Below are 55449 nucleotides of genomic sequence, written 5' to 3' on the forward strand. Positions count from 1 at the left end.
CCCAAATACACTATGCGCAAAGCTGTAGAAGAAGCAATCGATGTGTTTTGGAGTTCTTTTTGTCACCAAGAACAGGATCTGGTATGGGTATTTCCTAGCCATGGTAAATCGATACCAATTCAAGTTGATGTCGAAACAAGAGACATACTTAAGAATTTTAGTTTAAAAACTGGTTATAAGAAAAATGTATTATTTATGTCTTCTATATGTTGGCACATGCGTATTTTGATCGTTGCCATGGCTGATGAAAGCGAGGGGTCTGCTGCGGCTGAAAAAAATGGAGCAAAGCAAAAATCTGCTCCAGGCTCTTCTAATGAAAAGAAAAATTGTGAGTTGGAAACATTGAGTAGATTAATTGGAAATAATACAGGAAGAGTTTTTCTGATTGCTGAAAACCCGAAAGATGACAAGCCTTTCCAACAGATAGCTTGAGCGTCATCTATTTTCTCTAGTTCCGTTACGCAGTGATATCGGCGGATTTTTTACTCCCGGCCGAGCAGTCTCCTTGGTGCAGTTCCGGTGATTCCGCGGATGAGTTGATCAATGCGGTGTTAAGCTCAGCTTCAGCCAGCACCCGTATTTGTGTCACCAGCGGATCAGTGCGCTGTCGGTCTGCCGAAGACGGCATCGACACTGTCGGCCTCAAGCACCGCGTCGATCCAGGTATCAAGCTGATCCGCATCAGCTGCCAGTAACCGGGCACGGTAAAGTTCCGGAACACCGTGGAAGCGTCGCTCGAGCAGCCGGAGCAGGGTCTCGGCTTTGCCCTCGATGCGTCCCTGTTTGCGTTCCTGTGCCATGACCGACATCACCGCCTCCCTCTGCTCATCCGGCGCCCGGGCCAGCGCCCCCTCGATCGCCCGCCGGTCAACCGCATCGTACGCCCAGTTGATATATATGAACGCACTGACCAGGATTCCGCTACCCAGCAGATCGTCGACCGCCGCCAGCACCGCCGCCCCCTGCCCGTCCGGCCGGTGGCTGTACTTCAGCACCCGCAGCCCGCCGCGCGCCACCCGCTGGTCGGACAGCCGCTCGTCCGGCACCCGTCCGAGGTCGAGCAGGGCGTACCGGAAGTCCGGCAGGTAGGGCCGTAGCGCCGGATATGCCGCTACCGTCTCGCCGAACGACAGCGGCACGGTCCACTCCCGGGCACCATGGTAGATCACCAGCGGCACGATCGGCGGGCGCTCGCTGCCCACCGCCCCGCCCTGCTCCAGCCGCTGCCGGTCCAGCCGGCGCCAGATCTCGGCCAGGTAGCCCAGCAACTGGACCCCGACCTCCGGGTCCGGCGCGCTCTTGTGCTCCAGCAGCACGTAGATGTAGAGCTCGCCGCCGGCCAGGGTCCGGGCCCGATAGAGCCGGTCGGCCTGGCTGTGGCGCAGGTGGGCCGCGACGAAGTGGGCATCGAGCAGCTCCGGCGCCTCGGGCGCCAGCAGCGCCGCCACCTCGGCCGGCAGGTGCTCGCGCAGCACGGCCGCGGCCACGCCGGGCTCGTCCATCAGCACCCGGAAGAAGGCGTCATGGGTGACCGGTAGGTTCTGCACGGATGGGCGGCTCCTGAGTGTCGGAGGTCGGATCATGCCGCGCCGGCACCGGCCACGCCAGCCGGATTTCTCACCGGTCCCACAGTGCCGGTGAGGCATCCTGGACCTGATCCTCGTTCCCGTACCCGCTTCGTGGCTCTTTCCACAGACACGTGATATGCCTTCGGTTCGGAGCGTACCCCTTTCAACTTCATGCGTAGACGACGAGGGTGTGAGTGACGCCACCTGATCAGCACCGATCAAGATCCCGGAACAGGGTTCCGGCTGGCCACAAACCATCCCAACACGGTGGCGGCCGTACGGGCGGCAGTGGCAGCGCCCTGGCGAAGCACGCCCGCTACCTGGAGCTTGCCCAGCTGGCCAGGACCGCCGGCGACGAGGTCGCGGCGCAGCATAACCTTCAGCATGCCGAGCACTGGTACCGCACGGCGATGGCCGAGCGGCGAACCGGCAGCGATGCCCCGGCGGCAGTCGATGGCGGGATCCTTGCCGACTAAGGTGCTGCCGGAGCGCTGCCGGCGCACGCCTGGACCGAGTGCGCGGAACCCGGCTGGACGTTCCTCCCTCCCAAATCCTGCGGGCCTCCTGACATGACACCGGGCGGACAGGACGGGCGGGAGGTGCAGGGATTGGGGGACGGCCCTATGGCGTGCCGGATCCTTCAGGATCAGCACCGCCGCCGGCCGGCTCGAGGTCGAGGGCCTCGTGCGGTCGCCGTTCGGCATCGACGAGCGCATCGACGGCGAAACCGGATCCCGGAGCTGGGCGGTGACCCACCTGCCCTCCGGGCTGGCCGTGGTCACCCGGATCCGGGCGCGGGCGGTGGCGCTGGCGTTCACGGACCGGATCACCGGGCTGACCGACTGGACCGCCCGGGATATCAGCGCCACGCCCGAGCTGAGGGAGCAGGTCCGGATTGCCCTGGAGCGGACCTATGACGAGTTCCAGGCGGGCCGCCTGCCCGGCGATCCGGAAAAGAAGCTGTGGACTTCCGCTTCCTGATGCCGCCGGATTGCCTGCATTCTCCTGCCCGGCGCACGGTCCCTTCCAGGTCACCGGCTGTGGTGAGTGTAGCCCGGGTGCAACCACACCCGTGAATTCGCATCATGGATGCGGGCCGGCGAGCGCGTTTGCCTTGTCACCCGACTGAGCCAGTGGCAAGGGGAAAGGACCTGCCGATGGTGGCAGCCTATTCGAGGGGGTTTGCAGTCAATGAACCAAGCAGAACTGATCGCCGCCGTCGCGGAGCGTGCTGGCCTGACCAAGGCGGATGCCGGCAAGGCCGTCGAGGCGCTGGCCGATACGATCACCGACGCGCTGAAGCGGGGCGACGAGGTGCGCATCGCCGGTTTCGGCAGTTTCGCGATCTCCGAGCGCGCGGAGCGCCAGGGCCGCAACCCCCAGACCGGCGCGCAGATGACCATCGCGGCGTCCCGGGCCGCCCGGTTCACCGCCGGCAAGGCGGTCAAGGATGCGCTCAACGGCGGCTGACCGGGCGGGCACAGCCCCTCCGGAGCAGCCGAGGATGGGGTAAGGATCGTCATGGATCGCGACCAGGCACGCGCCGCGTACCGCCGGATCCTGGCCGGCGTCGTGCGCCACCACCAGGCGGTGGACCGCCATGTCAGCGGGGCCGCGACGGCGCGGCTCGCCAGTCGGCTCGGCCTGAAGGTCAGGGGCGGCGGCGTCGAGGCCGGTGACGACGCGATGGTGCTGGTCTGGCGGTCTACGGCCGCGTCGCCGGATCGAGCCGGGCGATCGACCGATATGCCGGGGCGGTCCTGGAATCCCTCGACGCCTTCGACCGGGAGTTGCTGGAGGCTATGCGCCAAAACTGGTTCTCCGTCCTGCGGCTCACCGCGCGGCATCCGGTGGCCGGCTGGGACGCCGACGGCCTTCTGCTCGGCCGGACCGGGCTCTGGCTGATGAACAAGGTGCTGGGGCAGTCGGCGCACGCGGGCGGAAGCCTGGCTACCCGGCTGTTCGGGTTCGGCGGCTTCGTTCTCTCGACCGGTGCCGCGGCCCCGCTGACCGACGCCGTGCTGGCGGGGCTGCGTGACAAACTGTGGGCGCAGCGCGAACCGGGGGCGCTGAGTGATGCCGAGGTCATTACACTCTACCGACTGAGGCTGTCGCTCTGGCTGGTGGCACGGCCCAGGAACGCCCTCGACGCGGTCTGAGGCGCGGCCGCCGGGCCCTGTCCCGGCAGCGACGCCGGTCACCACGCCACCCGACACCCGGAGAACGTCCGATGAGCCCCACCGCTTCCCCCGAGGAGATGCTCCTCCTGACCGGCCAGATCACCGCCGCCTACCTGCGGGGCAACACGCTCCCGGTGGCCGACATCCCGGGCCTGGTCGGCACCGTCCACGCTTCGCTCGGGCAACTGCTCGAGCCCGCGCCGCAGCCGCAACGGCAGGAGGAGCCGCTGCGGCCGGCTGTTCCGGTCCGCCGGTCGGTCACGGCCGAGTACATCGTCTGCCTGGAGGACGGCAGAAAGCTGAAGATGCTCAAGCGCTACCTGCGCACGACCCACGGCCTGACGCCGGAGCAGTACCGGGCCAGATGGAACCTGCCGGCCGACTACCCGATGGTCGCACCGGCCTATGGCGAGAGGCGCAGCCAGCTTGCCCTGTCCAGCGGCCTGGGCCGGCACCGCGCGCAGCAAAAACCCCGTCCGGCTCCGGCAGGGCGCGGGCGTCCCAAGACGAGCCGCTGATCACGGTCAGGCTTCCCTGCCCCGCACTGTCCCCGATCCGGTAGGGTCGTCAGCTGTGACGAGGCGCCGGGCCAGCGACCGGCACGATCCTGCGCGATCCAGGTCCATGCACCCTCGCTGGGCCGGAACACGACCTTCCTCATTGGCGCAGGTCGGTGATCTTGAGCGCTTCCCACATCCAGCCGAAGTCGTAGGCCGGATGACCCTGGGCCCGGCTGCGGCGCGCGGTACCGTTCTCCAGGGACTTCAGCCACTCCGCCACCTTCTGACGCCCCGCCTTGGACCGGGCCGCCTGCCTCGGGCTCTTACCGCCGAGCACCGGGATCGGCTGGGACAGGATCTCGCGGTAGTGACGGTCCTCCACCTCGTGCAGCAGGGCGGCCATCTCCTCCGGCGGCAGCGGCGGCTCCGGCGGGGGCTGATCGTCGTCCCGGGCCGCGTGCTCCGCCACGGCCTGTTCGGGCGTCTGCAGCGCGGTCAGCGGTGCGCCCACCAGCGGGCCCAGCACCCCGGCCAGCCAGCTCCGGCCCCGCTCGGCCCGCTCCGCCGAGTTGGTCTGCAGCACCAGGGCGGCCCGATCCAGCCGGACCGAGCCGAGAACCCGGGCGCCGCTCCAGTCGTAGGTCTTGATCATCACCGCACCGGGCGAGTTGGCCGGCACGGGACCGGTCGGGGCCGCGTCGGCCAGCCACGTCCAGCCCGGCTGCCCGACCTCGTCCCGGACCAGGTCCGGCAGGCCGTCGAGGCGGCGCTCGATCTCCCCGGACCGGGCGGCGTCCGGGATCGGGAACCGCGTCTCGGAGAAGATCAGCGCGTCGCCGTCGAAGTTGACCAGCTCGGGCATGGATTGCCCCAGGGCGCCGCGCAGGGTCGTGGCCAGCCAGGCCTGGGTGAACAGCGGCGCCATCTCGCCGAGGATGGCCGCCTCCACCGGATACTGGTCGAGGTCTCCGATCGGAACACCGGCCCGCTTGGCCTGTCGCTTCACGCTGCGGGTGAAACTCTTCCGGGCCTCGGCGAACTCGTCGAGCAGGGCGCCGCTGTCCTCAAACGACAGCGGCAGCACACCGCCGGCCATGTGCACCTCGGTGCCGATCGGCAGCAGCCGTGCGGCGAGGCGGTCCCACCGGGCGAGGCTTTGGGACGCCAGCTTGTCCCGGACCTGGACGGGGTCGCCGCCCCGGATCAGGTCCCTTGCCATGAAGTGGCGGCCCGGCGTGGTGTCGACCACCTCGTACAGGCTCATCACCGAGCGGCGCAGCGCCTCCAGGTAGCGCCGGACCGGCACCGGCTCCTTCCAGCCGCGACGCTTGAGGTAGTCGTCAATGATGTTGTGGCCGCCGGGCTCGAAGTCGCAGGTCAGGAAATCCTCGAAGGCGCAGCCGATCAGCTGGGCGTAGGCTCCGGGCCCGAGCAGGTCGGGTAGCTCGTCCGGATCGAGGTCGAACGCCTCGCATGCCGGCTCAAAGTGGTCGGCGATGAGGGTATCGAGCCGGTCGCGCCACTCCTCGCGCTGCGCCCACTTCATCACGGCGGCGATCGCCTTGTCGTGAGCGGAAGCCTGCATGTCCTGCTCCTCCCTGTCTGTCCTGGGGACGAACACTAGCCAGCCCGGAGCCGTCCAGCAAAGGCTTCCAAGAGATCAGAGCGTCGCGAGATCGTACCGGGTGGGCACCGCTCCTGCCGAGCCAGCCGTGTTCATACCGGCTCGGTATCGGTCTCCGATCCCGGAATCCCGGCGTGAGCCGGCCCCCGATCAGGCTCCTTCGGGTGCCGGCCCGTCTGCTCTGTCACCGGACGGGAAAGACTTTTCGCCTCGGGCGATGCGGTCGAGCAGGCGGCGCACGCTGCGGGTCCGCTCGTCGGCCGCCGCGACCAGGCGGTCCAGCGCCTCGAAGTCGAAGCTCACCGGCGCCAGGCGCGCGGGCTCGACCGGATCCGCGTCCGGCCGCACCGCAACTTCCGCGGGGTCGGTCGCCAGTTCCGCGAATGGCGGGGTCAGCACTCGCCTGGGCCGGCCGCGCTGCCCTCCCCTCGCCCGGCGCCTGGCGGCGGTGGTCTCGGCCCGGATCGGCAGCAAGCGCCGGAGGCCGTAGAGCCGCCGTGCGCCCCGCCCCGCCCGGCCGGTCACCTCGGCGGCGACCTCGAGCCCGACCAGCGCGTCCAGCATCCGCGACGCGCCCTCGACCGAGCAGCCCAGCGCGCCGGCCAGGGCCGAGACGCTGAGCAGCGGCGAGGCGGCCAGCAGGTCGACCGCCGCCGGCAGCCGGGAGTTGGACCGGCCGCCGGCGCGCGCCTCGACCCGAGCGCGCGCCGCCAGCCATTCCCGCTCCATGACCAGCAGGAGGTCACGGCCGTCGGCGGCCTCGCGCCGGACCGCGTCGAGGAAGCGCACCGTGAACCCGTCGGGATCGGCGGCACCCGCCCGCAGCGCGTCGCCCCCGGTGACGGCGGCCAGCAGGTGGATGGTGGTCCCGCGCTCGCGCAGGTACAACGGCACGGCGGCGCGGATCGCCGGGCGGCTGCCCTGCCCGGCCAACCATTCCAGCATGCCCAGCGCGGCGGCGACCAGGGCCGGCCGGTCGCGGCCACCGGCGCGCAGACTGTCGAGGGCGGCGTCGCGCAGGGCTGACTGTTCGGCATCGGGCGCCGCCGTCCAGGAACGCAGGCCGACGGCGTGGTTCAGCCCGGTGATCTCCCGGCCGCGGTCGATCGGCGGCGCGGCGGGGTCGGTCCGGAGCGGCAGGCCGTGCAGGTGGGCCGCCAGGCGGTAGGGATTGACCTTGTGGCCGTCCGCCCCGGCGTGGCGACACGCAGCGTCGAGCCCGCTCCAGACGGTCCAGGCCGGCCGCAGCGGGGTGCCGGCCAGGGCGGCGTCGAGGCGGCCGACGGCGGTGGCGGCGGCTTCGAGCGCCCCGGCGACCGGGCCCGCGACGAACAGTTCGGCCATCGCTGCTCTCTCCTCATCGACCGAGGATCCGGCACGGCTCCGGGAATCGGGTGGTGCTTTTGTACAGGAATTTCCTATTCACATCAATTGATTGTACGCAATTTCATACTTAAACTACATTTAGCTTGAGAGACCCCTGATTTCCGATTGGCACGCCGTCATGTCCGATAATCCCCCCTTATCGGACATAGCGGAGCTGGTGGCCGGAATTCCACCGTGCTACAAGGGCAGGGCACCCACGAGCCGCCGAGATCGCTGCCGGAAAGACGCTGATGGACGACGAACTGCTTCCCGAGATCGCCGCTGATAACGGCCTCGCCCATCTCCGCGGCTTGGCCGACAAGGCGCGCGACTATGCCCGCGGCGCCCGCGCCGACAACACCCGGCGCGCCTACGCCGCCGACTGGCGCCACTACGCCGCCTGGTGCGCCCGGCGCGGCCTCGACCCGCTGCCGCCCGAGCCGCAGACGATCGGCCTCTACCTCGCCGACCTCGCCTCGGAAACCCCGCCCGGCGCCCGGCGAAGCCGGAGCGCCGCCACCGTCGACCGTCGTCTCGCAGGATTGGGCTGGAATTTCCGCCAGCGCGGCTTCACGCTCGACCGCACCGACCGCCACATCCGCGAGGTGCTGGCCGGCATCCGCCGCGCCCACGGCCGGCCGCCCGAGGCCAAGGAGGCGCTGCTCGGCGCCGACGTCGCCGCCATGGCGGCGCTGCTCGGCCACGACCTACGGGACCTGCGCGACCGCGCCCTCCTGCTGGTCGGGTTCGCCGGCGGCCTGCGCCGCAGCGAGATCGTCGGCCTCGACCACGGCCGCGACGAGACGCCCGAGGCGTCCGGCTGGATCGAGCCGCTCGACGCCGGCCTGCTGCTCCATGTCAGGGGCAAGACCGGCTGGCGCGAGGTCGAAGTCGGCCGCGGCTCGGCCGACGCGACCTGCCCGGTGGCGGCGCTGGAAACCTGGTTGCTGCTGGGCCGGATCGCCCATGGCCCGGTGTTCCGCCGGGTCTCGCGCGACGGCAAACGGGTGTTGACTGACCGGCTGTCGGACAAGCACGTCGTCCGTCTGGTCCAGCGCTTGGCGCTGGCCGCCGGCGTCCGCGGCGACCTGCCCGAGGGCCGACGGCGCCGGCTGTTCGCCGGCCACTCGCTGCGCGCCGGTCTCGCGACCTCGGCCGAGGCCGAGGAGCGCACCGTCCAGCGCCACCTCGGCCATGCCACCGCCGAGATGACCCGCCGCTACCAGCGCCGGCGCGACCGCTTCCGCATCAACCTGACCCGGGCCGCCGGGCTGTGACCGTCAACGACCAGGCTCCGCGCTCCCCCGGCACGCCCACTGCCCTTGCGGATCACCGGACGACGGCGGACATGGCAGGGATTTGGCGTTCCTCGGCCTCGTCGCTTTCATCGAGATCGCCTTCATCTCCGTCTTGTTCCGCCCCCTCGTGCGCCTTGTGGCCCAGGAGATCAGCGCCTGAGGTCTACAAATAGCTTCTAATTTCCGGAGTGAATAAGCTCGATGCCAAAGAGTGACGAGAAACGCAGGGATGACTTTCCGCAGCCGATCAAAACCCTTCTGGCGAAGCGGGTCAACTTCCGCTGCTCGAACCCGGAATGCCGCCAACCGACCATCGGTCCGGGGATGAAGAAGAGCGCGACGGTAAGCATTGGTGTGGCGGCGCATATCTCGGGTGCCGCTCCGAATGGGCCACGGTTTAATGCCGTACTGACAGCGGACGAGCGAAAATCGGCGGATAACGGCATCTGGCTATGCCGACGCTGTGACAAGATCATCGACTCCGACGAGAATGCCTACTCTGAGGAGCTGCTACAGGACTGGAAACAGACCGCTGAAGCGACAACCCACTTGGAATTAAAGGGCCTGAAGGCCGTAAGGGACAATCAAGCCCTACTGCGAAAGCTGGAAAGCGACATGCCCGCATTGTTCGCCGAGATGCGAACCGATCTGGCCGAACACCCCTTCAGCCGGGATTTCGTGCTGATCAAACGGGAATGGAGCTTCAACGGCGACCCCAATAATGTCATCCTTATGTATTATTTCAACGACCATCCGCACCTGAGGCCAATGGTGCAGGTGTTGGAAAATCGTGAGCTGGTGCGTAACGTCACCCATACGAATGTCGAACGGTTCCGGATGGAGGAGGCATTCGTGGATTACCTGAAAACCGACCCACCCTAACGAGCCGGTTTTCCAAGCGGAGATATCTGCCACCGGGATGCAGTGGGCCGATCACGCGTGGGAGCTGACGCCCAACTGACTGCATCGATAAGACCGATTATCCTGGCGATTTCTGGGTCCGGATGTCGTCCATGCAGGCGCGGACGAACACGGTTAACCTGTGGACTATGGTGCCAATCAACGCCAGGGCAAGTCTTATTTTCAGCGGCCGCTTAGGGTCATTTTTTCTCTTGCCGCCAGAAACGAAAACCACATCGTCTTGTGGGCCGCCCGCATCATTGTGACAGCCCTGCCGGAGTTACACATGCCTGAGACAAAACCGACGAAAACGAAATCAACGCCTAAACGGGCCCGCAAGGCGCCCGTTCCCCGAACCAGCAAGCGTCGAGCGTATGCTGAAATCGCCGTCTCCCTAGTCTTTCTCGCCATGACGTCAGTGACGGTCGTCAAGCTGGCCGAACATCGGTCCTGGTTAGGCGATACGCTTGATGTTTCGACGCGCCACGGCCTGGTCGCTACCGTCGCGTTCAGCATTCTCGCGCTTGCCGTTTTGAGCCTGGACTGGCTGCAACCCAACCAGCAGCGTGCGGAGATTGCCCGCACCGTTGGTCTGCGGTGCCTGATCGCGTTGTCTCCAGCCGTCCTTTGGACATTTGGAGCCAACGATATGCTGCCTATGCTGCAGCCAGTGCTCAATGCCCTGACGAAAGGCGCCGTGTCGTAATGCGCGGGTGAGATCCGCGATCAAATTCCCTTTTCCATGACCTGAGCGGGCGGTGATGAAAGAGACAGGAGGCCCCGGAGCCATCCGGGGCCTTTGTCATTGGTGTATTCGTTGAAGCAATGATGGGGGACGGTAACGATTGCTTCCACGAGTTCACACATCGGCGTCGAGAAGCATTCGTCCTGGCTGCTTAAGCGTGCCGTCGGCATGGAGATAGTGGTAGAGCGTGCTGGCTGGTATATTGCCAAGCTCGCGGCAGATCTGGGGGATGCTTCGAGCCTGGTCGGCCATGAGATGTTGAGCATATCGCAGTCGATCGACTGTCATGACCCGTGGCCGGCCACCGTGGCGACCGCGAGCGCGGGCTGAGGCCAAGCCTTCCTTGACGCGCTGCCGGATCAGATTTCGTTCCATCTCGGCAAAAGCGGCCTGGATCTGCAGGAAGGCGCGGCCGGCCGGCGTCGTCGTGTCCATTGGTGAGTTGAGTGCCTTGAAGGCGACGCCCCGCTTCTCAAGATCCTCGATTGCATATGTTCACGAATCCGACCGGCATTTTCATCAATCCGGCCACCTGCGCTTCAACCATGGCAGGCACTTCGCGAGGGCGACGGCTGGCCCCGCCCCATGGGGCGGGGCCAGCCGTGGGCGTCTGACGTAAGTTCACTTTACGGTTGTTTTCTCGAGGTTGGAAGCGGGTTGATCGATGCCGCTGCCGGAAGGGGCGGTGCCACCGCGAGCGGGTTTGCGCAGGGAGTCGCCCTGAAGTTCAACCCGGTAGGCGGCGTGAACAATGCGATCCAGTATCGCTTCGGAGTAAGTGGAATCCCCGATCGCCCGATGCCAGCTGGTCAGGGGGATTTGGGAGGCCAGGATGATCGAGCCGCGGTCATGGCGGTCATCGACGATCTCCATCAGGTCCCGGCGCTGGGGCGCGGTCAGCTCACTCATCATCCAGTCGTCGAGGATCAGGAGATCGACCCTGGCAAGCCGCCGCATCAGAGCCCCGGCTCCCGTGCCGAGGCGCGCCGTCGCGATGTCGTCCAGCAGGCGCGACAGCCGGGTGTAGAGCACGCTGAAGCCTTCCCGCGCCGCCTGATTACCCAGGGCACACGCGATCCAGGTCTTGCCCGTGCCGGTCGCCCCGGTCAGCATCAGGTGACGGTGCTGGCATATCCAGCGGCAGGTGAACAGATCGCGGATCAGCCCCTTGTCCAGGCCGCGGCTCGCCTTCAGGTCCAGGTTCTCGAAGCAGGCCGCCTGCCGCAGGCGGGCGCGCTTGAGCCGCATCTCCACAGCGGTGTTGGCCCGGTCAGCCGTCTCACGCTCGATCAGCAGGGCGAGCTGATCATCGAAGTCGAGCCGGCCGCGGTCGTCCAGCCCCGTCAACTCCTGCAACGCCCGGACCATGCCGAACAGGCGCAGGGACTTGAGCTTTTCCAGGTTGGCGTGATGCATGGTTTCTCTCCGGGACGTCAGTGATAGTAGACCGGGCCGCGCAGGTTGGCATGGGGACCGAGCCCGCCGGCGGGATCCTCCAGAGCTTGGACCTGGCCCTTGGCCAGCAGGTGCTGGACGAAGCGGCAGGAGCGCACGTTGGCGCTCAGCGCCGCCGTCGCGGCGGCCTGCAGAGCCACGGTCCCGTGCAGCCGGCCCAGTCGCAGCAGGCCGGCGACCTGACGCGCGGCCTGGTCGGGATGATCGGCATCGGCGAAGATCCTGTCGGCCAGCAGCCCGAGCGCGCCGCCGAGACCGGCGGCCTCGGCCCGGACCGCCTCCGGGGTCAGGAGCGCCGCGGCGCGGTGATTGGGCGGCCGGTGCTCGTCGAGCGTCACCGTCCCCCGCCCCGGTTCGCCATCCTGCCGGGCATGGGCCGCAACCCGCTCGCCCTTGTGGAAGATGCTGACCAGACTGACCGTGCAGAACACATCGACGTGCTTGCCGATCAGCCGGTAGGGCGCCGAGTAGGCCACGCCCTCGATGCTGACGTGATAGTCGGGTGCCAGCTTGTAACGGGACCAGCGGCCGATCACGAAGGGCTCGGCCGGAAGCGGTTTCAGCAGCGGCTTCTCGCGGTCCTCGAACAGCCTGCGCCGGGTCAGCGTCCTGTCGGTCGTCAACGGCCGCGCGTTGACTGCGGCGACCAGCTCCCGGATCGCCGCGTTGGCCTCGTCCAGCGTGAAGAACACGCGATTGCGCAGCGCCGCCAGCACTCTGGTTTCGACAACCTGCACGCCCTTTTCGGCGCTGGCCTTGTCTCTTGGGCGACGGACCCGCGTCGGAACAACACCGGTGCCGTAATGGCGCGCCAGCTCGTGATATGAGCGGTTGACCACCGGATCGTAGAAGCTGGCATGGGTGATGCCGGTCTTGAGATTGTCCGGGACGAGTTTCGGCACGACGCCGTCAAGGTGGGTGAACATCCGGACGTGGCTGGCCAGCCAGTCCTCGGCCGTCTGGGTCCACGTTACCTCGGCGTAGAGGTAGCCGGAGAACGGCAGGCAGCCGACGAAGACGCTGGCCTGGCGCGGCCCCTCGGCCGTGCTGATGGTCAGCGTCATACCGGCATAATCCACCTCGCACGCCGCCCCCGGGGCATGCTCCCGCCGCATCCGCGGTTCGGCGCCGGCGCTGGTGTGGTCCAGGAAGTGGCGCCGGAACTGGCTGTAGCTGTAGCCGTCCCGGTGCTGCTGGCGGTACTCTTCCCAGACCAGCATCAGGGTCACGCCGCGCTTGCCAAGCTCGGCCGAGACCCACGCCCAGTCCGGCATCGGCCGCTGTTCGGGCGGAGCGGCCCGCTGAAACAGCAGCGCCTCCACCGCTTCCTCGTTCATCCCAGCGACATCGGCGTAGCGCAGCCCGGCAGCATCGGCTCGCGCCAGGTAGTCGCCCACCGTCGTCTTCGGCATGCGGATCGACTGCGCGATCTGCCGCTTCGAATAGCCCAGTTCGTGGGCCAGCCTCAGAAGTTCCTTCACTCGTCGCATGTCTGACCTTTCCCGCGGCACGCCTCGCCCCCTGGACTGGACCAAAGGGGACAGTCATACCGCGCCTGTGAGGTCAGACGCCCAACTCGCCTTTCACGGGTGCTGTCCGGGTCGAAAACGGGTGGCCGAAATCATGAAAACGGCTGTCCGGTTTCGATGAACATCGGTGTCCGGTTTCCATGAACACAACTGGCCGAAATCGATGAAAATATGCATCCTGTCCAGGCGCATCAAGCGCCTCGTCGCTGAGGAAGCCCCTGCCTGACTTCTACAAACAGCTTCTCAAAACCACTGTGCAGCACCAATAGAGCTGTGCCCGATCAGGTTTATCCGCCCAGGGCAGCCGGACCGATGCGTTGACCACGGGCTCAACACAGTGCGGCGAGTGGAACGGCAGGCTGCATGGACCGGAGCGGTCCAACCCGATCGGGTACCGCTCCAAGATCGGTCAGGTCCCGAGGCCTTGAGTCACGGCTTCCTTACCCGGCGAGGCGTCGAGGTTATTGGTGGCGGTACATGAACGGGCGATGCTTGCCCGCAAGGGGCGGCCGGGCAAGGTTCAGTTTCTCCGCCCCTTGCCCGGCACTCCCTGGCATGCTCCTTAGCCAATCAGGAAGTTTGCCTCGCTCAAGTCACTGGTCTGCAGGCCGACGAATGTGATCGCGCCGACAGTGTCGCCGAGATTGAGAGAGATTCCGTAGGCCTGCTGACTCAGATTGGCCAGGGGATCGAAGTCCCCGCCGAAGCCGCTCAAATCGATGACATCCTGGCTCTTGTCAAAATCAAGGATCGCATCGGTGCCGGCGGTATCGGGACGAAAAATGAACCTGTCTGCTCCGCCGAGCCCGACAAGGAGGTCGTTCCCCTCCCCTCCTTCGATGGTGTCATTGGCGTTCCCACCGATGATCACGTCATTGCCGGCATCTCCGACCAGGATGTCCGGTGCGTGATTCTCCAGATCCAGATTGGCTACGGCCCTGATCAGGTCGTCACCTTCCCCACCGAAGATCGCGTCTGCCGCGACGTCGCCGCCGCGCAGATTGTCATTTCCGGTTTCGCCGAAAACGCGGTCGCCGTCTGGATCGTTCCAGACGACGACGTCGTCGCCCTCGCCGCCATACACGACATCGGCCCCGGCCATGCCGCCGACAATGTCGTTGCCGGCGCCGCCGAAGACCAAGTCGTTGCCGGCTCCCGTGGTGATGGTATCGCTGCCAACGTTGCCATCGATGGTGTCGTCGCCCTCGCCGCCGTCGATCGCGTCGTCGCCCTCAAGTCCGTTGATGAGGTCCGCTCCAGCGAGGCCCTGGATCATGTCGGCTTCAGGAGTGCCAACCAGGAAATCGTCTCCGTCGGTACCAATAAAATCAGGCATTCTATCGTCCTGTTACTTGTTAGGGAAAGCCACTCGCCTCTCTCGCAAGATGCTTGGCGTGGACGTGTCAAAGTATTGACACAAAAGAAATGGAGTCTGTCATGTGTGTCCGAGGGTTCAGACCTTGACCCGTAGGTCTGGCCTCTGACAATGGATCGAGTACTGCTTGCCTTGGGGCGCTGAACGGGTCCGAACGCGGTGAGCATCATGATGCGGGATTGGGTAGACGGACGCTGCAACGCGGGTCGGCGGCGTCAGGACCCAGCACCCGTCCTCTGCTTTCCTGGTTCTCGATCAGGCCGGGTCCCAGCTGGCCATGAGCGTCTTGAGGCCGTGTATGGCGAAGTTCGGCTGCCATGAAGGTTCGTCGGCATCATGCAGCCGCATGCCGGGTAGACGGCTGAGAATGCCGACGAATGCCTCCTGGCCCTCGATTTGGGTAAGCTGGGCGCCCAGGCAGAAGTGTATTCCACCCCCGAACGAGAGCGGCCTGTTGTTCGAGCGGCCAAAGTCGAGAAGATCAGGTTCACCGAACTTGGCGGGGTCGCGGTTCGCTGCCCCGACCAGGCACAGCACGACCTGACCCTCGGCAATGGTCGTTCCGGCGATGTCGGTGTCTTCGAGAGCGGTGCGGCCGACAAACTGCACCGGTGAGTCGTAACGCAGCAGTTCGGTCACAGCCGAGGGAATGAGGCTCGGATCCAGTTGTAGCCGCGCGAGCTGGCCCGGGTTGCGGTGGAGAGCCAGCAGGCCGTTGCCGATCAGGTTGCGTGTCGTCTCGTGGCCCGCGGCGAAGAGCAGCCAGACATTGGCCAGCAGCTCGTCGTCGGTCAACCCGCCTCCGTCCCCGACCTGCACCAGGGCGGTAATCAGATCGTCTTCGGGATCACGACGGCGTCGCTCGAAGAGATTTGTGAAATAGGCGCCCTGCTCCTCGAACATGGCATTGGCTTCGCGTAATTCCGACTCATTCATCGGAACCGGGTCGAGCATGCGGGTGCTTATCGTCGTTTCGTGGAAAAGCCGCGTGTCCTCCGCCGGAACTCCCAACATGTCGCATATCACGGTGACCGGCAGCACGTGAGCGAAGTCGCGGATCACATCCATGGTACCGCGGGGCACCAGCTGATCGAGCAGGTCGCCGACCAGGGTCCGGATGCGCTGCCGCATCAGTACCACCCGGCGGGCCGAAAAAGCTTCGGTAACCAGTCCGCGCAGGCGCGCATGGTTCGGCGGCTCCTGCATCAGCATGGTCATGGCCATCAAACGGAACGCCGTCTGGTCCATCATGCCGCGTCGGTAGATATTCTCGATGTGAGCCTCATACCGGCGTCCGAAGCGTCGATCCCTGAGGATCTCGGAGCAGACGTCGTAAGAGGTTGCGAGCCAGTAGTTGCCGGCGGGATCCCATAGCAGAGGGCTTTGCCGGCGTAGCCGGTGGTATGTCGGGTAAGGATCCCGGATGAAGTCCGGATCTCTCGGATTGAACAGGGGAAGCGGACGCTTCGCAACTTTATCGGCAACGTTATCGATCGTGAGGTCTTCCATCGTCTTGCTTCCTTGGAGTCTTCGGGAGGTTCGCCGCTGGGCTGTCCCATTGTTTTCGCAGGCTCGGACTGTCGGACTGAAAGAACCGGGCATCTCTCCGGGCGGAGTCGAGCCCCGGCCAGCCAGAGCGGTCCACGTAGCCTGCCGTTCCACGCGCTGCACTGTGTTGCGCCATGGGCGCAACCTACGGTTCGATGCAGGGCGGAGGTGATACGGGCAAGCGATCGTGGGTTGGGCCCGTGCCCGACGCATCGGTTCGGCTGCCCCGGGGCGAAGCGACCTGATCGGGCACAGCTCCGGAACGGTTTCGGTCAGTTCGGAGGCGCCTACCGCCGAGCCTTCAGGGAGCCGTCAGCCTCATGACGACGATATCGGTCTTCTCGTCGGGCCCGAATGGTCCCGGAACTTTCCGGCTGATGGGCGGCAGGCTGATCAGGTAGTCGGCGATGGCTCCGGCATCGGACTCGGTCAGGCCGGCGAAAGCGCGCCACGGCATGATCGGTGCCAGGATGCGTCCGTCGGGCCGGACCCCGGTCTTTATCGCGGTGACGATGTCATCCCGGGTCCAGTCGCCCAGCCCCGTTTCATGGTCGGGTGTCAGGTTGGATCCGACGAAGACACCCATGCCCGCGACCTCGAAACCTACGTCCGATCCGGCCAACCCATGGGATAGGTCGGGTTTCCCGAGAAAATAGCCTGGCGTGTGGCAGTCGTTGCATCCTGCCAGGTTCACCAGATACCGGCCCCGCTCGATCTGATCCGCCGAAGCCGGCTCGCGTGCCGGCAACGGCGCCTGGACATGTTTCTCGGCATGGCCTGCCGTTGCCGGGTGGAATATCCATACCGCCATCAGGGCACTTGCGGAAATGGCCAGCAGCAATGCCGGCATCCGCAGTGCTTCGTGCCGGCCTGTCGACCGGGTATGGGGTGCCTGTCCACCTGTCATGGTTCGATGCTCCTGTCCGTCTGACAATCACGACAATGCAGCGGGGACGCTGCAACGGTGTTTCGGGAAACAGGAGATGCGTTGCGTCTGTAACTTGCCCGATCGCGTCCCACGGAGTGGTGGAGGAGCACCCGTTCCGGGTCAGGCCCGCGGGGGAGCGCACCCGACCCGGCGCAAGGTCAGGATGCGGGGTGCGGAAAGCCTGAAAAACCGATCCGCTGAAGGAACTGCTCGCGCACCCGGTCCATCACGGCGAACGTCACCGCCGCGCCGTCGTCGGCCGGGTCCACATGTACCCTGAGCGGGCGCTTGCCGGGGACCGCTGCCACGATGCCGACCACCGCGCGACCGACCGAAGCCGGATCAGCATCTTCGGGCACCGCCGCGGCCAACGCTTGCTGTATGCGGTCTGCGAAACCGTCGCTCCAGGCGGCCGTGTAGGCATCGGCGACAGGCGCATCCTCCGGATGGCCCGCATTGGCAAAATGGTTAGTGCCCTTGGTGAACGCTCCCGGCACGATAATCGAAGTCTCGATGCCGAGGGGGGCCAGTTCCTTCGCGTAGCAGACCGCGAGCGCGTCCATCCCGGCCTTGGCTGCGAAATAGGGACCCAGCAGCGGCGGCACGCCGCCCGCGACGCTGCTGCTCGATATCCAGACCAGAAGGCCAGACTTGGCTGCCCGCATGTGGGGTAGTGCGGCGCGGTTTACCCGCTGCGTGCCCAGGACGTTGACATCATACTGCTGGGCGAGTTGTTCGGGCGTGAACGCCTCCAGCGGCCCGTACATCATGTGACCGGCGTTATGGACCAGCACATCGAGACGCCCGTGTTCATCAATGATGGCGCTTAGGGCGGAGACGACCGATCCTTCGTCCTGTACGTCGAGTTCGATCGAGCGCAGGTCGACCCTGTTCGCCTTGGCAAACGCGGCGTTGTCCGCAACCTTGTCGGCATTCCTTTGCGCCGTATCCCGCATCGAGGCGTAGGCCGTGTGCCCCGCTTGCGCGAGGTCGCGGGCGATCATCTGTCCGAAGCCGCTGGATGCGCCGGTGACGAGTGCGATGAGACTCAAGAGACTACTCCTTGAATTGGCCGTACCTGACGATGATGGGACGTATGACCGGCAGCCGACCCGCTGCAGCGATGCCCAGCTGCGATCTCCAGTACGTCCCGACCGGTTCCGGTCAGATCATGCCGCCGTTCACGCGCAGCACCTGCCCGTTGACCCAGGCGCCATCGGGACCGAGCAGGAACGAGACCGCGCCCGCGATGTCGCCGGGTTCGCCCAGGCGGCCGAGCGGGATCAGCTTCGCCGTACCCTCGATCTGCGCTTCGCTCTTGTCCGCAAGGAACAGCTTTGTCGCGGTCGGTCCCGGGGCGACCATGTTGACGGTAATGCCGCGCGGCGCCAGCTCCTTTACGAGCACGCGGCTCATCGCCTCGACGCCGGCCTTGGTCGCGCCATAGACGCCATATGTGGGTGGCGAGAGGCCGATGACGCTGGTCGAGAAGCTGACGATACGCCCGCCATCGCGTAGCCGCCTGCCGCCCTCGCGCAGGCAGTTGAATACGCCCTTCAGGTTGACAGCGATATGCCGATCGAACGTCTCGTCGTCGGTTTCGACTATCTTCGTCAGTTTCATGATACCGGCGTTGTTGACGATGGCATCGACCCCTCCGAACGCCTGTTCGGTCGCGTCGAAGAGCTGAGATACCTGCGCCGGGTCGCTGACGTCGGCCTTCACCGCGATGGCGTTGCCGCCCGCGGCCTGGACCTGTTGCGCCAGCTCGACAGCCGGCGCTTCGTTGCCCGAAAAGTTGATCGTGACTGCCCAGCCGTCCTGGGCAAGGCGCTCCGCGACAGCCGCGCCGATCCCCTGCGATGATCCGGTGACGATGACCGATCGTTCCGACGATGCCATGTGATGCTCCCGATTGATGAGGGTTCACACGGCAGAACGCGGGCCTCGCCGCTGTGTTTCTTGACTTCGTCCGAAGCGCAACCTCGCCGAAATTAATCGCGATTTGACCGAAGTCGGGAAGCGGATCGGTAGTCGCGCGGTGTCGAACCCACCTCTCGACCAAAGGCGCTGGAGAAAGACCCTGGACTCCTATAGCCGCACATATGCGCGATTTCGGCGATCGTCATGTCGCTGGTCTTCAACATCCGTTTTCCCGCCTCCAGGCGCAGCGTCGTCAGATAGGCGAAGGGCGTGACGCCCATATGCTCGCGGAAACGACGGACGAAATGGTGCACGCTGATGCACGCTTCGTTCGCGAGTTCGGCGAGGGTCAAGTCCTCCCGGAAGCGGGCGGACATATAGTCCAGCACCCTATCCAGCTGTCGATCTCCCAGTAGCGGAGGGTGGCGGGAATCGTCGTCGGGATCCCACCACTGCGAGTGGCGGGCCAGCAAGTGCGAACAAATGAAACGGGCTACCTGCTCGGCATAGATGCCCGGGGCTTCCCGATGCATCGCATTCAGCACCTCGCCCGCCACGGCACCGATCATCATGTCCTTGAACACAAGCGCCGACAGCGGTCGGTCCGCGTGCCGGGTGCCGATGCGCCGATACTCCTCCGCCAGTTCGCCGACGATCATGCCGGACAGATAGAGGTGAAGGGTCTCGAACTGATTGTCCGGATCGAGCGCCTGCCATGTCATGCGCGTCGTCTCGAACGGCGGCGTAAGGCCGGCATTGCCGGCGCCATAGGTCGCCGTATGCCAACGACCCTGCTTGAACACCTGGATGAGGTGGCGTCCGCGTTTCGCGACGACCAGCGTGACGTCGCCGGTGGGCCGCGTCTCGAAGACATCCGTCCTGCCCACCGCGCGATGCTGGTCGAGCAACAGGCCCTGCCAGCCGAGATCACGGCTGGACCGGACAAGCAGGTTTGGCTTCGCGGCCGCGCATTCCAGGCTCAAGGGATCGGACAGGGGGGTCAGGGGTGTGAAATCAGACATTCGCGCTGCTCCCAAGGCCGTCTTTCCAGGCACGCGGCGGGCCGGTCGGCTATCCCGAGCCGCTTCTCGATCTGGCTAACGGTTCTACGCCATACCCGCCGGCCGACCAATGTTCGTTCTTGACGCGCGGGCCACTCAGAATGGTTCGACCGTGGCCATGAAAACGTATCCGACTCCGCGTTCGGTCCGGATCATGCGAGGTGCGTCGGGATCGATTTCGAGCTTGCGCCGCAGCCGCAGCACCTTGACGTCGATGCTGCGATCATAGACGTCCTCATGGATCCGCGTCGCCTGCATCAGGTGGTCGCGCGTCAAGGGCCGCTGCGGTGCCTCCAGGAAGGCCAGAAGCAGGGCATACTCGCCTTTCGTGAGGGCGACCTGCTTCCCGCCGGGATCGAGCAGCCGGCGGGCCCGACGTTCGACGCGCCAGCCACCGAACCTGTATCCGCCGCGTTCCTGCTCGCGCGAGCGGCCGGCCCGGCCCATCTCCTGGCGTCGCAGCACGGCACGCACGCGAGCTATCAGTTCCCTGAGGCTGAACGGCTTGGTCAGATAGTCGTCCGCGCCGAGTTCCAGGCCCAGGACGCGATCGATCTCATCGCGGCGGTGCCCGGTGGTGATGATGACCGGCACGTCGGAGTGGGACCGGATCTGCCTGAGGAGGTCAAGACCGTCCTCCTGTCCAAGCCTCAGGTCGAGGATGATGGCACTGGGCTGCCGGTTCGCCAGATGCCTGCCCAGCTCGAGCCCGCCGGCGAGGGCGATGGCCGGCACACCGTTGTCCTCGAAGTAGCTGGTGACCATGCGGCGGATGGACGGATCATCGTCGATAACCAGAATATAGCCCGTCATGAGGGTGTCGCGCCGGGCACCGGCCTCCATGCGTCGATCCGTGTTCCGACAGGCCGCATCCTCCGGTTCTTCCGGTATGCTGGATATATGTCCTTGCAAGTCCATGGAGTTCCCTGTGTGAGGCAGGGCACCTGCCACCCAGGCCGGGGGCACCCGCCGAAGCGAGGTGGAGCACTGCCTGATGCGCCTCGGCAAGCGCCGGCGCGAGACGATCGTACGGGCCTCGTGCGGCAATGCCGTGGCACGGAAAACCGCTTCCCCCGCCGCGGCAGCCGCAGGTGATCCGGGTCGATACGCGGTCTGCTGCCTAGCATCGCAATGCCATCCGGACAAATTCTACAAAGAACATAGCTCCAGGAGGTAACGCGGAGTAGAAAATTACGGATGTAGGAAATCTCCGGCCTTTCGCAGTGATGCCGTAGCGCCTGTGCGCTTCAAATGTTCGTGAGGATGCATCAGGAGGCGTCATGTCATCTCAGATATCCGATCCGGAAGAATCCCCTCGGCGAAACGGTCGCCGGCGGCGTGGAAAGGAGTCCGGAGGTGCCGCCGGTTCGAAGCGGGTGTGCTTGGCAGCGGTTGCCGGTGCCGCGGCGATCCTCACCCTGGTCAGCGGCTTCGATGCTGTCCTGACCGCGTCCGTGGCAGAGCCGTCGCGACCGCCCGAGCGACACGCGGTCCGGACCGATGAGCCGCTGACCCCGATCCTGAACGTCCCCGACCCGCGTACCGCCGGCGCCTTGCTCGGCGAGCGGCTGTTCGCGGATCCCCGTTTATCCGCGGACGGCTCGCGCAGCTGTGCCACCTGTCACGATCTCGGCACCAATGGCGCTTCCGGGAGGAACCTGGACGAAGGGCTCGATGGGGCGGAGCTTCCGCTCAACACCAGTACCGTCTTCAATGCCGCGCTTAGTTTCAGGCTCAACTGGGAGGGTGCGTTCCGCACCCTGGAGGATCAGGCACGAGCCACGATAGAGAATCCCCGCATCATGGGCAGCAGCGTCGAAGACGTCGTATCCAGGCTGGCCGCGGATCCGGACATGGTGGCCAGCTTCCGCGATGCCTATGGGCGGGAGCCCGATACCGCGGGCCTCCTGGCGGCACTCGCCGATTTCGAGCGGACGCTGGTGACCCCCGACAGCCCTTTCGACCGGTGGCTGGAAGGGGATGACGGCGCCCTTTCGGCGGAAGAGCTGGAAGGTTACGAGGAGTTCAAGTCGCTCGGGTGCGCCGCCTGCCATCAGGGAGGCAACGTCGGAGGCAACCTTTTCCAGAGACACGGCATCTTCTACCCGCTGGCCTCGCCTGAGCCGGAACTCCTTCGCGTGCCCAGCCTGCGGAACATCGAAACCACCCCACCCTATTTCCATGACGGGAGTGCTCCCACCCTGGAAATCGCCGTCCGGAGGATGGCCAGGGCCCAGCTCAACTCCCGACTGACCGATCGGCAGGTGAGCTCCATCGTCGCTTTCCTGCGCGCACTGACCGGAAAATTCCGGGGCCGCCAGGTAGGAGCGCCGTGATGAGGACAGGCCCGTTCGCGGCCGGAGCGGTCGCTCTCGTCCTGCTGCTGACGTGGATAGCCTTCCGCGGCATGAGTGCCGAGTTGGATGACTGGAAGCATGCCTCGACCGTCCTGGAAAAGATCGAAACGGCGAGGAACATGATCGATCGGGACGTCCTGAGCGCTCGCACGGGCATTCTTCGGAACTACGATTCGATCGTCCGGGAAGTCGGCGTCTTGCGGACCAATCTCGAACGCTTGCGCGCCGATACAGGCGATGACGCCGAGATCGGCGATGCGATCCGTGCCCTGCAGGACGCCTTGGCACGGGATGAGGGATTGATCGAGGACTTCAAGAGCCGCAATGCCTTGCTGCAGAACTCCCTGGCCTATTTCGTCGTCCTGAACCGGAACCTCGAAGGCCAGGAACAGTATCAGGGTCAGGGACAGGGCCGGGACTTTGCCGGACAGATCGGGAGGCTTGCCGCCGCCATGCTGCGGCTGACCCTCGATACAACGTCTGGATCGATCGCGCATGTCGATGCCCAACTGGAAGTCCTGTTGATCACGAGCATCGCGACAGGGAACGTGGTGGCTGCGCAGCCATTGCTGGAACACGGGCGCATGCTTCGCGATCAGCTTCCCGCGACGGATGCCCTGCTCAGGAATCTCCTCTCCTCCCCGGCCTCGGGACATATGGAAGCTGTCCAGGGGCTGATCGAGGAGCGTGCCGCAGCGGCCGGCGCCGCAGCCGGCATGTTCCGGTACATGCTCTACATCATTTCCGTGCTTCTGGCATGCATGCTCGTATATCTCGGGGCTCAGCTGCAGGCGCGGGCACGGGCGCTTCGGTTCCGGGCCAACTTCGAGCATACGATCGCGGCCATCTCCACCCGTTTCCTGTCTTCAGGATCGGCTGATCTGACGTCGCATGTGGATCTGGCGCTATCGGAACTTGCCGCCTGCATCGGCGCGGATCGGGCCTATTTCGTCGATGGCCGAACGGCCGGGGTTTACCAGTGGAGCCGGAACGGCGTAGAGCCGGCACCGGGTTGGCCGGAGCGGGCACGACTGCTTGCCGCGGCTTTCGAGCGCGGCGACAACGGTACCATCCATGTTCCGGCGATCAGGCGGATCGCCCGGGCGACCACCGGCGCCAGGGCCGGTCGGGAGATCGACCGGGGCTCGGGCGACGCTATCGATCGGATGGCCGATGCCGGTCTCCATGCATGGCTCGGCGTGGTGTCTTCGAACGCCGAGTGTCCGGGCGGCATCCTCGGTTTCGATGCCCTGCGTCCTGGTCCGATGACCAAGTGGCATGATTACGGCCTGTTCCGCATGGCATTCGACACCATCTCGGCGGCCGTCGAGCGCGATCGGCTGGCCCGCGAGAAAGAGCGGCTGGAGGCCGGCCTGCAGCAGGCGCGCCGGATGGAGACGGTCGGCGCCCTCGCCAGCGGGGTCGCTCACAACTTCAACAACATCGTGGGGGCTATCCTCGGTTACACCGAGATGGCGCGGGAGAGGGTACCGCCCGACAGCCGGTTGGCGGGGAACCTTGATGAGATCCGGCTCGCCGCCGAACGGGCCCTGGCCCTGGTCGACCAAATCCTCACGTTCGGCCGGCGCGGCACCTCGCAGCGGAAGCTGATGCGGGTCCGGGATCTTGTCGATGAGACGGCGTCCATGCTCGAGGCGTCCCTTCCGCCGCGGATCGAGCTCAGGATCAGGGACTCTTCCGGGGATACCAGGATTCCCGCGGACCCGGCCCGCCTCCAGCAGGTGCTGATGAACCTGGCCGCCAACGCGGCGCAGGCGATGGACGGCAAAGGGGTCGTCGACATCGCGATAGCGGGATCGAGTCCAAGGATGCGGTGCGGCTCGGGTCGGACGAGTTGGGTCCGGGGCGTTACGCAACGCTCACGGTGACCGACAGGGGCCGGGGCATGGATGGCGCGACCCGGGAACGGATCTTCGAGCCCTTCTTTACGACCCGCCCCGAAGGGAACGGGCTCGGTCTGGCCACGGCGCGCGAGATAGTGCGCGAGCATGGCGGTGCGATTTCGGTCCGAAGCGCACCGGGGGAAGGGACGACGTTCGAAGTATGGCTGCCGTGCGCCATCCCGGAAAGCCGTCCGAGCGGGTCGCCGCCCGGGCGGCAGCTTCCGCCGGCCTCCCTGCGTGGCGACGGTGAAGCCGTGCTCATCCTCGACGGCGACGGTCGGCGATTGCTCCGTCTGGAGGAGATCGTGGCCGCGCTTGGCTACGAGCCGGTCGGGGTCACACGGGCGGAAGAGGCTGCGCGTTCGCTCGGCCGGCCAGGGTTCGAGTTCGTGGCGGCGCTGATCTGCCAGCCCCGATCATCGGCCTTCGAGATTTCGGCGCTCCTTCGCCGGGAGGCGCCAGATTTGCCGATCATCCTGGCAACGACATCCGCTGCCGATATACACCCCCTGTCCTCGCCGCCGCCGGCATCCGCGAGATCGTCCACAGTCCCGTGACCGCTGCGGAGCTTGCTCGCGCCTTGTCGCTTTGTCGGAAAAGTCAGGAAACGGCCGCCGGAGAGGCGAGCTGGGGCACCATGGCTACCGGTCCGCTCTCGCCAACCGAATAGCCCGTTGCTTCGGTGCCATTGCTCCTGCCGGAGTGACATCCGTCATGTTCAGCTGCCCGGCATCTCCTCGATAAGCTTCGACCTGACCTCGGCGGGTGCGCCCTCCGCCCAGAGCAGCAGAGCGTCCAGCGCCGGACACAGGGACTGGCCCCATTCCGTCAGGTGATACTCCACCTTCGGCGGGACCTGGTGGTGGACGATGCGCCCGACCACGCCATCGCTCTCCAACTGACGCAGTTGCTGGATCAGCATCTTCTGGGAAACGCCGGGGATCGCCCGCTCCAGATCGGAGAAGCGCCGCACCTGGCCACCGAACAGCTGGAACAGGATCACGAGCTTCCACCGACCCTCCAGAACCCGGAGCACGTTCTGCACGCTCTGAGCCCCGGAATGAGGCGTGTAGGACGCACGCTTACCTTCAGGTGAGTACCTTACTTTTTCGTCCGTACTTGTCATCCGGAAAGCCTCGTAGCAATTTTCCACCGACGCAATGTAATCCAGGAGAGATCATATGGACACGAGACTGCCGATCGCGATCGCCGCTCCGGAGATCGCGTGATGCCCGCGCTCATCGACCCGGCCGAGTTCCAGGGACGCCGCGTCGTCGTCACCGGCGGCACCAAGGGTACCGGCCGGGCGACCGTCGAAAGGTTCCTGGCGGGCGGCGCCCAGGTCCTGACGGCCGCGCGCAACGGAGCCCATGGCCCCGAGGGAGCCGGGCTCGTGGAGGCGGATCTGACCACCCCGGAAGGATCCTCAAGGCTCGCCGAGGCGGCCATGGAGCGGCTCGGCGGCGTTGACGTCCTGGTGCATGTGCTGGGGGGTTCCACCGCCCCGGGCGGGGGTTTCGCGGCCCTGACGGACGATGTCTGGCGCGCCGAGCTCGACCTGAACCTGCTTTCGGCGGTGAGGCTCGATCGAGCCTTGCTGCCGCAGATGATCGCGCGCGGCGAAGGGGCCGTCATCCATGTCTCGTCCATCCAGCGTCAACTGCCGCTGTACGATTCCACCACGGCCTATGCTGCGGCCAAGGCCGGCTTGACGACCTACAGCAAGGCGTTGTCGAAGGAACTCGGGCCCAAAGGCGTGCGGGTCAACGTCGTCTCGCCGGGCTGGATCTACACGGAAGCCTCGGACGCCCTGGTCAACCGGATCGCCGACAGCACCGGCGGGACGCCGGAGGCGGCGCGCCAAAGCATCCTGGACGCTCTTGGCGGCATCCCCCTGGGACGTCCGGCCCGGCCCGAGGAAGTGGCGGAGCTCATCGCCTTCCTGGCCTCGGAGCGGGCCTCGGCCATCCACGGCGCGGAACACGTCATCGACGGCGGAACGGTGCCGACGGTTTAGGACCCTTGCGGTTTTCCGAGGGTCGATCGCCGGATCGTGCGTCACGGGGTGGTGCGGGAGCGCCGTGGAACACGACCCGGGACCCCGCCGGATCCCTCAGCCGATCGATTCAAGAAAATCCGAAAGAATGGCGTTGACCTGCCCCGGTTGCTCAAGCGTCGCGCTATGTCCGCAAGCGTCGAGAACATGGAGATCGCACCCGATGCGCTCCGCCATCACGGCGCTCTCCGCGGCGGGGCGGGACCGGTCCTCGCGCCCCGCGATGATGATGGTCGGAGCCCGGACCCTGTCCAGGACGTCCAGGGCGTCCTCGCGGCCGAATATCAGGCGGCCGAGAGGCGCGATCGTCTCGCGCAGGCGGGCCGCGTCGTACCGGGCGATCCGGTCGCGCAGGAGGATCGGCAGGTCGGGAGACCGGGTCGCGACATCCGGCGCGAAGAAGAGCGGGATGATATGCGAAACGATCGCATCGTTCACCCGTCCTTCGCGTTCGACCGCATCCAGCATGCCGAAATAGGTGCGGCGGTTCGCTTCGGGTTCCGCGCCGAGATAGCTGTTGAGCAGGGCGAGGCCGGTAACCCGCTCCGGTGCCAGGGCCGCGAGATGCGCGCCCCACATGCCGCCCATCGACGTACCGACCACCGCGAAGCGATCGATGTCGAGGCGGTCCATCAGGGCGAGCATCTGCGCGGCGAGATCGGCATGCCGGCGCGTGTCCGTAGGCATCGGCCCGGAGTCGCCATGGCCCCACATCTCGGGGACGACAAGGCGGTAGCGGGATTGCAGGGCGTCGATCTGGGGCCGCCACATCCGCCAGTCCCAGAGATAGCCATGGCCGAGAAGCACCGCCGGCCCCCGGCCGAACTCGACCAGGGAGAGCGGGCTGCCGGCGATCTCGAGAACGCGGCGGGTGGGCAGGTTGCTTTGAGTCGTCATCGTCTTCCCCATGAGATAGGCGGCGGCCGCAGGGCCGCCGAAGGGCGGTTGCCGGAGTGCCGGCCTTACAGGCCGTGCCTGGCGCGGAGCCGCGCCGCCGCCTGCTCGCCGATGATCGCGCACGGCGCCTGGGTGTTGCCCGTGGTCACGCGCGGCAGGATGGACCCGTCCGCGACCCGAAGTCCGTCGACGCCATACACGGCGAGCGAAGCGTCGACGACCGACATGTCGTCGCGTCCCATCTTCGCCGTGCCGCATTGATGCCAGTAGGTGACCGCCGCATCGCGGATGAAGGCATCCTCCGCGTCGGCATCCAGGACGCCCGGGATGGCTTCACGCGTGACATGGGGCTTGAACGCCTCGGCGTTTCCGAGAGCGCGGCACAGCCTGACGCAGGCCCGGGCCGCTTCCAGGTCGGCGGGGTCGGACAGCATGTTGGCGTCGATTGCCGGGGGCTTGCCGGGATCGGCATCGCGAAGCCGGAGGCGGCCCCGACTCTTCGGCTGCGCCAGCCCCGCGAACATCGTCCAGCCATGTTCGGGAACGCCGAGCGCCGCGGTGCGCTCGCTCGGCACCGGAAACTCGACCTGGCAGAACAGCAGGTCCGGTGCATCGAGCTCGGGTCGGCTCTTCCAGTAGAGCGTCGCTTCGCTGCCGCTGTTGCGCGGCGCGATCGCCTCCTTGCATTCCCACGTGCAGCCGAAGGAGACGTGGTCCTGCATGTTCCGCCCGACTCCGGGCAGATGCTGAAGGACCGGGATCGAATGGCGCTCCAGTTCGGTCCGGTCGCCGATACCAGACAGCATGAGCAGCTTGGGCGTGTTGATCGCGCCGGTGGACAGGATCACCTCGCAGCCTGCCCGGATCGCGAAGATGCGTCCGTCCTTCTCGACCTCGACGCCGCGCGCCCGGCGGCCGTCGAACAGCACGCGCCGTACCTGGGCGCCGGTCAGGATGGTGAGGTTGGAACGGTCGGACCACGGGTGGACATAAGCCCGGTACAGCGACTGGCGCCGGCCATCGCGGACCAGCATGTCGGTCAGGGCGGCGCCGCCCGGCCCCTCCATCATGGCGCCGTTGGGGCTCTCGAACGTCGGGATGCCCAGTTCGCGCGCGGCACCCAACATCGCGTGGGCGAGCGGGTTGGGGTCTTGGGCGGGCTGGACCCAGACGGGGCCGCCGGTGCCGCGGTAGCGCGGGTCCGGGGTTCCCCGCCAGTTCTCGATCCGCCGATAGATGTCCAGGACCGAGTCGTAGCCCCATGCGGCATCGCCGGCCTCGGACGCGAAGAAATCCCAGTCGTTGCGATGGCCCCGCGCCCATACCATCACGTTCACGCTCGAGCCTCCGCCCAGGCCCCTGCCCATCGCCATGGACAGGGCGCGGCCGTGAAGATGCGGGTTGGGTTCGGCTTGGAAGCCCCAGTCGCGCTCGCTTCCCAGGTTGGTCGGCCACAGGGCGGGATCGAGCACCGAGTCGGCCTCGTCGCTTCCGCCGGCCTCGATCAGGAGAACCCGCACATCGGGATTCTCGGCGAGACGGCGGGCGATCACCGAACCCGACGCACCCGCGCCGCAGACGATGAAATCATGGTCGGTATCCGGTTCGGCGGCGAACCGCGGCCGATGTTCCTGCGCATGTCGGGTGTGCTCCGTGTCCTGGCTGGCAGGGTGATGGCTTGGCATCGTTCTTTCCTTTCTAGCGGATGCTGGTCGAGAGCCGGCCGCACGGCCGGAGCCCGGGCAAGAACCCAGGCCCGACCTGGAGGCCTGCCGTGCGGGGGGAGAGGACGCCGAGGATCAGCGCGCCTTGCGCGGGCTTTCCGTCGCGGCCTGGTCGATCACGTCGGCGACGACCTTGGGCTGGGTCATGAAGACCGCGTGGCTGGCCGGCACCTCGGTGACCTCGGCGCCGATGCGGTCTGCCATATGGCGCAGCATGCGAAGGTCGAACGCCTTGTCGTCCGTCGCGATGACGGCCCAGCTCGGCCTGGAGCGCCATGCGGCCTGGGTCAGTTCGGTCTGGAAGGCCGACAGGTTGATCGGCACCTGCGAGTCGCGCATGAAGGCCGCGTCCGCGTCGCTCGCGTCGGCGGCGAAGCCGATCTTGAAGTTCTCCGCCTTCATGACGCCGAAGCCGTCGCCCTGCGTGTCGATGACGAATTCGGCGGGCGTGACGAAGCCTTCATATTGCTGTGCCGTCGTCTCGCCCGCGTCGGGCGAGAGGGCGGAGACATAGACGAGACCGGCGACCTTCGGATCGACGCCGGCTTCGGTGATGACAGTGCCGCCCCAGCTGTGGCCGACGAGGATCGCCGGGCCGTCCTGCCTGGCGAGCGCGCGCTTCGTCGCGGCGACGTCGTCGGCGAGCGAGGTCAGCGGGTTCTGGACGATCGTCACGCGATAGCCCCGCCGCGTCAGATCGTCATAGACGCCGCGCCAGCCGGACCCGTCGGCGAAGGCGCCATGGACCAGCACGACGTTGCGAACCGCCTGCTCCCCGACACCCTGGGCGCCGTGGCCGGCCTGCTGGGCCTGGGCGGCGAACGGCAAGGCGGCCACCACGGCGGCGACGGCGGCGACGCGAAGACTGTTCATCATGGGAGAATTCCTTTCTTGAAGGATGGACGATTCAAGCGGCCAGCGTCAGGCGAACATCCAGGCCGCCGCGCGTGGCATGCGAATAGGGGCAGACGACATGCGCCTGCTCGACCAGTTCCCGGGCGACGGCGGCATCGATCCCCGGCAGCGTGATCGTCAGCGCGACGTCGAGCCCGAAGCCCTGGCCATCGTCTCGCGGGCCGATGCCCACGGCGGCGGTGACGCGGCTTTCGTCGGCGATCTTCACCTTGCGCTTGCCGGCGACGAACTTGAGCGCGCCGAGGAAGCAGGCGGCATAGCCGGAAGCGAACAGCTGTTCGGGATTGGCGCCTTCGCCGCCGGCCCCGCCGAGTTCCTTGGGCGTGACGAGCGCGACGCTGAACGCGCCATCGGTGGTGGCGGCGTGGCCGGTGCGGCCACCGGTCGCCGTGGCTGCGGTACGATAGAGAATGTTCATGGCCCGGGTCCTATATGCCGATAACTGTTATTGCGATAACATAGTGCTTAACACCCGGCCTCACCGTCGTCCAGTGAAAAATATCGCGATATTTATTTTCGCGATGGTATATCCTATATAGCGGGTGAAGGAGCATGCCATGACGAACGAAACCAACCGCCCGGTCCCCTTGGACGACCAGCTCTGCTACGCCATCTACTCGGCGGGCATCGCGATCCAACGCGCCTACAAACCCCTGCTCGACGCGCTCGGATTGACCTATCCGCAGTATCTCGTGCTCAACGTCCTGTGGCGCGAGGACGGGCAGACGGTCGGGCGCATCGCCGAGCAGCTCGCGCTCGAATCGAGCACGCTCACGCCGCTGCTGAAACGGCTGGAGGCGGCCGGCCTGATCCGACGGACGCGGAATCCGGAGAACGAGCGGCAGGTAGTCATCGCGCTGACAGACCAGGGGCGCGCCCTGGAGAATAGGGCCGGATGCCTCGGGGAAACCCTGCTCGAGGCGTCCGGCCAATCCCCTTCGGAACTGGGAGAGCTTAATGTGAAGGTCAGGCAGCTGCGGGATGAGATCTACAGCCGCATCGGGCGCTGGAGCCTCGACCGTACCTGAGACCGGTGCGCAGTCGTTACGCGATCGAAGGGGAAGCGGCGTGCGCCTCGGGCGCGGCCAACCCCGATGCCGGTCAGGGCTTGCGTGACCCTTCTCTTTGTTTCACCTGAAACCCGATTGCCCCGGGTTCGAGGCATCCGCGAAACCTGGCTCCGCGATGATCCTGGAGCGTCCCTTCCGCCGGACACGCTCATCGTCAGGAAGAACCAGATGAATACCACGGACCATATTGTTGAAGTATCAACCTCTCATGGCAAGATTGTCGCCGAGGACAACGAGCGGGATGCACCCATTCTTGTCCTGATTCACGGCAACTCTTCTTGCCGACGGGTCTTCGATCGTCAGTCCGAAAGTCAACTGGGCAGGACCTATCGGCTCACCACGTTCGATCTACCCGGTCACGGCAAATCCGACGACGCGATCGAACCGGAACGTACCTAAACCAGACCCGGACTTGCCGACGCGGTCGTCGAGATGCTCGGAAAGTTCGGCGGGAGGCAAGGGCTCATCCTTACCGGGACGCCCCCTGTCAGAAGCGGTGGCATGGTCGAGGGCTTCAGGCGTCCTCCCCATGCGGGGCTGGCCGCCCGTCAGGATCTGTCCGCCGCCGACCGAGCTTCAGTTGGACGCGCGCGGCCAGGAAGGCGAAGCCTTCGAGCAGGCGTTCGACGCGAACTCGCCTCCCATTTCCCGGATGTGGTGAAGCTCCTGTTTGTAGAAGCGCAGGAAGGTCTCGTCCATCTACTCCCCCTCGGCAGATTGCTCGGCTATCCTGATGGTGTAGCGATCCCGGTCCACTTCCGTCCAAAGCCTCAAGCGAAGCGGCACCGGCTGCACCCACAGATCGGCTTCGATGATGAAGACCAGCGTGGTGTCGCTGGAGCCGGTCGGAAGCAGCTTGACCTGGACGCCGCTCATCAGGCGGGGTTCGGAATCCGTCAGCGCTTCCCGGATCGCCCGCTCGAAGTCGCTGCGGCCGTGGTGCCGCCGCCCTGCCCGGCCATCGGCCGCACGCCGTAGTTCAAGACACTCGAGCGGTCCAGGAGGGAGGGCTGGACGAGATCGCGATAGCTGGCCTTGGACATAGGAGATCACCGGAGCAGGAGGGGGAATTTGGATCGGCGCAGCCGTCAGGCCACCTTGCCATTAGAGCCGTGCCCGATCAGGTCGATCCGCCCGAGACAGCCGATCAGATCCGTTGCGCCCATGGCGCAACGCTGGGACTTGGCCGGCTTCGGCAGGGCGCGCGTCGCATGACGCGCCACTGAACACGGTTCCGCTTCCCTGCCCCTGACTATTCGCGATCCGGGGCGACGCACTCCTTGCAGCCCGGGCAGGGTCGTGGCCAGCCAGGCCTGGGTGAACAGCGGCGCCATCTCGCCGAGGATGGCCGCCTCCATCGGGTACTGGTCTAGGTCCCCGATCGGAACACCCGCCCGCTTGGCCTGTCGCTTCACGCTGCGGGTGAAGCTTTTCCGGACCTCGGCGAACTCGTCGAGCAGGGCGCCGCTCTCCTCGAACGACAGCGGCAGGACACCGGCGGCCATGTGAACCTCGGTGCCGATCGGCAGCATCCGCGCGGCGAGGCGGTCCCATCGGGCGAGGCTTTGGGACGCCAGCTTGTCCCGGACCTGGACGGGATCGCCGCCCCGGATCAGGTCCCTGGCCATGAAGTGGCGGCCCGGGGTGGTGTCCACCACGTCGTACAGGCTCATGACCGAGCGGCGCAGCGCGTCCAGGTAGCGCCGGCCCGGCACCGGCTCCTTCCAGCCGCGCCGCTTGAGATAATCATCGACGATGTTGTGGTCGTCGGGCTCGAAGTCGGAGGTCAGGAAATCCTCGAAGGCGCAGCCGATCAGCTGGGCGTAGGCTGCGGGTCCGAGCAGGTCGGGCAACTCGGCCGGATCGAGGTCGAACGCCTCGCATGCCGGCCCGAGGTGGTCGGCAATGACGGTACCGAGCCGGCCGCGCCATTCCTCGCGCTGCGCCCACTTCATCACGGCGGCGATCGCCTTGTCTTGTGCGGAAGCCTGCATGCCCCGTTCCTCCCTGTCTGCCCTGGGGGACGAACACTAGCCAGCCTGAAGCGGCCGGGTCTCCCGCGGGGACGTCGTGGAACGTGCGGATTATTGCGCCGATCTGACAACGACCCTGCGGCGACAGCCGGGCCCGTCCGGGACATGCCTGTCCGTCACGGGCATCTTCGGGCCATGAAGGCCAGCGCCCCTCCCAGCAAGGCCGCCACGGCCAATGCGATGAAGCCGGCGGCATACCCGCCGAACGCGTCATGGGCGAAGGAAAGGGTCGGAGGCCCGACGACGACGCCGAGGAACGTGAAGAACATCACCGCGCCGGTCGTGGCGCCGATCTGCGCGAAGTGGCTCCGTTTCGCGACTTCGGCCAGAAAGACGCCGTTCCAGCCCGCCGCCGTCAATCCGAGGATCGCGAAGATGGCCGTAACCAGGGAAATCGGCCACGCCGGGCCGATCGTGACCACCATGGCGCACGCCCCCGCCATGATCGCGGCCAGCAGGATCAGGACCAAGCTGGCATCCCCCGTCCGGTCGGCGACCGCGCCCCAGAGGATGCGCCCAAGGACGCCGGCGACCTGCGAGGCGGCGAGGATGGATCCGGCCGCGAGCAGCCCGATCCCGACCTCCTCGACCAGGAGCACGACCATGAAGCTCATGACGCTGAGCTGGATCGCGGAGAAGCACAGGGATGCGCCGGCGAGCAACGACAGGCGCCGGCTGCCGGCGACGGCCCTGAGGCCTTCCAAGGGCATCCGCAGCACGGGACTGCCGGGTGCGCGGTCAACGTCCCAGCGGTCGCGCACGCGCTGGGCGACCAGGCACAGCCCGGCGGCGGCGGCGGCGCAGGCGATAAGGCCCGATTGCCAGCCGTAGGACACGGCCAGGAACGGCCCGAGCAGGCCGGCGGCCATTCCGCCCAGCGGCACGCCGGTCTGCTTGATCGAGAAGATCAGGTTGCGGCGCCGCTCGGGCGCATGACGCACGAGGAGGTGCGCCGCGGACGGGTTGGGCAGCCCATAGCCCGCCCCGATGGCGAGCGAGCCCACCAGGAGGGTGCCGAGATGGGGCACGGTGATGGCGATGCATCCCAGTGCCGTGCAGGCCATGCTGATCTGGCTGGTCCGGCAGGCACCGTAGCGGCGGACGAGGCCGCCTGCCACGAGCGACGACCCCATGGCCGCGACGTAGAGCGCCCCGATCTGGTAGCCGATCATGCTCGCGGGGACTCCGAGGACGCGGGCGATCTCCGGGGCGATGGCGGGGACCAGGAGCACCGCCATCGAGGCTATCGTCTGCACCGCCGTCGTCTCGGCCACGACGCCGAACAGGTCCACGGCCGGGGCGCCGTTCCGGACGGTCAAGACAGTCTCTTCCGGACGGCGAACCCGACGGCGATGGCGAGCATGACCGCCGTGACCCCATAAAGGGCCAGGGAGATCGGGCTCTGGAACAGGATCCCGACGTCGCCGTCGCTGATGCTGAGCGCCCGCCGGAAACTGTTCTCCATGTCGGCCCCCAGCAGAAGGCCGAGCACGATCGGCACCAGGGAGATGTCGAGCTTGCGCAGCGCGAAGCCCAGGAGGCCGAAGCCGATCATGACCATCAGGTCGAAGCTGCTGTGGCTGATCGAATACACGCCGACGAAGCTGACCATCACGACGAGCGGCATGAGCACCCATGTCGGCAGCAGGAGCATCCGGGTGAACATCCCGACCAAGGGCAGATTGAGTGCGAGAAGCACGACGTTCGCCACGTACAGCGCGGCGATCAGGCCCCACACAATGTCGGGCTGACGCTCGAACAGCAGCGGGCCGGGCGTGATGTTGAGCGAGATCAGCAGGGCCAGCATGACGGCCGTGGTGCCGCTGCCGGGGACCCCCAGCGTCAGCATCGGGATCAGCGCGCCGCCGGCCGCCGCGTTGTTGCCGGCCTCCGGCGCCGCGACCCCGCGCGGGTCTCCCTTGCCGAACGTCCCGTCCTTGTCCGAGACGCGCTTCTCGGCGATGTAGGAGAGGAAGGCGCCCAGCGAAGCCCCGGCCCCGGGCAGGACGCCGGCCACGAAGCCGATCAGCGAGCCGCGCGTCATCGAGCCCAGGCTGATCCGGATGTCGTTCAACCTGGGGAGCACCCGGCCCACCCGGGGCATCTCGGCGTTGGGTTCGTGGGAGGTTTCCAGGAAGATCAGGACCTCGCTGATGGCGAACAGGCCGACGATCGCCACGATCGGATCGAAGCCGTCGTAGAGTTCGAACTGGCCGAGCGTGAATCGCTGGACGCCGCTGGCGGGGTCGAGGCCCACGGTCGCCAGGAGCAGCCCGAGGAAGGCGGCGATCAGCGTCTTGGCCGGGTTGGCGCCGGTTATGCCGCCGATCGTCGCGAACGCCATCACGTAGAGCGCGAAATATTCGGTGGGGCCGAAATGGATGGCGGCACCGGCAAGCAGCGGCGAGAACAGCGTCAGCCCGATCGTCGCCAGCGTGGCGCCGACGAACGAGGCGACGGCCGATATGGCAAGGGCCTCGGAGGCCCTCCCGGACTTGGCCATGGGATAGCCGTCCAGGGTCGTCATGATCGCCGGTTCGTCGCCCGGGATGTTGAGCATGATGCTCGATATGCGGCCGCCGTACATGCACCCGTAGTAGACGCACGACAGCAGGATCATCGACGAGGCCGGGTCGAGCTGCAGCGAGAAGGCCAGCGGGATCAGGATGGCGACGCCGTTGACCGGGCCGATACCCGGCAGGGCGCCGATGATGGTCCCGATGAAGCAGCCGAATATGGCCAGCCCGAGGTTGCCCGGGGTCAGCGCTACCGCGAACCCGTCGAGCAGAGACGTCATGATGTCCATGGGGTTACCCGACGGTTTGGGGCCATAGCGGCAGCGGCAGGTCGAGGACCTGGTCGAAAAGCACGAACAGCACGAGGGACAGGGCGGCACCGGTCGCGAGGGCCGGCAGCCAGCGCGCGCCGAGCAGCCGCGCCAGGAAGGTCGCGCCGAGCAGGGTGGCCACCGGGAAGCCCAGCGTCTCCAGCAGCAGGGCGTATCCCCCCAGGACCGCGACCGCCAGGGCCTGGCGAAGCAGGGGCCGTCCGACGGCCCATCGCGGATCCGGATCCGGCCGCAGGATCAGGAACAGGCTGAGGATGCCGAGCGGCACCGCGACCAGGCGCGGGAAGGCCGCGGGGCCGACCGGGTCCGAAAACCCGGCCTCGAAGCTCCCCGCGGTCACGAAGGCCCACGCCGCCAGTGCCGCGAGCAGCAGTCCGGCGATGCGGTCGCTCACCTGATGATCCCGATCGCCTTGGAAATATCCCGCATGTCGGCGACCTGCTCGTTCACGAAGGCCTGGAACTCCTCGCCGCCGCGCCAGATCGGCACGAGGCCCTTGGACGTGGCGGTCTCCTTCCACTCCTTGGACTCGTAAAGGTTCCTGAGGATGTCGACCCAGCCCCGGTACGCCTCGTCGGACACCTCGCCGCCGGTGTAGAAGCCGCGCCAGTTATAGCCGGTCACGTCGACTCCCTGTTCCTTGGCGGTCGGCGCATCCGGGAAGGCGGGGATCCGCTCGTCGGAGAGCGCCGCGAGGATGCGGACGTCGCCGGACTCGACGAAGCCTGCCACCTCCCCGAGATCGGTGACGACGGTGCCGACATGCCCGCCGAGCATCTGGGTCACGGCGGGCCCGCCGCCGTCGAACTGGACCCAGCGGATCTTCCGCAGGTCGGCGCTGGTCACGCCGGTCTCCTGCGCGAGCATCAGGAGGCGGATATGGTCCCAGCCGCCGATGCCCGAAGATCCGGCGGCCACCACCGAGCCCGGATCCGACTTCAGCGAGGCGAGCAGCTGGCCGAGGTCCCGGATCGGGGAGTCCTTGGGAACCAGGACGACCCCGACATCGGTGCCCAGCATGCCGATCCAGCGCATGACGTCGGTGTCGGCCGGGTATTTCCCCTGGGCGATCTGCGTGACGCCGACCGTGCTGGTGGCGACGATCAGGTTCTCCGCGCCGGGCCGCTTGGAAGCGACGTTGGCATAGGCGACGGCGCCGACGCCGCCCGCCATGTTGGTGACCTGCACCGGCCCGGGCACGAGGTTCTGGTCATAGAGCAGCTTGCCCACGGTGCGGCAGGTGAAGTCCCAGCCGCCTCCGGGATCGGCCGGAGCGATGCATTCGACGTTCGCCGGCGTGAAGGCGCTCAGCGAAACGATCAGGGCGGTACCGCCGACGATGCGTTTCAGGGCCGTTATCATGATCTGGCGTTCCTCTCCAGTTTTTATGGTTGAAGCGATGACGTGCCCGGGGGGCGAGGCGGAGCCCCCCTCATGTCGCGAGACGTTCGCGGGCACCGCCAAGCACCGAGCCGCGGAGCCTGGACTTGCGGATCTCGGTCTCGAACGCGGACAGGACGGCGTCGCGTCCCGATCGCACATGGGCGCTTATGGCCTGGACGGCCGCCTCGGCGTCTCCCGCCCGGATGAGCGTCACGATCCGGGTGTGCTCGCGATGCGCCGTGTCGCGGCCCTCGGGCGTGCTGGCGAGAAGCCAGCGCGCGCGGTCGATGCGCAGCATGATGTCCTCGACCGCCCGGATGAGAAACGGATTTCCGGACAGGCCGGCCAGCATGACATGCACGTCGCTGCCGATGCGGAACCAGGTCTCGGGCGACGCGTCGTGCAGCCCGCGATCGATCGTCGCCTGGATGGCGTCCAGCTGTTCCGGCAGGGCGCGGGCGCAGGCCAGCCGGACGGCCTGGGATTCGACGATCTCCCGCCACTCGTAGACGGAGGCCAGCTCCCGCTCGCTGATCGGGGCGACGCGGTAGCCGCGGTGTTCGCGAACTACCAGCCCCTCGCGTTCCAGGCGCAGCAGCGCCTCGCGGATCGGTGTCCGCGACGCGCCGACGAGGGCCTGCAGGTCCCGCTCGGAGACCCTCTCCCCAGGGACCAGGTCGAGTTCCAGGATGAGCTTGCGCAGCCGCGCGAACACCTGGTTTCCGATCTGTCTGCTGCCGTCGCCGTCGTGCCCCATCGGAAATCCTCGACTCCGCCCTGGCCTTGAGCGGCCGGTTGGGTGTAGACGGTATGCCAATATGGTCGACCACCGCAACCCCCGACGAGCCGAAAGGACGAGCATGCAAGTGCGCACGCCCAATGATCAGAAGATCCGCATGGAGGGCTTTCCCGCCGAGGTCACGGTGATCGATGTCGGCCCGCGCGATGGGTTGCAGTCCGAGCCGGGATGGATTCCGACGGAAGAGAAGATCGCCCTGATCGACGGCCTGGTAGACGCCGGGATCCGGCAGCTGGAAGCGACGTCGTTCGTGTCGCCGCGGGCGGTTCCGCAGATGCGCGACGCCGCCGAGGTGATCGCCGGGGTCGACCGCTCGAAGGGCGCGGTGCTGACCGCCCTGGTGCCGAACGCCCGGGGAGCCGAACGCGCCGCGGCGGCGGGGATCGACGCGATGGTGGTCTTCCTGTCCGCCTCCGAAAGCCATAACCGGAAGAATGTGAACCGTTCCGTCGCGCAATCCCTGGACGGCTTCGGCGAGGTATGCGGAGTTGCCGGCGAAGCCGGCATTCCCGTGTACGGCGCGATCGCCACGTCCTTCGGCTGCCCCTTCGAGGGATCCGTTCCGGTAAGCCGGATCGTGGACATCGCCAAGGCGTACCGGGACCTGGGCATCACCCGCCTGACGCTGGGCGACACGACGGGCATGGCGACACCCCCCATCGTCAAGGCGACCTGCCGCGCGCTGCGCCGGGAGCTGCCGGAGACCGAGGTGACGCTGCACTTCCACAACACGCGCGGCGTCGGGCTGGCCTGCGTCTACGCGGGGCTCGAGGAGGGGGTGACCCGCTACGAGGCGTCCATCGGGGGCCTGGGCGGCTGCCCCTTCGCCCCAGGGGCCACCGGGAACATCTGCACCGAGGACCTCGTCTACCTGCTCGACGAGTGCGGGGTCCGCTCCGGCGTCGACCTCGCGCGCCTGGTGGAGGTCTCGCGACGGCTCGAGAGGGTCGTCGGCCGGACGCTGCCGGGCCAGGTGATGAAGGCGGGGCCGCGTCTCTCGCTTTATCCCGTCGACTCCGTCGCGACGGCCTGCGGTTGAGGTGAAGTCATGACCACTCCCTTGGACGGCATCCGCGTCGTCGATCTCACGCGTGTCCTTTCTGGGCCGTTCTGCACCATGCTGCTCGGCGACATGGGCGCCGAGGTGATCAAGGTCGAGCCGGAGAACGGCGACCCGGTCCGCGAACAGGGCACGATCCGCGAGGGCCTGAGCTGGTACTTCGCCAGCTTCAACCGCAACAAGAAGTCGATCGCGCTGGACCTTTACTCCGAGGAAGGAAAGGAGATCCTGGCCCGCCTGATCGCCACCGCCGATGTCCTGGTCGAGAATTTCAGGCCCGGCGTGCTGGCCAAGATGGGCTTCGGTCCCGAGCGCCTGGAGGAAATCAACCCGCGCCTGGTGACCTGCAGCGTCAACGGCTACGGCAGCGCCGGCCCGTATGCGGACCGTCCCGCCTTCGACTTCATCGCCCAGGCGATGAGCGGCTTCATGAGCGTCAACGGGGCGGCCGACCAGGAGCCCATGCGCAGCGGCCAGCCGATCACCGACCTGGTGGCCGGCCTGTACGCCGCCTTCGGGATCCTGGCCGCCCTGCGGTCCCGCGACCTGACCGGCCGGGGCCAGCGCGTCGAATCGGCGATGGTGAACGGGGCGGTCAGCCTGATGGCCTACCTGGCTTCCGAATTCTTCGCGACCGGCCGGGTGCCGCCGCGCACCGGCAACGACCATCCCCTCGTGGCGCCGTACGGGCTCTTCCAGGCATCCGACGGCGAGGTGGCCGTGGCGCCCAGCAACGATGTCGTCCTCGGCCGTTTCCTGGGAGCGCTGGACCTGCGGGACCTGTTGAGCGATCCGCGCTTCGACGACAATCCGAAACGCTTCGGCCGGCGCGCCGAGCTGAAGGCGATCATCGACGGGCGCATGCGGACCCGCAGCCAGGCGGAGTGGATCGCCAGGCTCAACGCCGTCGGCGTTCCCTGCGGGAAGGTGCAGGACCTCGCCGAGGTCTTCGCCGATCCCCAGGTCAGGGCGCAGGAAATGATGATCGACGTCGACCACCCGGGTGCCGGAACGGTCCGCATGCTGGGCTTTCCGGTCAAGCTCGCCGGGACGCCGTGCCGCGTTCACCGTCCGGCACCGCCGCTCGGCGGCGACACGGGCGACGTGCTTCGGTCGATCGGCCTTTCCGAGAGGGAGATCGGCGATCTGGAAGCGGCGCGGATCGTCCGGGCCGCCGCGCAACCGCAGGGTCACTACATGCCGCGAAAGCCCGAGCCCGCGCCGTGACGGGGGGCGCGAAGCCCGCGGCCGACACGGCGGCGAAAGGATAGTATGAAAACCAACTTTTTTCGTTGATTCGGTATTCCCCTTGGTATACCAGTTGGTATGCGCGCTCGCCGAACCATCCGGAAGTCGCGCGCACGAACAAGAACGGCCGCGGCTACCTGGCGTGACCGGCGCCCGGAAGCAGACAATGTCCGGCCAGACAAGGGGAGGAAGAATGAAAACGAGCATCCTGGCGGTCGCGGCGGCCGTCGCCCTGTTCACATCGCCCGTCCACGCGCAGAAACTGCAGCTGTCGCACAATGCGGCGCCCGGCAACCCGAAATCCGACGCGTCGCTCCTGTTCGCGAAACTCGTCGCCGAGAAGACCGAGGGGCGCGTTCAGATCGAAGTCGGCGGCAGCGCGCAGTTCGGCGAGGATGCCGAGGCGCTGACCAACATGCGCCTCGGGACCATGGCCTTCAGCGCGAACTCCCAGGGCACGACATCCGGCGTGGTTCCCGAGATCGCCGTGCTGGGCCTGCCGTTCCTCTTCCAGGACCTCCCCCAGGCCTGGAAGGTCGTGGACGGCCCCGTCGGCGAAACCATCAGGAAGGCGGCGGATCCCAGGGGGCTGGTCGTCCTTGCCTACTGGGACAACGGCATCCGGCACACCAGCAACAATGTCCGCCCGATCGAGAAGCCCGCGGACCTCGCCGGCATCAAGATCCGCACGCCGCCCGATCCGATGACGGTCGACATCTTCAAGGCTCTCGGCGCCAACCCGACGCCGCTGGCCTTTTCCGAACTCTACATCGCCCTCCAGCAGGGAGTGGTCGACGGCCAGGAAAACCCACTGATCAACATCCACTCCTCGAAGCTTCACGAGGTGCAGAAGTATATCTCCCTGACCAGCCACAAGTACGAGACCACGGTCCTCCTCGCCAGCAAGGTCATCTTCAATACCTTCTCCGACAAGGACAAGGAAGCGGTCCGTGCTGCGGCCCTGGAGGCCGGCGAGTTCAACCGCAAGCGTTCGCTGAACGACGAGATCGAGCTCCGCAAGACGATCGAGGCGACGGGGGTCCGGTTCAACGAGGTGGACACCGGGCCCTTCGTGGAGAAGACGAAGCCGGTCTATGACCTGTGGCGCGCCAAGTTCCCCGACCTTGTCGACCTCGTCGTCAAGGAAGCGGCCGCGGCCAAGCAGTGATGCGGCAAGGGACGCCGGGCTCCCTGCCCGGCGTCCGTTTCCCGCACTGGAAGACGGGCACCCACGGCGCGAGGCGGCGAACTCGCGGGACCGCCTGCCCACTCCGACAATGAGGATCCTGACTGTGTCACAGATGCACAGCGTGTACGAACAGATGCGCGAGAACATCCTGTCGCTTGGCATGAAGCCGGGGGAGAGGTTCAGCGAACGCACCCTGGAAAGCCGTTTCGAAGCTTCCAGGACGCCCATCCGGGCCGCTCTCTCCCGCCTCGAGGGCGAAGGGCTGGTGTGTCGCGACGAGCGCGGCTGGTCGGTCACCCCGATCTCCTTCGGCGAGATCGAGCAGGTCTCGGAATTCAGGCGGTGCATCGAGCGCGACGCGATCGCGCTGGCCTGCGAGCGGGCGGATCCCGGCCATATCGACGTCGTCGTCGAGATGGTGACCTCCTGCACGATCGATGGCCCCAGGGCCGAGTGGCATCGTGTCGGCACGGAGCTCCACGTCGAGATCGCCCGCATGAGCGGAAACGCGTTCTTCGTCCGGGCGATCGAGGATGTCATGCTCAGGCTGGCGCGGGCGCGGTGGCTCGAGGTCTGGACGACCGAGGGACGCGAACGCTCGATCCGCGAACACCTGCACATCCTGGAGCTGATCCGCGAGCGACGGCGCGACGAGGCCGTGGAGGCGATCACGACCCACGCGTCCGACGCCTGCCGGCGAAGTCTGGCCGCCCTGATGGGAGACACGAAGCAGCGCCGCGGGCTCGCCATCGTCGGAGGATCCGCATGAGCACGCGAACGGGCACCGGCCCGCTCGCCGGTATCAAGGTCATCGAGCTGGGCGCGTTCATCGCCGGCCCGTTCTGCGGACAGATCCTCGCCGACCTCGGCGCCGACGTCGTCAAGGTGGAGCCGCCGTCCGGCGGGGACGCCATGCGGCAGTGGGGCGCCGTGCAGCGGGACGGCAAATCCCTCTGGTGGCCGGTGATCGCCCGCAACAAGCAGTCTGTCACGCTCGACCTGCGCACCGCGGAAGGCCAGGAGATCGTCCGCAAGCTCGCGCGGGAGGCCGACGTCCTCATCGAGAACTTCAGGCCCGGCACGCTGGAGAAGTGGAACCTCTCCCCCGAGGCGCTCCAGGCAGACAACGAGCGCCTGATCGTCGGCCGGGTATCGGGATTCGGCCAGACCGGGCCTTACCGGAACCGCGCCGGATTCGGGGCCATCGCGGAAGCCATGGCCGGCCTGCGCAACCTCGCGGGATATCCGGACCAGCCGCCGCCGCGGGTCGGGGTCTCCATCGGCGACTCCCTGGCGGGCATGTTCACCGTCATCGGCATCCTGGCCGCCCTGGAAGCCAGGCACGGGTCCGGGCGGGGCCAGACGGTGGATGTCGGCATCACCGACAGCATCCTGGGCGTCCTGGAGAGCGTGGTGTCGGAATACAGCGCCACCGGAGCGATCCGCCGGCGCACCGGCTCGACGCTGCCCGGGATCGCGCCCTCCAACCTCTACCCGACCGCGGACGGCTCCTGGATCCTGATCGCCGGCAACGGGGATGGCATCTTCCGCCGCTTGGTGACGGCCATGGGGCGGCCGGAACTCGGCGAGGATCCCCGCTATGCCACGCACCGCGAGCGGGGCATCCGCCAGCGGGAGCTGGACGATCTGATCGCGTCGTGGACCCGGACGCGCACCATCGCCGACCTGCTGGACCTCATGGAGGAGCACGGCGTCCCCGCCGGTCCCGTCAGCGATGCCGCCGATGTCGCGGGCAACCCGCACTTCCGGGAACGCGGAACGGTCGTCGATATCGAGACCGAGGATTACGGGACCCTCGCCATGCAGGGCGTCGTGCCGAGGCTCTCGGAAACACCGGGGTCGATCCGCTGGGTCGGACCACCCCTTGGCGCCCACACCGACAGGATCCTGGCCGAGCGGCTGGGCCTGGACGAGCAGGCCCTGGCGGACCTGCGCGCCCGCGGCGTGATCTGAGCGACGCCTGAAAAGAAAAAAGGGAGAAATCGACAATGGCGAGTCCGACGGTATTCACGGCGATCCAGCGGCTGGTCCACGGCCGCGGCGTCATCGCCCAGCTTCCGGCCGAGATCGACCGCCTGCACGCGCGCAAGATCCTCATCGTCACGGACCCGGGCCTGGTGAAGGCCGGGATCGCCCCGCGCGTGACGGAACTGCTGGGCGGGCGCCGCGGCGATCTCTTCACCGAGGTCGAACCGGACCCGAGCATCGAGACTGTCATCGCCTGCGCCGAAACGGTGCGCCGGGAAGGCTACGACCTGATCATCGGCCTGGGCGGCGGCAGCGCGTTGGACGTGGCCAAATGCGCCTCGGTCCTGGCCCGCAACGAGGGAGACGTGGCGCAGTACCTGGGGATCGACAAGGTCGAGCGCCCCGGCGTGCCGAAGATCCTGATCCCGACCACGTCGGGAACCGGAAGCGAGGTCACCAACGTCGCCGTCCTGAGCCTGAAGGCCGACAAGACGAAGAAGGGGATCGTCAGCCGCCACCTTCTCGCCGACACGGCCATCCTGGACCCCGAGCTCACCCTCGGCCTGCCGCCGGCGGTCACCGCCTCCACCGGCATGGACGCGCTGACCCACGCGATCGAGGCCTATGTCTCCCGCTTCGCCCAGCCGCTCACCGACGACTTCGCGCTGAAGGCGATCCGCATGATCGCCGCGTCGCTGCGGACGGCGGTCTACAACGGCCGGAACATCGAGGCCCGGGAGAGCATGCTGACGGCCAGCCTCTACGCGGGCCTCGCCTTCGGCAGCGCCGCCACCGGCATGGTGCATGGGCTGGCCATGCCCCTGGGCGGGCAGTTCAACGTCCCTCACGGCGTCGCGAACTCGGTCCTGCTGCCGTACGTGATGCGCTGGAACATGGTGAGCGCGCTGGACCGCTATCGGGACATCGCCATCGCGATGGGAGAGAGGGTCGAGCACCTTCCCGTCCGCACGGGCGCCGAACGGGCCGTCCATGCCGTCGAGGCCCTGTCGCGCGATATCGGCATCCCGGCCTTCCTGGACGACCTGGACATTCCGCGCTCGGCGATCGAATCCCTCGCGTCCGACGGCATGACGAACAGCCGGCAGGTGCTGCCCAACCCCCGCGACGTCACGTACGAAGGCCTTGTCGGCATCCTCAATGACGCCTTCAGGAAGGAAGCCTGACATGCGCATCCCCTCTTCCGTCTCGATGATCGAGGTCGGCCCGCGCGACGGCCTTCAGAACGAGAAGCAGATGCTTCCGACCGACGCCAAGATCGCGCTCGTCCGCAGGCTCGCGGCCGCGGGGTTCCGCGAGATCGAGGTGACCTCCTTCACGCACCCGAAATGGATCCCGAACCTGGCGGACGCCGAGGAGGTGGTCAGGGCCGTCCGCGATCTGGACTTCAAGGCCTTCGCCCTCGTGCCGAACCGCCGCGGGCTGGACCGGGCCGTCGGGGCCGGGATCAAGGGCGTGACCTTCGTCTTCTCCGCCACCGACGGCCACAACAAGCGCAACCTCAACCGGACGACCGAGGACTCGATCAGCGAGATCCTCGTCCTGGAGGACGAGACGCGGCGCATGGGACTGGATACGCGCATCTCGCTCTCGGTGGTCTTCGGCTGCCCCTTCGAGGGCGATGTCCCGGAGGAACGGATCCTGTCGATCGTCGGACGGCTCGCGGACGCCGGCTCCACCCGGATCGGGCTGTGCGACACGATCGGCGTCGCCGACCCGGCGCAGGTCCACCGCCTGTGCGCCCGCCTCATCGGGCGGTTCCCGTCGGTCTCGTTCGAGCTTCATCTCCACGACACCCGCGGCCGGGCGCTCGCCAACATGCTGGCGGGCCTGGATGCCGGGATCACCGCCTTCGATGCGGCGGTCGGCGGACTGGGCGGCTGCCCCTATGCTCCCGGAGCCACCGGCAACGTGGCGACCGAGGACGCGGTCTCGATGCTGACCGCCATGGGCGTGCGGACGGGGATCGACGAGGGCGCCCTGCTCCACGCGGCCTCCCTGCTGGCCGACTGGCGGGACCGCCCCCTGGACAGCGCCACCTGGCGTACCGGCATGGCCTGCAAGGCCGCCTGAAACGTCCATCACCCGCCGGCGCGCGGCAACGAAGAACGAGCGAGAAACAGGATGACACCCAGCACACCCCATGACTCCCAGGGCACCGGCAAGGACGGCCTGGTCCGCTACGACATGCTGATCGGCGGCGAATGGACGGCGGCGCTGTCCGGCGAGGTCTTCGAAACCCAGAACCCCTATACCGGGAAGACCTGGGCGCTGATCCCGCGCGGCGGCGAGGCGGACGTGGACCGCGCCGTCGAGGCCGCCCACGCCGCCTTCAACGGCGCCGCCTGGAGGTCGATCAACGCGACCGGACGCGGAGCCCTGCTGCGCAAGCTCGGCGACGCCCTGGCCGACCATGCCGAGCGCCTCGCCCATATCGAAGTCCGGGACAACGGCAAGCTCCTGACCGAGATGCTTGGCCAGACCAACTACATGCGGCAGTGGTACTATTACTTCGGCGGCCTGGCCGACAAGGTCGAGGGCGCCGTGCTGCCGATCGACAAGCCCGGCAACTTCACCTACATCCGGCACGAGCCGATCGGCGTCGTCGGCGCCATCATCCCCTGGAACTCCCCGCTGTTCCTGACCGCCTGGAAGCTGGCCCCGGCACTCGCGGCCGGCAACACCGTCGTCGTGAAACCGTCGGAGTTCACGTCCGCCTCCATGCTGGAGTTCGCCCGGATCTTCGAATCCGTCGGCTTCCCGCCCGGCGTCCTGAACGTCGTGACCGGATTCGGCGCGGAGGTGGGGCAGCGCCTGGTCGAGCACCCCCTGGTCTCCAAGATCGCCTTCACGGGATCCGAGACCACGGGCAAGCGGATCTACCAGGCCGCGGCCGCGACCCTGAAGCGCGTGACCCTGGAACTGGGCGGCAAGTCGGCGAACATCGTGCTTGCCGACGCCAACCTGGACAACGCCGTGAAAGGCGTCGTCTCCGGCATCTTCGCCGCCAGCGGCCAGACCTGCATCGCCGGCTCCCGCCTGCTCGTCGACCGCCGGATCCATGACGAGTTCATCGGCCGGCTGGTGGCGTTCGCGCGCACCGCGGCGCTCGGCGACCCGATGCTGCCGACCACCCAAGTGGGCCCGGTCACGACCAAGCCGCAACTCGAGAAAGTCCTCTCTTACCTGGAGATCGCGCGGAGCGAGGGGGCCGAGGCCGTGCTCGGCGGCCGGCAGCCGAGCGATCCCGAACTGAGCGGCGGCTGGTTCGTCGAGCCCACCATCTTCACCGGCGTCAACAACACCATGCGCATCGCCCGCGAGGAGATCTTCGGGCCGGTGCTCTCGGTCATCCCCTTCGAGGACGAGGACGAGGCCGTCTCGATCGCCAACGACTCACCCTACGGCCTCGGCGCCGGATTGTGGACCGAGAGCATCTCGAAGGCCCATACGCTGCCGAACCGCCTGCAGACCGGGATGGTCTGGGTCAATACCTACCGGGCGACGAGCTACATGGCGCCGTTCGGAGGGTACAAGCAGAGCGGAATCGGGCGGGAAAGCGGACAGGAGGCGATCAAGGAGTATCTGCAGACCAAGACCGTCTGGATCTCGACCGAGACCGAGGTGCCGAATCCCTTCGTGATGCGCTGACGTCGCGAGGGTGCCGGCGGCAGGCGACGGGCGACACCCGATCCTGCGATACAGGGCGCCATCCGGCTTCAAGGATGGCCTTGAGCCGGCCGGGGCGGGCGAACATCCTTGCCGAGATGGACATCCGGGCGCTCATCGCGGTCCGCCGGGAAATGTCGGCCATCCGTCGGCGGCCGGGTACGCCCCCGTCGGGCGGCTGGTTCGGGCGGCTGGTTCGGGCGGCTGGTTCGGCCGCCTGTTCCGGCGCTTCAACGCCATGGCGCAGGCGGATCGGGATGAACATCACGCAGCCGCGACCCATCCGCGAAACGGAAACCCGGCATGGAAAAGGGCCGCGTCGGAAAAGCCGGCTTGCCGGAGGACCGCTTCGTCCTCCCCGTCCGACAGGATGGGCAGACGCTCCGCCATGCTCGCGGCCGCGGTGGATGCGTGTGCGCGATCGGCGCTCAACCCGCTGGCGAACGCCACCGATCGCGACAGCCAGCGAAAAGCCTCGCTGCCCTTCGGATAGCTGTGTTGCGCGCCGATGAGCGGCGCGCGCTCCGCCAACGGAAGCGCCGCCATGCGATGGAGATCCGCGAAGCCGGGCACTTTGCGCGGCGTGCTCTGCGCATAGTTGGCGACCATGGCCGGATCGTCGAAGGGTTGCACCGGGCCGTCCCTCAGCCGAACACGAGCGCGCGGTGGGCGGACGTCCCCGCCGTGACGCCGTCCGCAACGGCCCAGCTCACGCTGTGCGGCGCGCGCGCAATGTCGCCGGCGGCGTAGAGGCCGGGCACGGTCGTCATCTTGTCGGCGTCCGTCCTGATCAGGGAGCCAAGCGGTCCCTCATCGATCGCGGCGCCAAGCTGCTCTGCGATCGGGCTCGACAGACAGGATCGCGGCGCCACGTAGAGCGCCTCGACCGGCCTCTCGCGTCCGTCCTCGAACTCCACGGCCGACAGGGCGCAGCCCTCGCCGACCAGTCTCGCCAGCTTGCCCGGCTCCACCGTCACGCCGCGCCCGGCGAGTGCCGCAGCGCTCTCCGGATCGAGCTCCGCGCCGTTGAGGAACAGGGTCGTCGGCCCCCATTCCGCGACGAGACACGCCTGGTGCGCGGACATGGGCGTGCGGAAGAGCACGCCGAGCGGCCGGTCGCCGAACTCGAAGCCATGGCAATAGGGGCAATGCAGAACGGTCTTGCCCCAGCGTTCCTCGAGACCCGGGATGCGATCCAGGATATCGCGCAGCCCGAACGCGAGGATCAGCTTGCGCGCCGACATCTCCTCCCCGTCGCCCGACAGGGATACGGAGAAGCCATCCCCGTGGGAGCGGGCCGCGGTCACCTCCCCTTCGATCAGGCGCACGCCGGGATAGGCGGCGAGCTGATCGCGCGCCTTGGCAAGGATGAACTGCGGATCGCTGCCGTCGAAGCCGAGAAAGCCGTGAGAGGCTTCCGCAAAGCGGTTGCGGGGCCGGCGCGCGTCGACGACGCAGACGCTCCGCCGCGCACGGGCGAGGTAGGTCGCGGCGGCGAGCCCCGCGAAGGCGCCTCCGACGACGACGACATCATGCTGCATGATTGCTCTCCAGGGTGGGCGATCCGCCGCGTCCGGCGAGGCGCGCGTGAAAGTCGGCGCTCAACGCGGCAAGGGTGATCTCGCCGAACCGGCGGAGGAGCAGCGCCTCCGCCTCGTCGAAGGTCTCGCCGAGCGCGGCGTTGACGGCCTGTTCGACCAGGCAGCCGGGCGCCTCCGTGCGATTTCCCATCGCCAGAAGCTCGGGTCTGTCGAGCGCGTCGTAAATATCGCGGAGCGTGACCTCGCCGAGGCCGCACGCGATCGTCCAGCCGCCGCCGTGGCCCTTCTCGGATCGGACATAGCCCCGGTCACGAAGGCCCGCCATCATTCTGCGGATCACCACTGGGTTCGTGTCCATGGCGCGGGCCAGCGCTTCCGATGTGCTCGGGCCTGGTTGCTCCGCCATGTGCAGCAGGACGTGAAGCACGCCCGAAAGTCGGCTGTCCCTTCTCATGAAACTTCATATGTTACATGATTCGTCGGGCGTCAAGGGCTCTCCGATGCTGGTGCGGGAGGGTCGGTCTGGTGGCCGTCGGGTGCGCGGGTTGCCGTCCTGGAGCATGGCCGTGCTTGCCACTGCGGGTCCGGAAGGCCCGGACCGGCCTGCGGTCGACCCGCGCGTAGCCGGTCGCCGCCAATCCGCCTCACCCCATGCACCGGGACGTGATCAAAATCATTTGGCCAGGGGGCAGCCGCCTTCGGCGAGCGGGCGGAAAGCCTGTTCCATCGGAATCGTGGACTCCAATGCATAATAATCCCAAGGACCGGTGGACTGATCCGGCGCCTTGACCCGAAACTGGTACATGGCATGCACGGCACGACCGTCGCTGCGGATCGTCACGGGTCCGAACAGGGGGTCGTCGATCGAACTCTCCTTCATCCTGTCGACCACGCGCGTTCCCCCGGCATCCGGCCCGACGGCGGCGACGGCACCGAGATAGGCCAGGATCGACGAATAGACGCCGGCGTGGTTCATCGTCGGCATGGTGCCGCCGACCCTGTCGGCGAAGCGCCTGCTCCAGTCGCGGGTCCGATCGTTCAGATCCCAATAGAAGGCTTCGGTCAGGCGCAGCCCCTGGGCCGCCTCCAACCCGAGGCTATGGACGTCCGACAGGAAAACCAGCAACCCCGCCAGCGAGCGCCCGTCGTTCAGGATACCGAACTCGCGCGCTTGCTTGATCACCGTCACGGCGTCCGTACCGGCGTTGGCGAGGCCGATGATATTGGCTCCCGATCCCTGGGCCTGCACCAGGAACGAGGAGAAATCGCTGGTCCCGAGCGGGTGCCGGACGCTGCCGAGCACCTTGCCGCCGTTCTCCTGGACGACCGCCGTCGCATCCCGTTCCAGCGCATGGCCGAAGGCATAGTCCGCCGTCAGGAAGAACCAGCGGTCGCCGCCGCCGGCGACGATCCTCGAGCCGTTCGCATGGGCCAGGGCCCAGGTGTCGAAGGTCCATTGCACCGTGGTCGCGGCGCATTTGGGACCGGTAAGATCGGAGGAGGCGACGCTGGACCCCAGGAAGACGCGGTCGCGATCGCGCATGATCTCGTTGACCGCCAGCGCCACCGACGTGTTCGGCACATCGACGACCGCGAGGACATCTTCCGTATCGACCCAGCGCCGGACGATCTCCGCCCCGACGTCGGGCTTGTTCTGATGGTCCCCGTAGAGGATTTCCACGCGGAACGGCGGCGCGCCGCCCGGCGACGCGGCGGCGAAGTCCTCCACGGCCAGTTCCGCCGCCGCGACGGACCGGCGGCCCGAAAGGTCCGAATAGGGACCGGAGCCGTCGTTGAGCACGCCGATACGCACGACCGCCTCGCCCATCGACGCGGCGGGAAAACCCGCGGTCGCAAGAGCCATGGGGGCCAGGACCGTCACCACGATCCGGGCAAGGCAGGCACACCGGTTTCTCATCCTGATCTCTCCCCTTGAGCCGCTGTCGATCGCCAAAATGACCGATACACCGGCAAAATAGCAAATTCGGAATAGGGGGTTTCGAAATCGAACGAGAGTGATGACAAAGCACGGGGATCGACGTTATCTTCCGGCCGGACTGGCGCGGCTTCTTTCCGCCTTCGAGGGTTCAACACCCCGAAAGGCCAATCAGGACGGATTAGCCAAGCCTGGACAGGCTTTGATGCATTGCTGGCGCAGGGTACGATGAGTGACGTGAATTCGATGGTTCGTCCTGAACTTGACTTGGCAACCCTTATTGTCAACACGCTCAACCTTGACGTCTCACCGGAAGACGTCGACCCGGAAGCTCCGCTCCATGGCGGCGGGCTGGGCCTCGACTCCATCGACATCCTCGAAGTGGCCCTGGCCATTTCGAAGACCTATGGCGTCAAGCTGAGATCCGACGACGAGAACAACGTCAAGATCTTCGCGTCGCTCCGCCAGCTGAACAACCATATCCAGCAGCACATAGCGGCATAATGCAGCGCGCGGCGGCCGTAGCCGGTGCCGGCCTGCTTGCCGCCGGCTGCTATCCCTTACTGATCCACGGCGCGATCCTGTCCGGCCAGGACACCTCGGCCACGGCCGCGCTGGCCCTTGTCCAGGCGGCGGTGGCCGGACTGGCGATCTCCCGCCTGTCGCCCAAGCATCGCTGGATCGCCCTGGCCGCCGTGGCGTTCCTGGCGGCCGTGTCCTGGCACTCCTCCCGCAGCGGGCTGCTCGCCGCATCGGGGGCCAGCCATTTCGTCATCTACACGGGTCTGCTGGCGCTGTTCGCCGGCACCCTGGCGCAAGGGCGGGAACCTCTCGTCACCACGTTCGCCCGCAAGGTCAGGGGTACCCTGACCGAGGAGATGGTGACCTACACCCGGCGGGTCACCTGGGCTTGGTGCTTCTTCTTCGCCGGGCAGCTTGCCGTTTCGCTCTCCCTGTTCCTGTTCGCTCCCGACACGGTCTGGTCGCTGTTCATACACGTGCTCGACCTGCCGCTCGTGGCAACGATGTTCCTGCTGGAATACGCGTACAGGCTGCGGCGCTTCTGGAACTACTCGCACGGCTCCATCGCCGACATCATCCGCATCTTCGCGGAACAGCCGGAACGATGACCGGCTCCGCCATGACCGGTTTTCCGCTGATCCGGCATGCGGCACCCGACGCCGCGGTGGCGTTGCGCGGCGGCCGGCCGGTCAGCGCCGGCAGCTTCCTCGCCGCGGTCGCGGCGCTGGCGGAACGGCTTCCCGATCGGGAGCATGTGCTGAACCTGTGCGGCGACCGCCTGGCCTTCGCCATCGGCCTTGGGGCGGCGCTGTCGCGCGGGCAGGTCAGCCTGCTCCCTCCCAACGATATGCCGGCCACGCTGCGGCAGCTCCGCCATGGCTATCCGGGCATGACCTGCCTGACCGATCCCGGCACCCGTTACCCGGATATCGAGTGCATCGAGGTTCCGGCGGCATACCCCACCGGCGGGACCTCGCCGCCGGTCCCGACGTTCCCCGCGGGCCAAGTGGCGGCGATCGCCTTCACCTCCGGCTCGACCGGCCGGCCGATGCCGCAGGTGAAGACCTGGGGCACGCTCGTGCGCAGCGTCCGGGGCGCGGGGGCGGCGCTCGGGATCCGGGCGCTCGGACCCGCCGGGCTGGTCGGCACCGTGCCGCATCAGCATATGTACGGCCTCGAATCCGTCATCCTTCTCTCCCTTCAGCATGGCCTCGTCCTGCAGGCCGGACGCCCGTTCTATCCCGCCGACATCGCAGCCAGGCTCGGCGATTTCGACGGGCGGAGGATCCTGGTGACGACGCCGGTCCATCTTCGGGCCCTGCTGGCCGACGGCGCCGCGGTGCCGCCGCTCGACTTCATCCTGTGCGCGACCGCCCCGCTCGCCCCCCAGCTCGCGACCGACGCCGAGGTCAGGCTGTCGGCGCCGCTGCACGAAATCTACGGCTGCTCCGAGACGGGACAGCTGGCCGTGCGGCGGACCCGCGCGACGGCGGAATGGCAGTGCATCGACGGCATCCGGCTTCGCCGGAACAGCCGCGGGACCTGGGCGTCCGGAGACTTCCTCGACGGGGAAACCCTGCTGGCGGACGTGATCGAATTGAACGCCGAGGATCGCTTCATCCTTCACGGACGCTCGGCCGATCAGGTCAACATCGCCGGCAAGCGGAGCTCGCTGGCTTATCTGAATCACCACCTCAACTCGATCGACGGCGTGCTCGACGGGGTCTTCTTCATGCCGGACGAGAACGGGGCCGAGGGCATGACCCGACTGGCGGCCTTCGCGGTGGCGCCGGGCCTGACCCCGGAGGCCGTGACGGCGCGGCTGCGCGAGCGGATCGACCCGGCCTTCATGCCCCGCCCGCTCCGCCTGGTCGACTCCCTCCCCCGCAATGCCACGGGCAAGATCCCGCGCGAGGCATTGGTGCGGCTTCTCGACGACCCTCCATCCGGGAAATAGGCGCCAGCCCTTGTCCACAGAGACGGAACATCTCTTTCCGGCGGATCATCCGACCGCCGCCGGCCACTTTCCCGGCAACCCGGTGATCCCCGGAGCGATCCTGCTCGACGTGATCGTCACGGCGATCACGACCTCGACCCCGGGCGCGACCCCCAGGGCGGATGGCGGGGCGGATGGCGGGGCGGACGGCGGGGCCGCCGGTCCGTGCCGGATCGGCTCGGCGAAGTTCCTCCACCCCGTCCGCCCCGGCGACCGGATGGTGATCCGCTGGCAGACCTCGCCGGCGGGAGACGCCAGGTTCACGGCCACGGTGGACGGGCGGCCGGTCCTGAGCGGCAGTATCGCCCGATGAAAAGGAACATGGCGGAGAATCCGAGGACGCCTGTCGCGGACCAGCCCGGGCCCGATACGCGCAAGGTCCGGCGCAGGAAGCCCAGGGAATGGATCGCGCGGCCGGAGCGCAGCTCGACCTCCGCGATCAAGTTCATCGTCTGGGTCGCGCTCCGTCTCGGCCGGCCCGCGGCGCGCCTGCTGCTCTACCCGATCTGCCTCTACTTCGTCCTGTTCTCCCGCAAGCCGCGGGCCGCCTCCGCCCAGTTCCTGGCGAGGGTCCTGCCGAAGCCCCCGACCTTCGCCGACCTGTTCCGGCACTACCATGTGTTCGCCGCCTGCCTGCTGGACCGGGTCTTCTTCCTGAACAACCAGGTCGACGAATTCGAGATCGACGTCCAGGGCGAGGATGTGGTCGTCGGGATCATGGAGCGGGGACAGGGCTGCCTGCTGCTCGGCGCCCACATGGGCAGCTTCGAGGCGATCCGGATGCTCGGCCGGAGGCAGCGGGACCTCCGCGTCAGCCTGGTGATGTACGAGGAGAACGCGCGGAAGATCAACTCGGTGCTGAGCGCCATCAACCCGTCGCTGGCGCTCGAGGTGATCAGCCTGGGCCGGCCGGATTCCATGATCAGGGTGCGCGAGAGCCTCGATCGCGGCGACTTCGTCGGCATGCTCGCGGACCGCACCCTGGACGGCGAAGGGGAAGTCCGCCTGCCGTTCCTGGGGGAACCGGCGTCCTTCGCCCTCGGGCCGTTCCAGCTCGCCGCGATGCTGAAACGGCCGGTCGTCCTGATGGTCGGCCTCTATGGCGGCGGCCGGCGCTACGACGTCCATTTCGAGCAGCTGGCCGACTTCTCGGACGTTGCGGCACCGGAACGGGCCGGCCAGGTCAGGTGGGCGGCTGAACGCTTCGCGAAGCGGCTTGAGCACTATGCCCGGCTGTCACCCTACAACTGGTTCAACTTCTATGATTTCTGGAAATAATCCCCGGCGGCGCCTCGCGCTCCTCGTCCTTGCCGTGTTCCTCTGCGCAGGCCCCGCGCCGGCCTTCGCGGAAGAAGCGTGGGGGATCGATCAGCTGATGGCGGCGTTCGGCCAGGTCGAGGCCAGCGAGGCCCGCTTCGTCGAGCGCAGCAGCCTCAGCCTCCTGAACGAGCCCGTCGAGACCTCCGGCACCCTGTCCTATGTCCGCCCCCACGTCGTGGAGAAGCGGACCCTTCGGCCCCAGCGGGAAATCCTGCGGGTGGACGGTGACAGGCTGACGTTCACCCAGGCGGACGGGACCGCGCGGTCGGTGTCGGTATCGGCCATGCCCGAGATCGAGGCCTATGTGGAGAGCATCCGTGCGACCCTCAACGGCGACCTCGGCAAGCTGAAGCGCTTCTACAACACCGCGCTGGACGGCACTGCGGAGAGCTGGCGGCTTCAGCTGGCGCCGCTGGACCGGAGCGTCGGCGAGACGGTCCGGCTGATCGTCATTTCCGGCGGCAACGGGTCCATCGGCCAGGTGGATGTCTACCAGACCGACGGGGACCGCTCCTCGATGACGATCCTGCCGGGACCCGCATGACCCGGCGCGGGCGGTGGAGCCTCGCCGTCTGGGTGGGAGGCCTGCTGGTTTGCGCGCTGCTGATCGCGCGGACCGATTTCACCGCCGATCTTTCCGCCTTCCTCCCCGGATCGCCCTCGACGGCGCAGCAGGTCCTGGTGGATCAGCTTCGCGACGGCGTGGTCTCCCGCCTCGTCCTGGTGGCCGTGGAAGGAGCGCCGCCCGATGCGCTGGCGGATCTCAGCCGGGATACCGCGTCCCGGCTGCGGGGCGATCCGCTGATCGCCGCCGTCGGCAACGGCGAGGCCACCGGGAGCGAGGCGGACCGCGCCTATCTCTGGAACAACCGCTATCTTCTCAGCGCCGCCGTCACGCCCGCGCGGTTCACCGTCCAGGGACTGCGGGAGGCGCTGGAGAGTGGTCTCCGCATGCTCCAGTCCCCCGGCGGCGTGT

At 67.2% G+C, this 55449-nt stretch carries 58 protein-coding genes and 2 pseudogenes (2 of these 60 running past the window's edge); 30 read left to right on the plus strand and 30 right to left on the minus strand.

The genetic code is table 11. The annotated features are described in order from the left end of the window. On the plus strand, positions 1-432 hold the 3' portion of the coding sequence (locus tag IGS68_RS29375; RefSeq protein ID WP_201082700.1) for a hypothetical protein. The gene continues 51 nt to the left of window position 1, outside the view; 432 of the gene's 483 nt are visible here — the last part of the coding sequence; its start codon lies off the left edge, out of view; its stop codon occupies positions 430-432. 164 nt (positions 433-596) lie between these two features. Here IGS68_RS29375 and IGS68_RS29380 read toward each other — a convergent pair whose 3' ends face one another. Beyond that, positions 597-1547, minus strand: a complete 951-nt coding sequence (locus IGS68_RS29380; protein ID WP_201082701.1) for an Rpn family recombination-promoting nuclease/putative transposase — start codon at positions 1545-1547, stop codon at positions 597-599. A gap of 215 nt (positions 1548-1762) precedes the next feature. Here IGS68_RS29380 and IGS68_RS29385 point away from each other — a divergent pair, with 215 nt between their 5' ends. The 5 genes from IGS68_RS29385 to IGS68_RS29405 all read left to right on the plus strand — a co-directional run bounded on the left by IGS68_RS29385 (position 1763) and on the right by IGS68_RS29405 (position 4266). Then, positions 1763-2044: a DUF4167 domain-containing protein gene (locus tag IGS68_RS29385; protein WP_201082702.1), complete on the plus strand. Its 282-nt coding sequence runs from the start codon at positions 1763-1765 to the stop codon at positions 2042-2044. 208 nt (positions 2045-2252) lie between these two features. After that, positions 2253-2549 carry a hypothetical protein gene (locus tag IGS68_RS29390; RefSeq protein WP_201082703.1) on the plus strand — a complete coding sequence of 99 codons (297 nt, stop codon included), beginning with the start codon at positions 2253-2255 and terminating at the stop codon, positions 2547-2549. Positions 2550-2759: 210 nt separating this feature from the next. Then, positions 2760-3038 carry an HU family DNA-binding protein gene (locus tag IGS68_RS29395; RefSeq protein WP_201082705.1) on the plus strand — a complete coding sequence of 93 codons (279 nt, stop codon included), beginning with the start codon at positions 2760-2762 and terminating at the stop codon, positions 3036-3038. Positions 3039-3370: 332 nt separating this feature from the next. Next, complete coding sequence (locus tag IGS68_RS29400) at positions 3371-3727, plus strand: hypothetical protein (RefSeq protein ID WP_201082706.1); 357 nt, start codon at positions 3371-3373, stop codon at positions 3725-3727. 71 nt (positions 3728-3798) lie between these two features. Next, positions 3799-4266, plus strand: a complete 468-nt coding sequence (locus tag IGS68_RS29405; RefSeq protein ID WP_201082708.1) for a Ros/MucR family transcriptional regulator — start codon at positions 3799-3801, stop codon at positions 4264-4266. Between the two features lie 139 nt (positions 4267-4405). Here the strand turns inward: IGS68_RS29405 and IGS68_RS29410 are convergent, their stop codons facing one another. Then, positions 4406-5833: a hypothetical protein gene (locus tag IGS68_RS29410; protein ID WP_201082710.1), complete on the minus strand. Its 1428-nt coding sequence runs from the start codon at positions 5831-5833 to the stop codon at positions 4406-4408. Between the two features lie 189 nt (positions 5834-6022). Then, entirely contained in the window at positions 6023-7216 is a 1194-nt protein-coding gene (locus tag IGS68_RS29415; RefSeq protein WP_201082712.1) for a hypothetical protein, read from the minus strand. A gap of 272 nt (positions 7217-7488) precedes the next feature. On the opposite strand from IGS68_RS29415, the gene IGS68_RS29420 reads away from it, so the two are divergent. From IGS68_RS29420 to IGS68_RS29430, 3 genes are all read left to right on the plus strand, one after another. Then, positions 7489-8514 (plus strand): tyrosine-type recombinase/integrase, encoded by a 1026-nt coding sequence (locus IGS68_RS29420; RefSeq protein ID WP_201082714.1) that lies wholly within the window; start codon positions 7489-7491, stop codon positions 8512-8514. Positions 8515-8736: 222 nt separating this feature from the next. After that, positions 8737-9417: a hypothetical protein gene (locus IGS68_RS29425; protein WP_201082715.1), complete on the plus strand. Its 681-nt coding sequence runs from the start codon at positions 8737-8739 to the stop codon at positions 9415-9417. A 160-nt stretch (positions 9418-9577) separates the two neighbouring features. Next, a complete protein-coding gene (locus IGS68_RS29430; RefSeq protein WP_201082716.1) occupies positions 9578-10141 on the plus strand; it encodes a hypothetical protein in 564 nt (187 codons plus the stop codon). A gap of 153 nt (positions 10142-10294) precedes the next feature. On the opposite strand, the gene IGS68_RS29435 is transcribed toward IGS68_RS29430, so the two are convergent. The 10 genes from IGS68_RS29435 to IGS68_RS29480 all read right to left on the minus strand — a co-directional run bounded on the left by IGS68_RS29435 (position 10295) and on the right by IGS68_RS29480 (position 20842). Continuing rightward, positions 10295-10615, minus strand: coding sequence for a recombinase family protein (locus IGS68_RS29435; protein ID WP_247881471.1), 321 nt, complete (start codon positions 10613-10615; stop codon positions 10295-10297). Between the two features lie 186 nt (positions 10616-10801). After that, a complete protein-coding gene (gene istB / locus IGS68_RS29440) occupies positions 10802-11596 on the minus strand; it encodes an IS21-like element helper ATPase IstB (RefSeq protein ID WP_201082717.1) in 795 nt (264 codons plus the stop codon). Positions 11597-11613: 17 nt separating this feature from the next. After that, complete coding sequence (gene istA / locus IGS68_RS29445) at positions 11614-13146, minus strand: IS21 family transposase (protein ID WP_201082718.1); 1533 nt, start codon at positions 13144-13146, stop codon at positions 11614-11616. Between the two features lie 580 nt (positions 13147-13726). Continuing rightward, positions 13727-14500: a calcium-binding protein gene (locus IGS68_RS29450; protein ID WP_201082472.1), complete on the minus strand. Its 774-nt coding sequence runs from the start codon at positions 14498-14500 to the stop codon at positions 13727-13729. Between the two features lie 294 nt (positions 14501-14794). After that, on the minus strand, positions 14795-16048 hold the full coding sequence (locus IGS68_RS29455; protein WP_201082473.1) for a cytochrome P450: 1254 nt from the start codon (positions 16046-16048) through the stop codon (positions 14795-14797). A 340-nt stretch (positions 16049-16388) separates the two neighbouring features. Further along, entirely contained in the window at positions 16389-16898 is a 510-nt protein-coding gene (locus tag IGS68_RS29460; protein ID WP_247881464.1) for a c-type cytochrome, read from the minus strand. A 275-nt stretch (positions 16899-17173) separates the two neighbouring features. Next, positions 17174-18019 carry an SDR family NAD(P)-dependent oxidoreductase gene (locus IGS68_RS29465; protein ID WP_371821950.1) on the minus strand — a complete coding sequence of 282 codons (846 nt, stop codon included), beginning with the start codon at positions 18017-18019 and terminating at the stop codon, positions 17174-17176. A 160-nt stretch (positions 18020-18179) separates the two neighbouring features. After that, positions 18180-18917: an SDR family oxidoreductase gene (locus IGS68_RS29470; protein ID WP_201082475.1), complete on the minus strand. Its 738-nt coding sequence runs from the start codon at positions 18915-18917 to the stop codon at positions 18180-18182. Positions 18918-19009: 92 nt separating this feature from the next. After that, positions 19010-19960, minus strand: a complete 951-nt coding sequence (locus IGS68_RS29475) for a helix-turn-helix domain-containing protein (protein WP_201082477.1) — start codon at positions 19958-19960, stop codon at positions 19010-19012. Positions 19961-20095: 135 nt separating this feature from the next. Next, positions 20096-20842, minus strand: coding sequence for a response regulator (locus tag IGS68_RS29480; protein WP_247881465.1), 747 nt, complete (start codon positions 20840-20842; stop codon positions 20096-20098). Positions 20843-21375: 533 nt separating this feature from the next. Here IGS68_RS29480 and IGS68_RS29485 point away from each other — a divergent pair. The 3 genes and pseudogenes from IGS68_RS29485 to IGS68_RS36385 form a co-directional block, all read left to right on the plus strand. Continuing rightward, the gene (locus IGS68_RS29485) at positions 21376-22335 is read left to right on the plus strand and encodes a cytochrome-c peroxidase (RefSeq protein ID WP_371821929.1); all 960 of its coding nucleotides are present in this window, start codon (positions 21376-21378) and stop codon (positions 22333-22335) included. Positions 22336-22475: 140 nt separating this feature from the next. Beyond that, on the plus strand, positions 22476-24245 hold the full coding sequence (locus tag IGS68_RS29490; protein WP_201082719.1) for a DAHL domain-containing protein: 1770 nt from the start codon (positions 22476-22478) through the stop codon (positions 24243-24245). A gap of 35 nt (positions 24246-24280) precedes the next feature. Further along, positions 24281-24421, plus strand: a pseudogene (locus IGS68_RS36385) (ATP-binding protein); the annotation flags it as partial. A gap of 557 nt (positions 24422-24978) precedes the next feature. On the opposite strand, the gene IGS68_RS29500 reads toward IGS68_RS36385, so the two are convergent. After that, positions 24979-25386 carry a winged helix-turn-helix transcriptional regulator gene (locus IGS68_RS29500; protein ID WP_201082482.1) on the minus strand — a complete coding sequence of 136 codons (408 nt, stop codon included), beginning with the start codon at positions 25384-25386 and terminating at the stop codon, positions 24979-24981. A gap of 102 nt (positions 25387-25488) precedes the next feature. Here IGS68_RS29500 and IGS68_RS29505 point away from each other — a divergent pair, with 102 nt between their 5' ends. Continuing rightward, positions 25489-26277: an SDR family oxidoreductase gene (locus tag IGS68_RS29505; protein WP_201082484.1), complete on the plus strand. Its 789-nt coding sequence runs from the start codon at positions 25489-25491 to the stop codon at positions 26275-26277. A 96-nt stretch (positions 26278-26373) separates the two neighbouring features. On the opposite strand, the gene IGS68_RS29510 is transcribed toward IGS68_RS29505, so the two are convergent. The 4 genes from IGS68_RS29510 to IGS68_RS29525 form a co-directional block, all read right to left on the minus strand. Continuing rightward, positions 26374-27195, minus strand: a complete 822-nt coding sequence (locus tag IGS68_RS29510; RefSeq protein ID WP_371821951.1) for an alpha/beta fold hydrolase — start codon at positions 27193-27195, stop codon at positions 26374-26376. An 83-nt stretch (positions 27196-27278) separates the two neighbouring features. Continuing rightward, positions 27279-28898 (minus strand): GMC family oxidoreductase, encoded by a 1620-nt coding sequence (locus tag IGS68_RS29515; protein WP_201082488.1) that lies wholly within the window; start codon positions 28896-28898, stop codon positions 27279-27281. 114 nt (positions 28899-29012) lie between these two features. Continuing rightward, on the minus strand, positions 29013-29810 hold the full coding sequence (locus IGS68_RS29520) for an alpha/beta fold hydrolase (RefSeq protein WP_201082815.1): 798 nt from the start codon (positions 29808-29810) through the stop codon (positions 29013-29015). A 34-nt stretch (positions 29811-29844) separates the two neighbouring features. Continuing rightward, the gene (locus IGS68_RS29525; RefSeq protein ID WP_201082490.1) at positions 29845-30270 is read right to left on the minus strand and encodes an organic hydroperoxide resistance protein; all 426 of its coding nucleotides are present in this window, start codon (positions 30268-30270) and stop codon (positions 29845-29847) included. Positions 30271-30409: 139 nt separating this feature from the next. On the opposite strand from IGS68_RS29525, the gene IGS68_RS29530 reads away from it, so the two are divergent. Together IGS68_RS29530 and IGS68_RS29535 are read left to right on the plus strand one after the other, a co-directional pair. Then, positions 30410-30880: a MarR family winged helix-turn-helix transcriptional regulator gene (locus IGS68_RS29530; protein ID WP_201082492.1), complete on the plus strand. Its 471-nt coding sequence runs from the start codon at positions 30410-30412 to the stop codon at positions 30878-30880. Positions 30881-31090: 210 nt separating this feature from the next. Further along, a complete protein-coding gene (locus IGS68_RS29535; protein ID WP_201082720.1) occupies positions 31091-31321 on the plus strand; it encodes an alpha/beta fold hydrolase in 231 nt (76 codons plus the stop codon). Positions 31322-31493: 172 nt separating this feature from the next. On the opposite strand, the pseudogene IGS68_RS29540 reads toward IGS68_RS29535, so the two are convergent. The 8 genes and pseudogenes from IGS68_RS29540 to IGS68_RS29575 form a co-directional block, all read right to left on the minus strand. After that, positions 31494-31621 (minus strand): annotated as a pseudogene (locus IGS68_RS29540) (type VI secretion system baseplate subunit TssF); the annotation flags it as partial. After that, positions 31622-31798 (minus strand): GPW/gp25 family protein, encoded by a 177-nt coding sequence (locus tag IGS68_RS29545; protein WP_201082722.1) that lies wholly within the window; start codon positions 31796-31798, stop codon positions 31622-31624. 212 nt (positions 31799-32010) lie between these two features. After that, positions 32011-32916 (minus strand): hypothetical protein, encoded by a 906-nt coding sequence (locus IGS68_RS29550; RefSeq protein ID WP_201082724.1) that lies wholly within the window; start codon positions 32914-32916, stop codon positions 32011-32013. Positions 32917-33071: 155 nt separating this feature from the next. Then, complete coding sequence (locus tag IGS68_RS29555; protein ID WP_201082725.1) at positions 33072-34274, minus strand: MFS transporter; 1203 nt, start codon at positions 34272-34274, stop codon at positions 33072-33074. After that, complete coding sequence (locus IGS68_RS29560) at positions 34271-35761, minus strand: tripartite tricarboxylate transporter permease (RefSeq protein WP_201082727.1); 1491 nt, start codon at positions 35759-35761, stop codon at positions 34271-34273. Before IGS68_RS29560 ends, IGS68_RS29555 begins: the two co-directional genes overlap by 4 nt. 4 nt (positions 35762-35765) lie before the next feature. Then, positions 35766-36197, minus strand: a complete 432-nt coding sequence (locus IGS68_RS29565) for a tripartite tricarboxylate transporter TctB family protein (RefSeq protein ID WP_201082729.1) — start codon at positions 36195-36197, stop codon at positions 35766-35768. Beyond that, positions 36194-37165, minus strand: a complete 972-nt coding sequence (locus IGS68_RS29570; protein ID WP_201082731.1) for a Bug family tripartite tricarboxylate transporter substrate binding protein — start codon at positions 37163-37165, stop codon at positions 36194-36196. Before IGS68_RS29570 ends, IGS68_RS29565 begins: the two co-directional genes overlap by 4 nt. 70 nt (positions 37166-37235) lie before the next feature. Beyond that, on the minus strand, positions 37236-37943 hold the full coding sequence (locus IGS68_RS29575) for a GntR family transcriptional regulator (RefSeq protein ID WP_201082733.1): 708 nt from the start codon (positions 37941-37943) through the stop codon (positions 37236-37238). A gap of 103 nt (positions 37944-38046) precedes the next feature. Between IGS68_RS29575 and IGS68_RS29580 the strand changes: the two genes are divergently transcribed. From IGS68_RS29580 to IGS68_RS29615, 8 genes are all read left to right on the plus strand, one after another. Next, the gene (locus tag IGS68_RS29580; protein ID WP_201082735.1) at positions 38047-39024 is read left to right on the plus strand and encodes a hydroxymethylglutaryl-CoA lyase; all 978 of its coding nucleotides are present in this window, start codon (positions 38047-38049) and stop codon (positions 39022-39024) included. Positions 39025-39033: 9 nt separating this feature from the next. Then, on the plus strand, positions 39034-40272 hold the full coding sequence (locus IGS68_RS29585) for a CaiB/BaiF CoA transferase family protein (RefSeq protein WP_201082737.1): 1239 nt from the start codon (positions 39034-39036) through the stop codon (positions 40270-40272). A gap of 214 nt (positions 40273-40486) precedes the next feature. After that, positions 40487-41461 (plus strand): DctP family TRAP transporter solute-binding subunit, encoded by a 975-nt coding sequence (locus IGS68_RS29590; protein WP_201082739.1) that lies wholly within the window; start codon positions 40487-40489, stop codon positions 41459-41461. 133 nt (positions 41462-41594) lie between these two features. After that, entirely contained in the window at positions 41595-42251 is a 657-nt protein-coding gene (locus IGS68_RS29595) for a GntR family transcriptional regulator (RefSeq protein ID WP_247881480.1), read from the plus strand. Next, the gene (locus IGS68_RS29600; RefSeq protein WP_201082743.1) at positions 42248-43456 is read left to right on the plus strand and encodes a CaiB/BaiF CoA transferase family protein; all 1209 of its coding nucleotides are present in this window, start codon (positions 42248-42250) and stop codon (positions 43454-43456) included. The genes IGS68_RS29595 and IGS68_RS29600 overlap by 4 nt, the downstream gene beginning before the upstream one ends. Positions 43457-43491: 35 nt before the next feature. After that, on the plus strand, positions 43492-44655 hold the full coding sequence (locus tag IGS68_RS29605; RefSeq protein ID WP_201082750.1) for an iron-containing alcohol dehydrogenase: 1164 nt from the start codon (positions 43492-43494) through the stop codon (positions 44653-44655). 1 nt (position 44656) lies between these two features. Beyond that, on the plus strand, positions 44657-45562 hold the full coding sequence (locus IGS68_RS29610) for a hydroxymethylglutaryl-CoA lyase (RefSeq protein WP_201082752.1): 906 nt from the start codon (positions 44657-44659) through the stop codon (positions 45560-45562). Positions 45563-45613: 51 nt separating this feature from the next. Next, entirely contained in the window at positions 45614-47140 is a 1527-nt protein-coding gene (locus IGS68_RS29615; protein WP_371821945.1) for an aldehyde dehydrogenase, read from the plus strand. 282 nt (positions 47141-47422) lie between these two features. Here the strand turns inward: IGS68_RS29615 and IGS68_RS29620 are convergent, their stop codons facing one another. From IGS68_RS29620 to IGS68_RS29635, 4 genes are all read right to left on the minus strand, one after another. Further along, positions 47423-47791: a hypothetical protein gene (locus IGS68_RS29620; protein WP_201082754.1), complete on the minus strand. Its 369-nt coding sequence runs from the start codon at positions 47789-47791 to the stop codon at positions 47423-47425. A gap of 11 nt (positions 47792-47802) precedes the next feature. Then, positions 47803-48699, minus strand: coding sequence for an NAD(P)/FAD-dependent oxidoreductase (locus IGS68_RS29625; RefSeq protein ID WP_201082756.1), 897 nt, complete (start codon positions 48697-48699; stop codon positions 47803-47805). Further along, complete coding sequence (locus IGS68_RS29630; RefSeq protein WP_201082758.1) at positions 48689-49153, minus strand: Rrf2 family transcriptional regulator; 465 nt, start codon at positions 49151-49153, stop codon at positions 48689-48691. The genes IGS68_RS29625 and IGS68_RS29630 overlap by 11 nt, the downstream gene beginning before the upstream one ends. 219 nt (positions 49154-49372) lie before the next feature. Next, positions 49373-50617, minus strand: a complete 1245-nt coding sequence (locus tag IGS68_RS29635; RefSeq protein WP_201082760.1) for an ABC transporter substrate-binding protein — start codon at positions 50615-50617, stop codon at positions 49373-49375. A 264-nt stretch (positions 50618-50881) separates the two neighbouring features. Between IGS68_RS29635 and IGS68_RS29640 the strand changes: the two genes are divergently transcribed. The 7 genes from IGS68_RS29640 to IGS68_RS29670 all read left to right on the plus strand — a co-directional run. Then, complete coding sequence (locus tag IGS68_RS29640; RefSeq protein ID WP_201082839.1) at positions 50882-51139, plus strand: phosphopantetheine-binding protein; 258 nt, start codon at positions 50882-50884, stop codon at positions 51137-51139. Continuing rightward, complete coding sequence (locus IGS68_RS29645; RefSeq protein ID WP_201082762.1) at positions 51139-51765, plus strand: COG4648 family protein; 627 nt, start codon at positions 51139-51141, stop codon at positions 51763-51765. Before IGS68_RS29640 ends, IGS68_RS29645 begins: the two co-directional genes overlap by 1 nt. Further along, positions 51762-53114, plus strand: coding sequence for an AMP-binding protein (locus tag IGS68_RS29650; protein ID WP_247881472.1), 1353 nt, complete (start codon positions 51762-51764; stop codon positions 53112-53114). The genes IGS68_RS29645 and IGS68_RS29650 overlap by 4 nt, the downstream gene beginning before the upstream one ends. Positions 53115-53124: 10 nt before the next feature. Then, positions 53125-53466 carry a hypothetical protein gene (locus IGS68_RS29655; RefSeq protein WP_201082763.1) on the plus strand — a complete coding sequence of 114 codons (342 nt, stop codon included), beginning with the start codon at positions 53125-53127 and terminating at the stop codon, positions 53464-53466. An 8-nt stretch (positions 53467-53474) separates the two neighbouring features. Further along, positions 53475-54431, plus strand: a complete 957-nt coding sequence (locus IGS68_RS29660; RefSeq protein WP_201082764.1) for an LpxL/LpxP family acyltransferase — start codon at positions 53475-53477, stop codon at positions 54429-54431. Between the two features lie 97 nt (positions 54432-54528). Next, the gene (locus tag IGS68_RS29665; protein WP_201082765.1) at positions 54529-55017 is read left to right on the plus strand and encodes a LolA-related protein; all 489 of its coding nucleotides are present in this window, start codon (positions 54529-54531) and stop codon (positions 55015-55017) included. Further along, on the plus strand, positions 55014-55449 hold the 5' end (the start) of the coding sequence (locus IGS68_RS29670) for an MMPL family transporter (protein ID WP_201082766.1). It continues 1901 nt past the right edge of the window; the window shows 436 of its 2337 coding nt (coding positions 1-436); it begins with the start codon at positions 55014-55016; its stop codon lies off the right edge, out of view. The genes IGS68_RS29665 and IGS68_RS29670 overlap by 4 nt, the downstream gene beginning before the upstream one ends.

It is taken from the genome of Skermanella sp. TT6 (assembly GCF_016653635.2).
Classification (GTDB): domain Bacteria; phylum Pseudomonadota; class Alphaproteobacteria; order Azospirillales; family Azospirillaceae; genus Skermanella; species Skermanella cutis.

Bases quoted from the DNA above. Each gene is read 5' to 3' on its own strand.
- IGS68_RS29405 (WP_201082708.1), top strand. From the start codon at position 3,799: ATGAGCCCCACCGCTTCCCCCGAGGAGATGCTCCTCCTGACCGGCCAG.
- IGS68_RS29545 (WP_201082722.1), bottom strand. From the start codon at position 31,798: ATGAGCGGCGTCCAGGTCAAGCTGCTTCCGACCGGCTCCAGCGACACC.
- IGS68_RS29520 (WP_201082815.1), bottom strand. From the start codon at position 29,810: ATGAACAGTCTTCGCGTCGCCGCCGTCGCCGCCGTGGTGGCCGCCTTG.
- IGS68_RS29535 (WP_201082720.1), top strand. From the start codon at position 31,091: ATGAATACCACGGACCATATTGTTGAAGTATCAACCTCTCATGGCAAG.
- IGS68_RS29415 (WP_201082712.1), bottom strand. From the start codon at position 7,216: ATGGCCGAACTGTTCGTCGCGGGCCCGGTCGCCGGGGCGCTCGAAGCC.
- IGS68_RS29660 (WP_201082764.1), top strand. From the start codon at position 53,475: ATGGCGGAGAATCCGAGGACGCCTGTCGCGGACCAGCCCGGGCCCGAT.
- IGS68_RS29640 (WP_201082839.1), top strand. From the start codon at position 50,882: ATGGTTCGTCCTGAACTTGACTTGGCAACCCTTATTGTCAACACGCTC.
- IGS68_RS29590 (WP_201082739.1), top strand. From the start codon at position 40,487: ATGAAAACGAGCATCCTGGCGGTCGCGGCGGCCGTCGCCCTGTTCACA.
- IGS68_RS29580 (WP_201082735.1), top strand. From the start codon at position 38,047: ATGCAAGTGCGCACGCCCAATGATCAGAAGATCCGCATGGAGGGCTTT.
- IGS68_RS29435 (WP_247881471.1), bottom strand. From the start codon at position 10,615: ATGGACACGACGACGCCGGCCGGCCGCGCCTTCCTGCAGATCCAGGCC.
- IGS68_RS29475 (WP_201082477.1), bottom strand. From the start codon at position 19,960: ATGTCTGATTTCACACCCCTGACCCCCCTGTCCGATCCCTTGAGCCTG.
- IGS68_RS29400 (WP_201082706.1), top strand. From the start codon at position 3,371: ATGCGCCAAAACTGGTTCTCCGTCCTGCGGCTCACCGCGCGGCATCCG.
- IGS68_RS29525 (WP_201082490.1), bottom strand. From the start codon at position 30,270: ATGAACATTCTCTATCGTACCGCAGCCACGGCGACCGGTGGCCGCACC.
- IGS68_RS29530 (WP_201082492.1), top strand. From the start codon at position 30,410: ATGACGAACGAAACCAACCGCCCGGTCCCCTTGGACGACCAGCTCTGC.
- IGS68_RS29455 (WP_201082473.1), bottom strand. From the start codon at position 16,048: ATGGAAGACCTCACGATCGATAACGTTGCCGATAAAGTTGCGAAGCGT.
- IGS68_RS29585 (WP_201082737.1), top strand. From the start codon at position 39,034: ATGACCACTCCCTTGGACGGCATCCGCGTCGTCGATCTCACGCGTGTC.
- IGS68_RS29605 (WP_201082750.1), top strand. From the start codon at position 43,492: ATGGCGAGTCCGACGGTATTCACGGCGATCCAGCGGCTGGTCCACGGC.
- IGS68_RS29665 (WP_201082765.1), top strand. From the start codon at position 54,529: ATGGCGGCGTTCGGCCAGGTCGAGGCCAGCGAGGCCCGCTTCGTCGAG.
- IGS68_RS29490 (WP_201082719.1), top strand. From the start codon at position 22,476: ATGATCGATCGGGACGTCCTGAGCGCTCGCACGGGCATTCTTCGGAAC.
- IGS68_RS29575 (WP_201082733.1), bottom strand. From the start codon at position 37,943: ATGGGGCACGACGGCGACGGCAGCAGACAGATCGGAAACCAGGTGTTC.
- IGS68_RS29500 (WP_201082482.1), bottom strand. From the start codon at position 25,386: ATGACAAGTACGGACGAAAAAGTAAGGTACTCACCTGAAGGTAAGCGT.
- IGS68_RS29450 (WP_201082472.1), bottom strand. From the start codon at position 14,500: ATGCCTGATTTTATTGGTACCGACGGAGACGATTTCCTGGTTGGCACT.
- IGS68_RS29425 (WP_201082715.1), top strand. From the start codon at position 8,737: ATGCCAAAGAGTGACGAGAAACGCAGGGATGACTTTCCGCAGCCGATC.
- IGS68_RS29615 (WP_371821945.1), top strand. From the start codon at position 45,614: ATGACACCCAGCACACCCCATGACTCCCAGGGCACCGGCAAGGACGGC.
- IGS68_RS29550 (WP_201082724.1), bottom strand. From the start codon at position 32,916: ATGCAGGCTTCCGCACAAGACAAGGCGATCGCCGCCGTGATGAAGTGG.
- IGS68_RS29570 (WP_201082731.1), bottom strand. From the start codon at position 37,165: ATGATAACGGCCCTGAAACGCATCGTCGGCGGTACCGCCCTGATCGTT.
- IGS68_RS29470 (WP_201082475.1), bottom strand. From the start codon at position 18,917: ATGGCATCGTCGGAACGATCGGTCATCGTCACCGGATCATCGCAGGGG.
- IGS68_RS29650 (WP_247881472.1), top strand. From the start codon at position 51,762: ATGACCGGCTCCGCCATGACCGGTTTTCCGCTGATCCGGCATGCGGCA.
- IGS68_RS29465 (WP_371821950.1), bottom strand. From the start codon at position 18,019: ATGATCGCCCGCGACCTCGCGCAAGCGGGGCACACGGCCTACGCCTCG.
- IGS68_RS29560 (WP_201082727.1), bottom strand. From the start codon at position 35,761: ATGGACATCATGACGTCTCTGCTCGACGGGTTCGCGGTAGCGCTGACC.
- IGS68_RS29420 (WP_201082714.1), top strand. From the start codon at position 7,489: ATGGACGACGAACTGCTTCCCGAGATCGCCGCTGATAACGGCCTCGCC.
- IGS68_RS29515 (WP_201082488.1), bottom strand. From the start codon at position 28,898: ATGCCAAGCCATCACCCTGCCAGCCAGGACACGGAGCACACCCGACAT.
- IGS68_RS29610 (WP_201082752.1), top strand. From the start codon at position 44,657: ATGCGCATCCCCTCTTCCGTCTCGATGATCGAGGTCGGCCCGCGCGAC.
- IGS68_RS29480 (WP_247881465.1), bottom strand. From the start codon at position 20,842: ATGGAGGCCGGTGCCCGGCGCGACACCCTCATGACGGGCTATATTCTG.
- IGS68_RS29625 (WP_201082756.1), bottom strand. From the start codon at position 48,699: ATGCAGCATGATGTCGTCGTCGTCGGAGGCGCCTTCGCGGGGCTCGCC.
- IGS68_RS29635 (WP_201082760.1), bottom strand. From the start codon at position 50,617: ATGAGAAACCGGTGTGCCTGCCTTGCCCGGATCGTGGTGACGGTCCTG.
- IGS68_RS29630 (WP_201082758.1), bottom strand. From the start codon at position 49,153: ATGAGAAGGGACAGCCGACTTTCGGGCGTGCTTCACGTCCTGCTGCAC.
- IGS68_RS29645 (WP_201082762.1), top strand. From the start codon at position 51,139: ATGCAGCGCGCGGCGGCCGTAGCCGGTGCCGGCCTGCTTGCCGCCGGC.
- IGS68_RS29600 (WP_201082743.1), top strand. From the start codon at position 42,248: ATGAGCACGCGAACGGGCACCGGCCCGCTCGCCGGTATCAAGGTCATC.
- istB (WP_201082717.1), bottom strand. From the start codon at position 11,596: ATGCATCACGCCAACCTGGAAAAGCTCAAGTCCCTGCGCCTGTTCGGC.
- IGS68_RS29595 (WP_247881480.1), top strand. From the start codon at position 41,595: ATGCACAGCGTGTACGAACAGATGCGCGAGAACATCCTGTCGCTTGGC.
- IGS68_RS29505 (WP_201082484.1), top strand. From the start codon at position 25,489: ATGCCCGCGCTCATCGACCCGGCCGAGTTCCAGGGACGCCGCGTCGTC.
- IGS68_RS29410 (WP_201082710.1), bottom strand. From the start codon at position 5,833: ATGCAGGCTTCCGCTCACGACAAGGCGATCGCCGCCGTGATGAAGTGG.
- IGS68_RS29460 (WP_247881464.1), bottom strand. From the start codon at position 16,898: ATGGCGGTATGGATATTCCACCCGGCAACGGCAGGCCATGCCGAGAAA.
- IGS68_RS29395 (WP_201082705.1), top strand. From the start codon at position 2,760: ATGAACCAAGCAGAACTGATCGCCGCCGTCGCGGAGCGTGCTGGCCTG.